General features: G+C 64.8%; 44 protein-coding genes. 22 read left to right on the top strand and 22 right to left on the bottom strand.

The window, feature by feature from the left end; translation table 11 throughout:
- Positions 1-115 precede the first annotated feature (115 nt).
- Entirely contained in the window at positions 116-505 is a 390-nt protein-coding gene (gene cueR, locus RT688_RS15615) for a Cu(I)-responsive transcriptional regulator (RefSeq protein ID WP_313705785.1), read from the bottom strand.
- Positions 506-651: 146 nt separating this feature from the next.
- On the opposite strand from cueR, the gene RT688_RS15610 reads away from it, so the two are divergent.
- Together RT688_RS15610 and phaP are read left to right on the top strand one after the other, a co-directional pair.
- A complete protein-coding gene (locus tag RT688_RS15610; RefSeq protein ID WP_313705769.1) occupies positions 652-870 on the top strand; it encodes a hypothetical protein in 219 nt (72 codons plus the stop codon).
- A 57-nt stretch (positions 871-927) separates the two neighbouring features.
- A complete protein-coding gene (gene phaP, locus RT688_RS15605; RefSeq protein WP_313705768.1) occupies positions 928-1,500 on the top strand; it encodes a TIGR01841 family phasin in 573 nt (190 codons plus the stop codon).
- Between the two features lie 71 nt (positions 1,501-1,571).
- On the opposite strand, the gene tssA is transcribed toward phaP, so the two are convergent.
- From tssA to RT688_RS15570, 7 genes are all read right to left on the bottom strand, one after another.
- On the bottom strand, positions 1,572-2,579 hold the full coding sequence (gene tssA / locus RT688_RS15600) for a type VI secretion system protein TssA (RefSeq protein ID WP_313705767.1): 1,008 nt from the start codon (positions 2,577-2,579) through the stop codon (positions 1,572-1,574).
- 9 nt (positions 2,580-2,588) lie between these two features.
- Positions 2,589-5,228 (bottom strand): type VI secretion system ATPase TssH, encoded by a 2,640-nt coding sequence (gene tssH / locus RT688_RS15595; protein ID WP_313705766.1) that lies wholly within the window; start codon positions 5,226-5,228, stop codon positions 2,589-2,591.
- Between the two features lie 32 nt (positions 5,229-5,260).
- Positions 5,261-5,752 (bottom strand): type VI secretion system baseplate subunit TssE, encoded by a 492-nt coding sequence (gene tssE, locus RT688_RS15590; protein ID WP_313705765.1) that lies wholly within the window; start codon positions 5,750-5,752, stop codon positions 5,261-5,263.
- Positions 5,753-5,854: 102 nt separating this feature from the next.
- Complete coding sequence (locus tag RT688_RS15585; RefSeq protein WP_312548290.1) at positions 5,855-6,346, bottom strand: Hcp family type VI secretion system effector; 492 nt, start codon at positions 6,344-6,346, stop codon at positions 5,855-5,857.
- Positions 6,347-6,380: 34 nt separating this feature from the next.
- Positions 6,381-7,871 (bottom strand): type VI secretion system contractile sheath large subunit, encoded by a 1,491-nt coding sequence (gene tssC / locus RT688_RS15580; protein WP_313705764.1) that lies wholly within the window; start codon positions 7,869-7,871, stop codon positions 6,381-6,383.
- Complete coding sequence (gene tssB / locus RT688_RS15575; RefSeq protein WP_313705763.1) at positions 7,872-8,372, bottom strand: type VI secretion system contractile sheath small subunit; 501 nt, start codon at positions 8,370-8,372, stop codon at positions 7,872-7,874.
- A gap of 52 nt (positions 8,373-8,424) precedes the next feature.
- On the bottom strand, positions 8,425-9,003 hold the full coding sequence (locus RT688_RS15570; protein WP_313705762.1) for a tetratricopeptide repeat protein: 579 nt from the start codon (positions 9,001-9,003) through the stop codon (positions 8,425-8,427).
- Between the two features lie 200 nt (positions 9,004-9,203).
- Here RT688_RS15570 and tssJ point away from each other — a divergent pair, with 200 nt between their 5' ends.
- From tssJ to icmH, 3 genes are read left to right on the top strand one after another with little or no spacing between them, the layout of a single operon-like run.
- Positions 9,204-9,761: a type VI secretion system lipoprotein TssJ gene (tssJ, locus tag RT688_RS15565; RefSeq protein WP_313705761.1), complete on the top strand. Its 558-nt coding sequence runs from the start codon at positions 9,204-9,206 to the stop codon at positions 9,759-9,761.
- Between the two features lie 60 nt (positions 9,762-9,821).
- A complete protein-coding gene (tssK, locus tag RT688_RS15560; RefSeq protein WP_313705760.1) occupies positions 9,822-11,168 on the top strand; it encodes a type VI secretion system baseplate subunit TssK in 1,347 nt (448 codons plus the stop codon).
- On the top strand, positions 11,165-11,929 hold the full coding sequence (gene icmH / locus RT688_RS15555; protein ID WP_313705759.1) for a type IVB secretion system protein IcmH/DotU: 765 nt from the start codon (positions 11,165-11,167) through the stop codon (positions 11,927-11,929). Before tssK ends, icmH begins: the two co-directional genes overlap by 4 nt.
- Before the next feature lie 64 nt (positions 11,930-11,993).
- On the opposite strand, the gene RT688_RS15550 is transcribed toward icmH, so the two are convergent.
- The 4 genes from RT688_RS15550 to RT688_RS15535 all read right to left on the bottom strand — a co-directional run bounded on the left by RT688_RS15550 (position 11,994) and on the right by RT688_RS15535 (position 18,458).
- The gene (locus tag RT688_RS15550) at positions 11,994-12,776 is read right to left on the bottom strand and encodes an OmpA family protein (RefSeq protein WP_313705758.1); all 783 of its coding nucleotides are present in this window, start codon (positions 12,774-12,776) and stop codon (positions 11,994-11,996) included.
- Positions 12,773-13,741: a type VI secretion system-associated protein TagF gene (gene tagF / locus RT688_RS15545; protein WP_313705757.1), complete on the bottom strand. Its 969-nt coding sequence runs from the start codon at positions 13,739-13,741 to the stop codon at positions 12,773-12,775. Before tagF ends, RT688_RS15550 begins: the two co-directional genes overlap by 4 nt.
- A complete protein-coding gene (gene tssM / locus RT688_RS15540) occupies positions 13,738-17,511 on the bottom strand; it encodes a type VI secretion system membrane subunit TssM (RefSeq protein WP_313705756.1) in 3,774 nt (1,257 codons plus the stop codon). The genes tagF and tssM overlap by 4 nt, the downstream gene beginning before the upstream one ends.
- A 101-nt stretch (positions 17,512-17,612) precedes the next feature.
- Positions 17,613-18,458: a M15 family metallopeptidase gene (locus RT688_RS15535; RefSeq protein ID WP_313705755.1), complete on the bottom strand. Its 846-nt coding sequence runs from the start codon at positions 18,456-18,458 to the stop codon at positions 17,613-17,615.
- A gap of 56 nt (positions 18,459-18,514) precedes the next feature.
- On the opposite strand from RT688_RS15535, the gene RT688_RS15530 reads away from it, so the two are divergent.
- The 3 genes from RT688_RS15530 (at position 18,515) to RT688_RS15520 (ending at position 23,409) form a co-directional block, all read left to right on the top strand.
- Positions 18,515-19,390, top strand: coding sequence for a hypothetical protein (locus RT688_RS15530; protein WP_313705754.1), 876 nt, complete (start codon positions 18,515-18,517; stop codon positions 19,388-19,390).
- Between the two features lie 102 nt (positions 19,391-19,492).
- The gene (locus tag RT688_RS15525) at positions 19,493-21,139 is read left to right on the top strand and encodes a VRR-NUC domain-containing protein (RefSeq protein ID WP_313705753.1); all 1,647 of its coding nucleotides are present in this window, start codon (positions 19,493-19,495) and stop codon (positions 21,137-21,139) included.
- Positions 21,136-23,409: an ATP-dependent DNA helicase gene (locus RT688_RS15520; protein ID WP_313705752.1), complete on the top strand. Its 2,274-nt coding sequence runs from the start codon at positions 21,136-21,138 to the stop codon at positions 23,407-23,409. The genes RT688_RS15525 and RT688_RS15520 overlap by 4 nt, the downstream gene beginning before the upstream one ends.
- A gap of 15 nt (positions 23,410-23,424) precedes the next feature.
- Here RT688_RS15520 and RT688_RS15515 read toward each other — a convergent pair whose 3' ends face one another.
- The 7 genes from RT688_RS15515 to RT688_RS15485 form a co-directional block, all read right to left on the bottom strand.
- Positions 23,425-24,153 carry a LytTR family transcriptional regulator DNA-binding domain-containing protein gene (locus RT688_RS15515; protein WP_313705751.1) on the bottom strand — a complete coding sequence of 243 codons (729 nt, stop codon included), beginning with the start codon at positions 24,151-24,153 and terminating at the stop codon, positions 23,425-23,427.
- Between the two features lie 11 nt (positions 24,154-24,164).
- Entirely contained in the window at positions 24,165-25,223 is a 1,059-nt protein-coding gene (locus tag RT688_RS15510; RefSeq protein WP_313705750.1) for a sensor histidine kinase, read from the bottom strand.
- The gene (locus RT688_RS15505; RefSeq protein WP_313705749.1) at positions 25,223-25,927 is read right to left on the bottom strand and encodes a LiaI-LiaF-like domain-containing protein; all 705 of its coding nucleotides are present in this window, start codon (positions 25,925-25,927) and stop codon (positions 25,223-25,225) included. The genes RT688_RS15510 and RT688_RS15505 overlap by 1 nt, the downstream gene beginning before the upstream one ends.
- A gap of 88 nt (positions 25,928-26,015) precedes the next feature.
- Entirely contained in the window at positions 26,016-26,387 is a 372-nt protein-coding gene (locus tag RT688_RS15500; RefSeq protein WP_313705748.1) for a LiaI-LiaF-like domain-containing protein, read from the bottom strand.
- Between the two features lie 204 nt (positions 26,388-26,591).
- Complete coding sequence (locus tag RT688_RS15495; protein ID WP_313705747.1) at positions 26,592-26,768, bottom strand: hypothetical protein; 177 nt, start codon at positions 26,766-26,768, stop codon at positions 26,592-26,594.
- Between the two features lie 34 nt (positions 26,769-26,802).
- Entirely contained in the window at positions 26,803-26,967 is a 165-nt protein-coding gene (locus RT688_RS15490) for a hypothetical protein (protein ID WP_313705746.1), read from the bottom strand.
- A gap of 272 nt (positions 26,968-27,239) precedes the next feature.
- Positions 27,240-30,266 (bottom strand): TonB-dependent receptor, encoded by a 3,027-nt coding sequence (locus RT688_RS15485; RefSeq protein WP_313705745.1) that lies wholly within the window; start codon positions 30,264-30,266, stop codon positions 27,240-27,242.
- Between the two features lie 232 nt (positions 30,267-30,498).
- On the opposite strand from RT688_RS15485, the gene RT688_RS15480 reads away from it, so the two are divergent.
- From RT688_RS15480 to RT688_RS15425, 12 genes are all read left to right on the top strand, one after another.
- The gene (locus RT688_RS15480) at positions 30,499-31,437 is read left to right on the top strand and encodes an N-acetylmuramoyl-L-alanine amidase-like domain-containing protein (RefSeq protein ID WP_313705744.1); all 939 of its coding nucleotides are present in this window, start codon (positions 30,499-30,501) and stop codon (positions 31,435-31,437) included.
- A 597-nt stretch (positions 31,438-32,034) separates the two neighbouring features.
- Positions 32,035-33,921 carry a nucleoside-diphosphate sugar epimerase/dehydratase gene (locus RT688_RS15475; RefSeq protein ID WP_313705743.1) on the top strand — a complete coding sequence of 629 codons (1,887 nt, stop codon included), beginning with the start codon at positions 32,035-32,037 and terminating at the stop codon, positions 33,919-33,921.
- 54 nt (positions 33,922-33,975) lie between these two features.
- Complete coding sequence (locus tag RT688_RS15470) at positions 33,976-35,304, top strand: nucleotide sugar dehydrogenase (RefSeq protein WP_313705742.1); 1,329 nt, start codon at positions 33,976-33,978, stop codon at positions 35,302-35,304.
- Positions 35,305-35,323: 19 nt separating this feature from the next.
- Positions 35,324-36,385, top strand: a complete 1,062-nt coding sequence (locus RT688_RS15465; RefSeq protein ID WP_313705741.1) for a Gfo/Idh/MocA family oxidoreductase — start codon at positions 35,324-35,326, stop codon at positions 36,383-36,385.
- A 2-nt stretch (positions 36,386-36,387) separates the two neighbouring features.
- The gene (locus tag RT688_RS15460; RefSeq protein WP_313705740.1) at positions 36,388-37,008 is read left to right on the top strand and encodes an acyltransferase; all 621 of its coding nucleotides are present in this window, start codon (positions 36,388-36,390) and stop codon (positions 37,006-37,008) included.
- Positions 37,009-37,022: 14 nt separating this feature from the next.
- Positions 37,023-38,189: a DegT/DnrJ/EryC1/StrS family aminotransferase gene (locus RT688_RS15455; protein WP_313705739.1), complete on the top strand. Its 1,167-nt coding sequence runs from the start codon at positions 37,023-37,025 to the stop codon at positions 38,187-38,189.
- A gap of 84 nt (positions 38,190-38,273) precedes the next feature.
- Positions 38,274-39,404 (top strand): glycosyltransferase, encoded by a 1,131-nt coding sequence (locus tag RT688_RS15450; protein WP_313705738.1) that lies wholly within the window; start codon positions 38,274-38,276, stop codon positions 39,402-39,404.
- The gene (locus RT688_RS15445; protein ID WP_313705737.1) at positions 39,376-40,071 is read left to right on the top strand and encodes a hypothetical protein; all 696 of its coding nucleotides are present in this window, start codon (positions 39,376-39,378) and stop codon (positions 40,069-40,071) included. Before RT688_RS15450 ends, RT688_RS15445 begins: the two co-directional genes overlap by 29 nt.
- The gene (locus RT688_RS15440) at positions 40,068-40,847 is read left to right on the top strand and encodes a hypothetical protein (protein ID WP_313705736.1); all 780 of its coding nucleotides are present in this window, start codon (positions 40,068-40,070) and stop codon (positions 40,845-40,847) included. Before RT688_RS15445 ends, RT688_RS15440 begins: the two co-directional genes overlap by 4 nt.
- A 43-nt stretch (positions 40,848-40,890) precedes the next feature.
- Positions 40,891-42,186, top strand: a complete 1,296-nt coding sequence (locus RT688_RS15435) for a DUF1565 domain-containing protein (RefSeq protein ID WP_313705735.1) — start codon at positions 40,891-40,893, stop codon at positions 42,184-42,186.
- 76 nt (positions 42,187-42,262) lie between these two features.
- A complete protein-coding gene (locus tag RT688_RS15430) occupies positions 42,263-43,492 on the top strand; it encodes a glycosyltransferase family 4 protein (RefSeq protein WP_313705734.1) in 1,230 nt (409 codons plus the stop codon).
- Positions 43,493-43,620: 128 nt separating this feature from the next.
- Positions 43,621-44,181 carry a sugar transferase gene (locus RT688_RS15425; protein ID WP_313705784.1) on the top strand — a complete coding sequence of 187 codons (561 nt, stop codon included), beginning with the start codon at positions 43,621-43,623 and terminating at the stop codon, positions 44,179-44,181.
- A gap of 438 nt (positions 44,182-44,619) precedes the next feature.
- On the opposite strand, the gene RT688_RS15420 is transcribed toward RT688_RS15425, so the two are convergent.
- The 3 genes from RT688_RS15420 to RT688_RS15410 all read right to left on the bottom strand — a co-directional run bounded on the left by RT688_RS15420 (position 44,620) and on the right by RT688_RS15410 (position 48,013).
- Positions 44,620-45,237: a membrane-associated phospholipid phosphatase gene (locus RT688_RS15420; protein ID WP_313705733.1), complete on the bottom strand. Its 618-nt coding sequence runs from the start codon at positions 45,235-45,237 to the stop codon at positions 44,620-44,622.
- 227 nt (positions 45,238-45,464) lie between these two features.
- Positions 45,465-46,694: a hypothetical protein gene (locus RT688_RS15415; RefSeq protein ID WP_313705732.1), complete on the bottom strand. Its 1,230-nt coding sequence runs from the start codon at positions 46,692-46,694 to the stop codon at positions 45,465-45,467.
- Positions 46,695-46,735: 41 nt separating this feature from the next.
- The gene (locus RT688_RS15410; protein WP_313705731.1) at positions 46,736-48,013 is read right to left on the bottom strand and encodes an oligosaccharide flippase family protein; all 1,278 of its coding nucleotides are present in this window, start codon (positions 48,011-48,013) and stop codon (positions 46,736-46,738) included.
- Positions 48,014-48,824: 811 nt separating this feature from the next.
- Between RT688_RS15410 and RT688_RS15405 the strand changes: the two genes are divergently transcribed.
- A complete protein-coding gene (locus tag RT688_RS15405; RefSeq protein ID WP_313705730.1) occupies positions 48,825-50,027 on the top strand; it encodes an acyltransferase family protein in 1,203 nt (400 codons plus the stop codon).
- A gap of 97 nt (positions 50,028-50,124) precedes the next feature.
- Entirely contained in the window at positions 50,125-51,009 is an 885-nt protein-coding gene (locus RT688_RS15400; RefSeq protein WP_313705729.1) for an NAD(P)H-binding protein, read from the top strand.
- Positions 51,010-51,602 lie beyond the last annotated feature (593 nt).

Raw genomic sequence — 51,602 nt, 5'->3', positions numbered from 1 at the left:
AGGTGTGGGGGTTCGAGTCCCTCCGTGGGCACCAACAGTTTTCTGGCGACAGCCGGCGCAAAACGCCGCAATCCTTGAAAAAGGTTTGCGGCGTTTTGCGTTTTGCCGCCCCCCTTCACTGTGCAGCCAGGTCGTCCAGGATCGGGCAATCCGAACGGCTGTCGCCATGGCAGGACGCGGCCAGCCGTTCCAGGGTGCGCCGCATCGCTTCCATTTCCGCGATCTTGCGGTTCAGCTCTGCGATATGCGCGCGCGCGAGCGCGCGCACGTCGGCGCTGGCCCGCCCCTTGTCCTGCCACAGCGCCAGCAGTTCGCGAATCTGGTCCAGCGAAAACCCGAGCATACGGGCGCGGTGGATGAACTGCAGCACCTGCACGTCCTGGTGCGCATAGACGCGGTAGCCGGCATCGGTGCGCCGCGCCGCGCCAATCAGGCCGATCGATTCGTAATGGCGGATCATCTTGGCCGACACGCCCGAAGCGCTGGCGGCTTCGCCGATGTTCATCGCGGTCGTTTCAATCACGGGGCTGTCCATGCTGTCCTTTCGCTGTTCCTTCATTGATCCGGAATGAAGGATACACCTTCCCATCGTGGGAAGCGCAAGCCGGAAACGCTTGACGGAAAACCTGGAGCGGTTATGCTCGGGCTGCCATGAAGATTTCCACCTCCCGCATTTCCAACCGCGTCTGCGGCGCATTGCTGGCTACCCTCGCCGTTGGGGCCATCGCGAAACCCGCGCCCTGGTACCAGTGGCGCAGCAAGGCAGACGGCCAGCTGGCCTGTTCGCAGACGCCGCTCGGCCCCGGCTGGGAGCGCGCCGCCGGCCCCTATCGGGACGCGCGTTGCGAAAAGCCCAACCTTGCTAAATAATAGGCCGGGTAGTTCAGCAGGTCGTCCGTCGTTTTCCACAACACCGAGGAGACATTGATGTTCACGAGTCCGGAGCAGTTCGCAAACGCCACCAAAACCCTGTTTGACCTGCAAATGCAGACGTTCGAGGCGCTCACCAGCAAGACGGTCAAGGGCCTGGAACAAGTCGTCGCCCTGAACATGGCGACCGCCCGCAACACGATGGACCAGACGCTCGCCGCCAGCCGCGACCTCACCCAGGCGCGCGATGCCCGCGCCGCCTTCGACGCCCTGTCGGCGCGCATGACCCCGGACGCGTCCGACAGCGCCGAGTACCGCGCCCAGCTGAAGACCATCATCGACGACATGCAGAGCGAATTCCGGCGCGCCGCCGACGTGCACGTCGCCGAAGCGAAAAGCACGCTGTCGGCCCTGATCTACGACGTCACCCAGAACGTCAAGCCGGGATCGGAGAACGCGGTCGAGATCATCAAGGCCGCCATCGACAACGCCTTCAAGGGTTACGAGCAGGTGACCCAGGCGACGCGCCAGGCGGTGCAGACCGTCGAGGCCCAGATCGCAAAGGCGTCCTCGCTCGTCAATCCGGGCATGGACAAGGCCGCTCCGACAGCCGGAAAGCAGCCCGAGTAAACGGCAACAGGGCGGCTTGGCGACCGCCCTGTAATATTCTTTCACCGAAGCCTCTTCGGTGAAAGAATATTTCAACCCTTCCCACCTTCCCGCTCGATCCCCAGCAGTTCGTCCACGTGGGCCAGTGCGGCCGCATCCTTGACCACCGTCCCGAGCCAGACGTGCAGCGGCTGCTCGCCCCAGTTGGCCGCCTTGTCGGCCAGGTAAGCAACCGGGCTGTGCGGCTCGGTGCGGCGGAAGAACTCGGCCACCGCGCGCAGCTGGGCCAGGGCCTGGGTCCGCGTCTGCAGCGGGCCGGCGGGCAGCGCCGGCAGCATCGTGTTCGCGTGCGGCGCTGCCGCTGTCGTCGTACCCGCGTGCTGCTCGGCCACCGGCGCAACGGCAGCGGCGCATCCCGCCGGCGTCACGAAGTGCACCAGGTCCTGCAGCGCGGAGCGGGCGCTGCCGAAGCTCGGCCCATCCGCGCCGAGGCGCGCGTCGACCGCCTTTTCCAGCGCGTCGAGGGCGCCCAGGCAGTATTCGCCGTCGGCCAGCAAGGCCGCTTGGAAGGCCTTCGAGGTGCGGCTGCGCGCGGCCTCGACGTCGGCGATGGCGTCCGCGCCATGGCTGCGCGCCGCTTCGATGTCGCGCATCGAGAAGGCCGCGCCTTCGGTTACCGGGCACTCGGCCGCCAGTTGCGGCACCCGCGCCGCGATCCAGCCCAGGTTGCCGATGCGCCGCTCGAAGCCGTCTTCGTCCGGCAAAGGATACAGCCCGTCCCAGTAGCGTTCGCACAGCGCGCCGATCAGTTCCAGCGCCTCGCCCAGGCCGCGCAGGCCTGCCGTCTTCGCATTCGCCTCGGCCAGCCAGACCGCCAGCTGCAGGTCCTTGCTGCGCGTCTCGATCAGGGCCGCGCAGCGCTTGGCGACGAACTTCCAGTCCGCTTCCTTCAGGGTCGTGACCCAGGCGCCCTGCTCCAGCGACGGGTCGTCGGCCTTCCGCGCCTGGGCGATGGCGTCCAGCTCGGGCGAGAACGCCAGGTCCTCGCCGCAGGGCGCCGCCGCGCTGACCGGGGTCAAGAGTTGTTCAAGGGTGCTCATGGCGCCTCCTCAAGCCGGCTCGATTGTGTACTTGAAGCGGCCGGCCCTGGTCGCGCCGACCTTGATGCGCGCGATCGCGCCGCCCTCGGCCATGCGCGCCAGCACCGTGTCGGCGATCTCGGGCAGCAGCGTGCCGTTCAGGATGGTGTCGACGTTGCGCGCGCCGGAGTCGACTTCGGTGCAGCGCGCCAGCACCGCGTTCACCAGCGCGTCGTCGTAGTCGAAGCTGGCGTGGTGGTTGTCGCGCACGCGTTTGGCAATCCGGTTCAGTTTCAGCCGGATGATGTTGGCCAGCACCTCGTCGTTGATCGGGTAGAACGGCACCACGGCCAGACGCCCGAGGAAGGCCGGCTTGAACTGCTTCATCAGCTGCGGGCGGATCAGTTCGGCCAGCTGGTCCGGCTTCGGCAGCTCGGCCGCCGGCTTGTTCAGGCAAGCCTGCATCATGGTGCTAGAGGCCGTGTTCGAGGTGAGGATGATGATCGTGTTGCGGAAGTCGATCTGGCGCCCTTCGGCGTCGTCCAGCACGCCCTTGTCGAACACCTGGAAGAACAGTTCCAGCACGTCCGGGTGCGCCTTCTCGACTTCGTCGAGCAGCACCACGCTGTAGGGATTGCGCCGCACCGCCTCGGTCAGCACGCCGCCTTCGCCGTAGCCGACGTAGCCCGGGGGCGAGCCCTTCAGCCCCGACACGCTGTGCGCTTCCTGGTATTCGCTCATGTTGATGGTCACCAGCTTGCGCTCGCCGCCGTAGAGCAGGTCGGCCAGGGCCAGCGCGGTCTCGGTCTTTCCCACGCCCGAGGTGCCGACGAACAGGAACACGCCCTTCGGCTTGTTCGGATCGTCGAGATTCGCGCGCGCGGTGCGCACGCGCTGCGCGACCGCGGCCGTCGCATGCATTTGTCCGAGGATGCGCTCGTCCAGCAGCGACTGCAGCTGCAGCACAGTCTTGATCTCGTCCTTCACCATGCGCCCCAGCGGAATGCCGGTCCAGCTGGCGACGATGCCGGCCACCGTGTGACCATCGACCTGCACCGGCACCAACGGCGCCTCGCCCTGCAGCGTGCGCAGTTCTTCCAGCAGCGCGCGCATCGGCGCGCTGTCGCCCCGTCCCGCCTCCAGCTCCGCGCGCAGCGCCGCGATCTCGCCGGTCAATGCATGTTCGCGCTGCCAGCGCGCCTGCAGGCGGTCCTGCTCGGCCACCTGCACGGCGCGCTCGTCGCGCAGCTGGGCCAGCGTCGCCCCATGGTCCATGCCGGCGCTCTGTTCGCGCGCCAGCGCCGCGGCCCGGGCGTCGAGCTGTTCGATGGCGCGGCTGCAGGTTTCCAGCAGCGCCGGCGTGGCGCTCTGCCCCAGGGCCACCTTGGCGCAGGCGGTATCGAGCACGCTGATCGCCTTGTCCGGCAGCTGCCGGCCGCTGATGTAACGGTGCGACAGGCGCACGGCCTCGGTGATGGCCTCGTCGTAGACCCGCACCCCGAAGTGCTTCTCCATCAGCGGCGCCATCGCGCGCAGCATGGCGCAGGCGGTCTCCTCGTCGGGCTCCTCGACCTTGATCACCTGGAAGCGCCGCGCCAGGGCCGCGTCCTTCTCGAAGTACTTCTTGTACTCGCCCCAGGTGGTGGCGGCGATGGTGCGCAGCTCGCCGCGCGCCAGCGCGGGTTTCAGCAGGTTGGCGGCGTCGTTCTGGCCGGCCGTGCCGCCGGCGCCGATCATCGTGTGGGCTTCGTCGATGAAGAGGATGATCGCGTGCGGGCTCTTCTTGACTTCGTCGATCACGTTCTTCAGCCGGTTCTCGAATTCGCCCTTGACGCTGGCGCCGGCCTGCAGCAGGCCCATGTCGAGGGTATGGATCTCGACCCCGCGCAGCACCTCGGGCACGTCGCCTTGCGCGATGCGCAGCGCCAGCCCTTCGACCACGGCGGTCTTGCCGACGCCGGCCTCGCCGGTCAGGATCGGGTTGTTCTGGCGGCGCCGCATCAGGATGTCGATGGCCTGGCGGATCTCGGGATCGCGCCCGATCACCGGATCGACCTTGCCCTGGCGCGCCCGCTCGGTCAGGCAGGTGGTGAACTGGTCCAGCGCCGGCGTCCTGCCGTCCGCCATGGCTTCCAGTTCGGTAACAGGGTCGCCGTTACCCTGCGCCGGGACGGCGACGGGTACGGCGACGGCTTCCTTCGAAGCACGCGTGAGCCTGTCGAAGTCGTGCTTCAGGCGCTCGAGCGGGAATTCGGCGAACAGGCTTGATCCGCGCTGGGCCAGCTGGGCCAGGCTTGGTTCGGTGAGCAGCGCCAGCAGCAGGTGGCCGCTGCGGATCATGTTCGGCTGGCCGTTGCCGAGCGAGGCGATCAGCCAGGCATGCTCGAACAGCAGCGGCAGGTGCTTCGAGAACACCGGGGTGCGCGCGCTGCCGGTGGCGAAGCGCGCGACTTCGCGCCGCAGGTCGTCCTCCAGCGCCGAGAGACTGATGTCGCAAGCGCGCGCGGCCACCACGACATCGCAGTCCGGCTGCTCCAGCAGGGCCAGGAACACGTGCTCGATGTCGACTTCGTACTGGCCCAGCCCGACGCAGATGTTGGCGGCGCGCGTGGCCGCGGTGCGCGAGGCGTCGTTCAGTTTGCCGATCAGGGTCTTGAGGTTGATGTCCATTCGTGTCGCATCCTTTGTGTCGGTAGATGGCGCTAGCGCTTGCCGTCCGGCCCGCGCGGGCGCGCCGCGCGCCCCACCGCGTAGTGCAGCGACGAGGGCTGGAGCACGGCGCTGAAATTGACCGTGTCGCCGCTGTCGAACAGGGCCAGGCGCGCGTTGATGACGAAATCGAGCCGGTTGACGCTGCCGGGCACCGGCACCAGGGTGGCGCTGACGTCCTTCAGGCGCGGTTCGTGGGTTTCGATGGCGGTCTTGATGCTGGCGCAGATCGCGGCGCGGTCTTCCGCGCTGGTCAGGCAGAAGGCGGCGAAATCGGCCAGGCCGTAGTTCAGGATCGAAGCGCGCGCCTGCGGGAATTCGTCGAAGACGCCGGGCGCCAGCGCGACGCGGGTGTTGAGCAGCGCTTCGAGGTCGCGCGCCACCAGGTCCTTGATCTGCTCGATCGTCAGGCGCGGGTTGGCGGCGCCCGCTTCCCGGCGCTCGTCCATCAGGCGGTCGAACACCCCGGGGGTGAAGCCGTTCATGGGTCGGTCCTGGAAGGAGAGTCGTGCTACGTAAGACGGACCGTGCGACAGTGGCGCACGGTCCGCCGGTTCTTCCACGATGGGGCTTGCGTCGTCCTGCGCTTAGACGATCTTGTTGGCGGCCAGGTCCCAGCCGCCCGAGGTGTTGCCGCCGGCGCCGCCGGTCACCTTCTGCTGGGTGTACTTCCACTTGATCTTCGAGAATTTCAGGCCGACCTTCTCCTGGATGATCGCGCCTTCCTCGACCTTCGGCTTGATGGCGCCGATGAGGACGTTCTCCAGCTCGATCTCGAAGTACTTGATGCGCTCGCCCTGGCCGTCCGCGCGCATGAATTCCAGCTTGGCTTTCGGGATCGTCTTGCCGGCCGAGCAGGTCTGCAGCAGCACCGGCGAGGACAGGTCGGCCAGCTTGTCGATCACGACTTCCTCGTGCTCGCAGCGCTCGGCGGTGTGGCCGCCGCCGGTCGACGCGGTGGCCGAGCGCGGTTGCTTCACGCCCCAGGTGACGGAGGTGCACTCGATCCAGTCCTTGTGCTTGTCGTCCATCGATTCGCCCTTGATGCCGTCGATCTGCAGGTACACGTCAATTGCCATTTTTGTTTACTCCAATTTTCAGGTTAATGGTGGATCAGCTTTTGGTCGACTGCGGCAACTCCGCGACCAGTCGGAGCGAAACGGACAATTCATCGAGCTGGAAGTGCGGGCGCAGGAAGGACACCGCGCGGTAGCAGCCCGGGCGGCCCGGCACTTCCGACACCTGCACGCTCGCCTCGCGCAGCGGGAACTGGGCTTTCTGTTCCTGGCTGGCGTTGTCGTCGAGGAGCACGTACTGGGTCAGCCAGCGGTTCAGGTAATCCTCGACGTTCGAGGCGGCGGCGAAGCTGCCGATCTTGTCGCGCATCATGGCCTTCATGTAGTGGGCGATGCGCGAGACCGCGAAGATGTACTGCAGCTGCGAGGACAGCATGGCGTTGGCATTCGCCGCCTCGTTGTTGTACTTCTTCGCCTTCTGCGCGGACTGGGCGCCGAAGAAGGCGGCGTACGAGGTGTTCTTGCAGTGGACCAGGGAGATGAAGCCCAGGTCCGACAGCTCCTTCTCGCGACGGTCGGTGATCGCGACCTCGGTCGGGCACTTCAGCGCCACCTCGCCTTCGTCGGTCTTGAAGGTATGGGTCGGCAGGTTCTCGACCAGGCCGCCGCCCTCCACGCCGCGGATCGCCGCGCACCAGCCGTAGTCTTCAAAAGCGCGGGTCAGCTTGGAAGCGAAGGCATAGGCGGCGTTACACCACAGGTACTTGTTGTGGTCGGTGCCGTCGACGTCCTCGACGTAGTTGAAGCCCTCGGTGGTCTGGCCGTCGACCGGGTTGAACGGCAGGCGCCCGAGGAAGCGCGGCAGGGTCAGGCCGACGTAGCGCGCATCCTCGGACTCGCGGAACGCCTTCCACTTCGCGTACTCGACGGTGTCGAAGACTTTCGCCAGGTCGCGCGGCTTGCCGAGGTCGCCGAAGCTGTCGATGCCGAACAGTTCCGGCGCGCTCGACGTGATGAAGGGGGCGTGGCTGGCCGCGGCCACGTGCGACATCTGCTCGAGGAAGTACATGTCCTCGGGCTGGCGGCTCATCTCGAAGTCGCCGATCAGGGCGCCGTAGGGCGCGCCGCCGAAGGTGCCGAATTCCTCTTCGTAGATCTTCTTGAAGAGCGAGCTCTGGTCGAACTCGAGCGCGCCCTGGAAGTCCTTCACCAGTTCGCGCTTGCTGGCGTTGAGCATGCGGATCTGCAGGCCGGCGCTTGTCGAGGAATTCTTGACCAGGTACTGCAGGCCGGTCCAGCTGCGCTCGAGCTTCTGGAACTCGGGGGCATGCATGATGGCCGAGAGCTGGGTCGAGATCATGCGGTCCAGTTCCGCCAGGCGCGCGTCGATCATCGCCGACAGGTTGTTCGAGACCACCATCGTGCCCGACATCACCTGGGTCACCAGTTCCGAGATCAGGTCGCGCGCGCGTTCGTGCTCGCTGCTCGAGGTGGCCACGCGGCTCTGCTCGACGATCTGGTCGAGCAGGGAGGTGTCCAGCTCCACTGCCGGCGCCGGTTTGGCTGCCTGTTCGAGGATCGCCGCCATTTATTTGTCCTCCGTCTTGCGCAGGCTGTCGAGTTTTTCGGTATTGCCCAGGACTTCGCTGAGGATGTCGTCGAGCTTGTCGTTGCCGGCCAGCTTGTTGCGCAGGTCGGCCAGCTTGGTGCGCGCATCGAGCAAGCCCTTGAGCGGCGCGACCTGCTGCACCACGGCCTCGGGCCGGAAGTCGGCCATCTCGCGGAACTGCAGCTGCACGCCGAACTGGCCGCCCTCTTCCGTCAGGTGGTTCTCGACACGGAACTGGGTGGCGGGGGCGATCCCGCCCAGCACCTCGTCGAAGTTGGAAGCGTCGACATTGACGAACTTGCGGTCCTTGATGCGCTTCTTCTCGGCGTTCGGGTCGGCGCCGAAATCGCCGATCACGCCGACCACGAAGGGCAGCTCCTTGTTTTCGATGGCGTCGCCGATCTCGACGTCGTAGGTCATCTGCACGCGCGGCGCACGCACTTTCTGCAGGCGTTTCTGCACGCTTTCATTTTTTGCCATGTCGACTCCAGGGTGGAAAGGACGGACCGGCGCGCGCCGGTCCATGGGAGATTTACCTCAGCCCGCCGAACGGGTCGCTCGTGGCGGAGGTCGCGGCCTTGGCCGGGGTCTGCGCGGCCGGCGCGCGCGGTCGCTTGGCCGGAGGCCTGGACTTCGCGCCGCCCGGCACCAGCTCCTCTTCGCCCAGGCTGGCGCGCAGCAGCTTGGCCAGGTCCTGCGCTTCCGACCTTACGTCGCCGTTGATCTTCTTCATGCGGCTCAGGTCCGTCAGCGCTTCGCTCGTCACCCGCAGGCCGCTCACGGCGGCGATGCTGTGCGCCAGGGTGTCGTCGGGATCGCGTTCGAGCGCTTCCTGCGCATTGACGATCGCCATCCCGTAGTCGTTGGCGTCGAAACGCATCTGCGCCATGCGCACCCACGGGGTCTTGTCGGTCGGGAAGGCCTGGGCCGCGCCCTTGAGCACGGTATAGGCCTTGTCGGCCTGGCCGGCGGCAACGGCCGCGTCGGCCTCGGCCATGGCGGTGGCCACGGATGCGGCTTTCGCCGCGGCGCCGGCCCCTCCGCCGGTGGTGCCGCAGGCCGCGAGCAGTGCGGCGCAGGCGACGGCCGGTATCAGACGTTTCAACATCATCTCGGTCTCCAGTGCGTTAAACCAGACGACATTATTCGGGAAGCGTTCCGAGAAGAATTGCGCACAGTCAACAACTGCGCGCATCTGCCCGGATTGGCGATCTGGCGCATGACGCGTGCGGAGCTTGCGCAGGCTCAGCCGGCGAACACGGGAGTGCTGTTAAATGAGCGTTGGCGTAATTTACGAAAGGCAAGAGTCCGATGAGAGCCCTCACCCGCCTGAGCTTTCTTTTCGTGGCCGCGGCGCTGGCCGGATGCGGGAGCGGCCTGCAGGCCATCGCCGGCAAGGTCCCCGAGCTGCCGGAATCGCAAAAGCCGCCGCGCGCGGTGCCGGTCCGCCTGCATGCCGCCCCCAGGCTCAACGCCGACGCCCAGGGCCGGCCGCTGGCCCTGGTGGCGCGCGTCTACAAGCTGCGCCAGAACGCCGCCTTCGAAGCGGCGCCCTATTCCGCCTTCCTCAACCCGGCAGCCGAAAAGGAAGCCTTCGGCGCCGACGTGGTGGAGGTCAAGGACGTGACGTTGGTGCCTGGCCAGCGCTACGAATCGCTCGAGAAGGTTGCGCGCGAGGCCGGCTACGTCGGCATCGTCGCGCTGTTTCACTCGCCTGCGCCGCAGCGCTGGCGCCTGACGTTTGCGGCGGCCGAGGCCGAAAAGGCCGGGCTGACGGTCGGCCTGCATGCCTGCGCGCTGTCGGCCGGGCTGGGCGCGAAACCGACAACGCCGGAAGTCAAGATGTTCGGCTCTGCGCGCTGTCAATGAGTCGGCACGGCTTTCGATCAAGCTCAACATTTTCCGAGAACAATTTTCGCGAGGTACGCTGTGACCATGCCATCGAAATTACTGTGGGGCGAAGGGTTGTTCCTGCGCCCCCAACATTTCCAGCAACAGGACCGCTACCACGAGGCGCGCCTGAACCAGACCGCGCGCGCCCTGCACCCCTATTGCTGGGGCGTGCGGCGCCTGTCGATCGACCATGAGGCCCTCAAGTCCGACACGCTGCGCATCGACGCGCTGTCGCTGGTCTTCCCGGACGGCGAACTGTACCGCGCCCCCGAGCTCGATCCCCTGCCCCTGCAGGTGCGCCTGGGCGAGCTGCCGCCCAGCACCCAGGCCATCACCTTCCATGCCGCCCTGCCGGCGCTCAAGCCCCATGGCGAGAACTGCGCCGAACCCGACGAGGAGCACGGCGAGGCCCGCTACGTCCAGCACGAGCGCGAGACCCAGGACCTGTTCACGCGCGCGGCCGACGCGCCGGTGGTCTACCTGAGGAAGACGGTGCGGCTGGTGTCGGACCTGGACGCCCTGGAAGCCTTCGACAGCTTCCCGCTGGTGCGGCTGCGCCGGGTCGCGACCGGCGGCTTCGAGGTCGATCCCGGCTTCACTCCGCCGAGCGTGTCGATCGAAGGCGCGCCCGGCCTGCACAACGCGGTGGCGCGCCTGATGGAAAAGCTGCTGGCCAAGGTCAACACCCTCTACGGCCACATGCGCGAGCCGAGCCGGAACGTGGTCGAGATCCGCGGCGGCGACATGTCCTCGTTCTGGCTGCTGCATACCGCCAGCACCGGCTACGCGGCGCTGTCGCACTACCTGAACCATCCCGAACTGCATCCCGAGCGCCTGTTCGGCGACCTGCTGGCGCTGGCGGGCGGCCTGATGGCCTATTCGCGCAGCCACAAGCTGGAAGACCTGCCGGCGTATTCGCATCTCGACCCCGGCCCGGCCTTCGCGCGCCTGGTCGACATCCTGCGCGACCTGCTCGACACAGTCGTGTCCTCGAAATACTTCTCGATCCCGCTGTCGAACGAGCGCCCTTCCTACCACCTGGGCACACTCGACTCGGGCAAGATCAATGGGCAAACCACCTTGTATCTCGCGGTAGCGGCCGACATGCCGGCGCTGCAGCTGGTCGACGTCGTGCCGCTGCGCTTCAAGCTCGGCGCGCCGCAGGACGTCGACAAGTTCGTGCTCTCGGCCATGCCGGGCGTGCGCCTGCTGCACGCGCCCCAGGTGCCGGCGGCGCTACCGGTGCGGCCCGACACCTATTACTTCATGCTGGAGAATAAGGGGGCGCTGTACGACAACATGCTCAAGGCCCAGGCGATCTCGATCTACGTGCCGAACGGGATCCGCGACCTGCAGCTCGACCTGATCGCGGTGGCCGCATGAGCGCCCACGTCGAACGGCGCGCGGCGCCACAGGCCGGCCGCGGCGCCGCCGGCAGCACCCCGCAGAACCTGGTCGACCTGATGTACGAGGGTTTCTACGCCCTGTTCCTGCTGAAGAACGGCTGCGGCCCGCACGACAAGACCGCGTTCGCGGACCACATGACCGCCTTCCTGGGCGACGTCGACCGCAGCGCCAAGGCGCTCGGCGTGGCGGCCGAGGACGTCACCGCCGCCAAGTACGCCTTCTGCTCGGCGGTCGACGAGATCATCCTGCGCTCCGATTACGACGTGCGCGAAGCCTGGGAGACGCGCCCGCTGCAGCTGCGCGTGTTCGGCGACCAGCTGGCCGGCGAACACTTCTTCCACCGGCTCGAGGACCTGCGCGCCAAGGGCAGCGTGCACCTGCAGGCGCTCGAGGTCTTCCATATGTGCCTGCTGCTCGGCTTCCAGGGCCGCTACGCGCTCGACGGCCAGGACAAGCTGAACTACCTGGTGGCGCGCCTGGGCGACGAGATCGCCCGCATGCGCGGCAAGAACCGCGGCTTCGCGCCCCACGCCGAGCGCCCCGACCAGATCACCAACACCCTGCGCAGCGACCTGTCGCTGTGGGTGCTGTCGGCCGTGTTCGCGTTGGCCGGCCTGACCGCCTTCGTGGGCTTTCGCGCCAAGCTCTCGCACGACACCGACACCACGCTGGCCGCCTACAACGACCTGGTGAAGCTGCCGCCGCGTGCGGCGAACGTGACCATCACCCTACCCTGATCCAGAAACGACATCGCCGCCGGCATTGCTGCCGGCGGCGATGTTTTTTGGGCCTTGACACCGCTTACTGGACAACCTTGAACTCGATGCGGCGATTGCGCGCGCGGCCCTCGATTGTACGATTGTCCGCCACCGGCCGGTCCGGTCCCTCGCCGGATACCGCGATCGAATCCGGATGGACGCCGCGCCCGGTCACGTAGGTCTTTACGGCTTCCGCGCGCGCCTGGCTGAGCGACAGGTTGCCGGCGCGCGAGCCGGCGTTGTCGGTGTGGCCGATGACCTCGACCTTGATGCCGTTCAGCTTTTTCAGCGCTTCGCTCATCTGGTCGAGGATCGCCATGCCCGAGGGCGTGAGCGCCGCCTTGCCCGACTCGAACTCGATGATGCGGTTGGCCAGCGCCGCGTCGAGCACGCCCTGCTCCGAAGCCGCCACGCGCAGGCCGTTGTTGACGGTGTAGGTCGGGTTCAGGCTGGCGGCAATGTCGCCGGCGATCTGCTGGCGCTGCGCTTCGCTGGCGACGTCGCCGCGCAGGCTGACGTTGTTGCCGTCGATTTTCAGCTGGCCGCGGCTGATCAGTTTCAGGTTGGGGCCGATCAGGCGTCCCACGCAGTCGTTCCAGTTGGCCGGGGTGCTGACCGTGCCGATCGCAAGCTGGTCGACCACGCGATCGACACCGTAGACCGCGCGCAGGCGTGCCAGCAGGGCCGCCTTGCTGGCTTCGTCGGCGACCGTGCCGGCGACCACGATGGGCGCACCGGGCGCCGCGGCGGGAACCGAGGCGGGCGCCTGGGCGTGGGCGACGCCGGCGAGCAGCAGGGCCGCAATTGCGGAAAGGGGTTTGTTCACGCTGCGCCTCCGATGAAAGTCTTGATGAACAGCTCGCGCGCGAGCTTCAGGGGCAGCTGCGGCTGGTCGAGGTAGCTGGCCAGGGCGCGCACGTCGACGTCCAGGCCGAGCTGCTCGTCGATCCAGCCCGTGTCGTCGAAGCGCACCTGCTGCTCGGCGCCCACCAGCGGGTCGATGATGCCGCGCAGGGTCTGGGCGGCGGCGCCGCAGAATCCGATCACCAGCACCGCACGCCCCTCCTGGCGGGTCAGGAACAGCGCCAGGTCGAAGCCCGTGCGGCGCACGAAGGGCGCCACCAGCTCCAGCCAGAACGCCGCGACCGGCGCGCGCAAGGCCTCGTCCTCGGGCAGCGGCAGCACCAGGCTCTTGTCGAGCTGGGTCGGCTTGCTGTGCATGACCGGCTGCAGCAGCAGCCCGAGCGCGAGCACGATGCGGCTGGCCTCGAGGTCGCCGAGCAGGCGCGAGAGCGAACTGATGGTGCCCGTGGCGAGGAAGCCGGCCAGCGCGTCGTCGGTTTCGCCCAGCGTCACGGCCGCTTCGCTGATTTCCTGCAGGTGCGGCGCGGGGTCCGCGTTCGCCACCACGCGCGGCGCCATCGTGCCCAGGAAGGCCCAGAGCGGCGCGAAGGCCAGCGGGCAGCGCGAGACGAAGGCCGGCGGATCAGCCACGTCGAGGGTGCGCATCATCAGGAAGGGAAAGCGGCGGCCCGGGGCGTCTTGGCTGGCGACCAGGTGGCCGGCCACCGCGAGCTTGCGCGCCGGCCCGGCAAAGACGAAGCTCACCGGCGCCATCGCGTCGTAGTCGATCTTCCAGCGCGCGCTCGACGGCAGGCGCTGCATCACGGCCGCCAGCCAGTCGTCGAGCATCCCCATCGCCGGCGCGTCGTACGCGACCTTCACGAAGTCGCTGCGCGACGGGATCTTGCCGAAGTAGCCGATCCGGTCCACTTGCGGCAGGCGCATCATTGGGCACCTCCGGCGGCGGCCATCGCCGGCGTCCCGGCCGGCTGGCCGACGATGGTCGGCGGCAGGCGCATGCCGCGGAAGCCCTGGCTGCTCGCCGCCCCGCTGCCGGCGCCGGACTCGGCGCTGCTGGTGATCTTCAGGTCGACCGCGACGGACACGCTGCCCGCGCTCCAGCGCAGCTCGTGGACGCCGCCGTCCTTCTTTTTCTTGGCCGCCGCTTCGATCATGCGTTTCAGCCCGAACTGCCCCGACTCGTTGAACAGCTCCACCGTCCGCCCGTCGAAGGTCACGGCGCTGATCCTTGCACCCGAAGTACCCTGCGGCCCCGGATGGACCATGTTGGTCCAGACCGGCGGCGTGTTCCGGTAACGCAGCTGCTGGCCGTCGATCTCGATGGTGTACTCCAGCGTACCCGGCGCCGGCGTGGCCAGCAACTGGAACACTGTCTGCGGCCCCGACGAGGTCGCGGTTGCGACGCCATTGCTCGACAGCGGCGCGATCCAGCCGGGGAAGGCCTGTACCGCCTGCGGCGCCAGGGTGATGCCGATGTCGGCCCAGGTGCGCGGCGAGAGCGCGTCGCCGCGGCGCACCACCAGCGGCCCCATCGCCGTGTTGACGAACTTGGCAACCGCCCCTTCCGGCCCGAACACCTGGCCGATCTCGGCGCCGGTGGCTTCGACCCGGCTGCCGGGCGCGAACGGGTACTTGTCGGCCAGGGTCTTCTGGAAGGGCTCGACCACCTGGGCCTGCCAGGTCTTGTTGATCTCCGACTCGGACGGCTGCACGATCATCGCAAAGGTCTGTATCAGCGGGCGCACCAGCAGCGGGCGCAGGGCCGCCTTTTGCGGTTCGGTCATCCCGGTCAGCATCTGCTCGTCGACGTACTTGAGCGCATCGGCCAGTTCCGAGCCGCTGCCCTCCAGCGTCTGTTGCATGAACTGCTTGGCGCCGGGACCGGGGTCGCCCTGGTTCTTCAACTGGTTCAGGCGGGTGCGCAGGCGCGACAGCGCGTCGAGGTAGCCGCTCATCAGCGATGCCTCCTTCTCCTTTGCGCCGACCAGCCGCGCCACGCCCGCGAACTCGCGCCCGATCGGGCCCATCGCGCCATTCGCGCCCGCCGCCAGCGGCCCGACCGCATCGGCCAGGCTGCGCGCATCCGACGGCGCGCGGCGCAGCACCGCTTCCTTGAACCAGTCCAGCAGACCGCGTTCGCTCTTGCCCAGGCTGGCCCGTGCGGCGCCCGGGTTGTCCCAGGAGGTCTCGTCGTAGATGGTCCTGAGCAGGCGCGCCAGCGGCGAATTCTGCGGGTCGCCCAGGCGGTTCATGGCCTGCACGCTGGCCTCGAAACCCTTCAGGTCGGTCACCGTCACGCCCTGCACGAACTTGCCCCATTCTTTCGCGTACTCGGCCTTGTACATGTCGACCAGCGTCTTCTGGATCTGCTCGGGGCTGCCCTCCAGCGTCAGGTCGTCCTTGGCGGCGGTCTTCAGCACCCAGTCGGTGCTCTGCAGCTCGCGGTTCGAGGCTTCGCGGATCGCGCCCTGCACATACTTGTCCCAGGCCTCGCGGGTAAAGGCGCCGCTCACCGCATGGCTGCCCGCGAGCAGACCCCGCTCTTGTCCCTCCCCCTGTTCGCCGACGATGCGCGCCACCGTCACCGCCGGGAAGCGGGTGGCGGCGCGGGTCTTGATGTCGGCGTAGACGCGTTCGCGCGCCGGCGTGCCGCGCACCACGCGCCGCAGGTTTTCGCGCACGCCGTCGAGCAGGCCGAGCTTCAGCGTCACCTGCGGCCAGGCCTGGTCGTTGATCTGCGCCAGGTGGAAGCTGAGCAGGCGCTCGGCGCTGCGGATCATCTGCTCGCGCGGCATCGCGCCCCGGTTCGCTTCCAGCCAGGTGCGCCAGTAGCGCGTCAATTGGTCGTTCAGGTGGCCCGGCTCGGCGTGGCTTTTATCGCCCAGCATCAGGTAGGTCTTCAGCGCGTTATAGGCATCGGCGACATTGGTCGGCGAGACGTCCTGGTAGGGCTGGCCCGGGCGCGCCGTGGAGGCGGCCGGCGCCGCTTCCGCATTCGAAACGAGCGCGGCGGCGTTCGCGTTCACCTCGGCCAGCATGGTCTCCAGCGCGGCGGCGACCGGCTCGACCATCACCGCGCGCACGCCGGCGAAGTACTCGTCGCGCAGCTTGCGCTCCAGCTTCTCGCCCTGGTACAGGCCGAAGGACAGCGCCAGCGGCTGGTCTTCCTTGTACTTGTCGAGCTGCGCGATGCGGTCCTGCAGGATGTCGAGCGCCTCCAGGCGCGACTGCAGGTCGATGCGCTTGTCCTGCATGCGCATCACCTTGTCGAGGTCGGCCTGGACGTTGGCGACCAGCTGCTGGTTGCCCATGTAGGACCAGCTCCAGCCGCCGAGCGCGGCGCCGAGCGCGATCGTCGCGGCGAAGAAGGCGGCGTACTTCAGGCGCGCGCTGGCCGGATTCGTGTAGCGCTTGACCAGTTCGCGGTCGGCGAAGATGACTTTCCTGAACAGGTCGAGCAGGAAGTAGCCGCCCTCGCCCGCTTCCTCGGTCTCGCCGGCGCCGCCTTGCCCGCTCGTGTCGCGCAGCTCGAGGTCGAAGCGGCTCGCCACGCGCTTCGATGCCAGGTCCTGCACCGCACCTTCCTGCAGCGCGCTGGTGAAGTAGAAACCGCGGAACACCGGCTTGAATTGATAGGTGTTTTCCTCGAACAGGGTCGACAGGAAAGCGCGCAGCGGCGTCCGGATCGCGGCGAATTCGAGCGGGAAGGTGAACACGCCGGGACGCATCCGGGCGCTGCGGTTGCCCGCCATGTTGGCCAGGCTCATCTCCTTCAGGCCGTCGTGCAGCTCGTCGAAGTGCTGGTCGAAAAAGGCCAGTACGTCCTGCGGCGTGCTGCGCCGGTTGTAGCGCAGCGTCGCGCCCCAGATGCGGTCGCGCTCGGCGCGCTCGCTGTCGTGGAAGAAATCGGAAAAACCAGCGACCAGGTCGGCTTTGGTGAAGACCACGTAGACCGGCGCATACACGCCGAGGCGCTCGGTCAGTTCCTGCACCCGGGTGCGCAAGCTCTTGGCCAGCTCCATCGTGCTGCTGGCCGGCCCCGCGGTCAGCTCGGCCACGCTGACCGCGATGATGATGCCGTTGATCGGCGCGCGCCGCCGGTGCTTCTTCAACAGGTCGAGGAAGCTGAACCACTCGGCGCGGTCGCCGTCCTGCACCGAATAGCGGCCGGCGGTATCGAGCAGGATGCCGTCGGTGGTGAAGAACCAGTCGCAGTTGCGGGTGCCGCCCACGCCCTGGACCGCCTTGCTGCCCGGGATCGGAAAGGTCAGGCCGGAGTGGGCGATGGCGCTGCTCTTGCCGGCCGCCGGGTTACCGATGATCATGTACCAGGGCAGCTCGTACAAGGCCTCGGCGCCGCGGGTCAGGCCGAGTTTCGAGGTCTTGATGGTAGTGATCGCCTCCAGCATGTTCTTGCGCAGCACCGCGACTTCGCTGCCGGGACCGTCGCCTTGCGCGTCCTTGTCGCCGCCGGCCGCCAGGCTGGCCGTCAGGCGCCGCGCAAGCCGTTTTCGCCACAGGCGCCGCGCGCCCCAATATATGCCCCACAGGGCCAGCAGCGCCAGCGCCGCGATCAGCGACCAGATCAGGCCGATTTCGAAGGTCTCGGCGCCAAGCAGGAGGAAACCGAGCAGTGCGCTAATGCCGATCGCGACGAGCACGCGGCTGTCGGTGAGGAACTTCCAGAGACGGGCCATGGCGGGAGCGTGTTTGAGTTGGGAAATTGGTCAGACAGGCAATGCTCGCACCATTCCCGCAGGCAAAATTTGACCGGTCTCAAGCTCCAGCGGCCGCTGTGCTAGCGGCGCATCACCCCACGCAGGCGCAGCTCGGTATGCCCCAGGTCCATCATCTTCCAGCGTCCGCCCCAGGTCAGGCCGAGCTGCTCGGCGACTTCGCCGTAGAGCTGGTAGCCGCGCATGGCCCAGGGATCCTTCTCCGAAATCACCAGCTTGCCGTCGCGCCAGAACGCACAGTCGGCCGCCAGGCCGTACTGGTGCCAGCTCTGGAAGGCGCGCGCATTGGTGACGGCGCCGCCCATCTGCGCCAGCTGGTCCTGGCGCGCCGGGCTGCGGTAGCCCTCGAGCAGGGCCATCTCGTAGCCGTGCTTTTCCTTCATGATCTTGAATGCCAACAGCAGGCGCTGGCTGAAGTCCGGATGCATCAGTCCCCAGTTGCGGCTGGCGTTGACCAGCATCGGCCGCACCAGCACCACTTCTTGGGTGGTGAAGGCCAGCGGCGGCGGCGCGACCGGCGGCACCAGTTGCTCGCCCTGGAGCAGCGCGGCGATCTGGGCGTCCGGCAAGGCCTCGACCGGCTGGTAGTCGGGCAGCATGTCAGGCGAGCGCATCACCAGGGCCAGCAAGGAAGGAATCGCCACCACCGGCACGCCGATGGCCAGCACGACCCAGTTGCGCCGCGCCAGCTTCAGCGCTTTCCTGCCGAGGATGGCCAGGTCCTTCCCCAGCACCGCCGGCCGCGGCAGGCCCCCGGCGCTCCAGCCTGCCCCTTGGCGTCCCGGGCGCAGGCGACTGCGCAGGTTGAACACCAACTGGCCCAGCATGGCCCTGCCAGTCGGAAATATCGCCAGCCAGATCGCAGTGCAGGCGACGCAAAAATACAGAAATGCGAGAAAGATCAGCATGGCTTTCCCCAGATTGTTTCTAATCGGACTGGAAACGCAATCTTAGGAGTAATGCCGTGCGCCCTACAGACGAAAATCAAGCAGCCTCGACGCGACCGAACCTGATGTCGTCGCGCCGCGCGGCCGGGGAGGAAAACATTCTTGCGATGCTGGAGCGCGATGCGACCCGGCGCGCCGGCGGGCGCATCTCGAGTCCGCGCCTGGCCTGGTATTGCGCGGCCGCCGCCTTCGCCGGCATCCTGGTGGGCGTGGTCGCCTGGCTCGCCTACGACAACCACAGCACCGCGACAGCCCTCCAGGCGCAAGTCGAGCCGGTCGAGGAGAACACGGCGCAGGCAGCCGCGCCGCCGCTGCCGCCTGAGCCCGCGCCGCTGCAGCTGGCCGATGCGCCGCAGCCTGCGGTCATCGTCGACCAGCCCCAGTCCCAGGATCGGCCGGCCATCCCGCCGCCGCTGGTGATGCTGCCGCCCGAGGATGCCGGTACAGCCAGGCCCGCAGCGCCGCCAGCGCAGGCGGAGGCGCCGAAGGGGGATGCGGCAGCCACGCCGAAGCCGGCGCCGGGGAGCGTGCAGGCGCCCGCCGTCAGGAAACCGGAAAAGATCGACAAGGCGGACAAGACCCGCCCGTCCGGGAAAACCGCCAAAGCGGACAAGGCCGTCAAGACGGAAAAGGCCGAAAAAGCCGAGAAAGCCGAGAAGGCGCCCCGCCCCGCCTCGCGCGCGGCAAAGCAGCCGGCGCCGCGCGGCGCGGTCGCTAAGGCCGACGCGTCCAAGCGCAAGACGGCGCCGGGTACGGCTTCCGACTCCGCGGTCGACAGCGACGTCGCGCTGATCTCGGCCATCATCGCCCAATCCGAGCGCCACCGCGGCGAACGTGAGCAGGCGGCGCCATGCACCGGCGCGAAGTGCCCGGCGCCGCCGTCCAGGCGCTGATGTGGCAAAAAACCACGGCCGCGCCCTTGCGCGTTCGAAACTGCTGGGCCGATTGCGCGCTGCGGCGCTATACTGTACATAAGCACAGTGTCGCATCTCGCAATGAACAGGGTTCTGGAAAACGAGTTTTATTACCTGGACAACTTCCAGGGCGTCCTGGACTGGATCGGCCAGCGCTACGACGACCTGCTGACCGACGAGGAACGGACTTTCATCGCAGCCTTTCCGGCGCTGCCGCAGCCGGCGCGCGCGCTTTTCGTGCGCATGGTCATGCGCAAGGGCACGCTGTTTCGCGCGTCCAAGCTGCGCTACGCCGAGATCGGCTGCCCGGTCGAGGCCGCGCGGCAATTGCTTGGCACCGGCTGGATCGAGCATGACCCGGTCATCTCGCTCGACGAGCTGTTCGAGCTGCTGTCCAAGCCCGAGATCGCCGCCGCCTTCGGCGCCCACCTGCAGTACAAATCCGCGCGCAAGGCCGAGCAGCTCGAAGCCCTGCGCGCCGGCTTCGCAGAGGGCCGGGCGTTCTCGGCCTGGTATCGCGATGGCGACGACCTCGCCCTGCGCATCCACGTCAAGCCGCTGTGCGACCGCCTGCGCCTGATCTTCTTCGGCAACCTGCGCCAGGACTGGACCGAGTTCGTGCTGTCAGACCTCGGCCTGTTCCGCTACGAGCAGGTCGAGTTTTCAAGCGCCTCGCGCGGTTTCCGCGACCGCGCCGACATCGACCATTACCTGCTCCTGCACGCCTGCAAGGAGCGCTTCGCCGAAGGCATCGAGCCTGCCGACGACATCGTGCGCGACCTGCCCGAGCATGCCTTCCACAACGACTGGCTGGAGAGCCGGCGCGAGAAGCTGCTGTTCCAGATCGGCCAGCACCACGAGAAACACAAGGACTGGGACAACGCCCATGCGCTGTATGCGCGCTGCCGTTTCCAGGGCGCGCGCGGCCGCGCGATCCGGGTGCTGGAAAAGGCCGAACGCTACAGCGAAGCCTGGGAGCTGCTGTGCGTGGCGCAGGACGCGCCGGAAAGCGACGCCGAGCGCCAGCACCTGCTGCGCATCGGGCCGCGCCTGGCGCGCCGCCTCGGCCATCCGAAGACCATCGCGCGCCGCATCGAGCCGGTCCGGATCGACGTCAGCCTGCCGATGCCCCAGGGCGACTGGTGGGTCGAGGGCGTGGTGCGCGAGCACCTGGCCTGCGCCGGGGCGCCCGTCTTCTACGTCGAGAACGTGCTGGCGAATGCCTTGTTTGGACTCTTGTGCTGGCGCGCGGTGTTCGCCGCCATCCCGGGCGCGTTCTTCCACCCCTTCCACCGTGGTCCGGCCGACCTGTACAGCCCGGACTTCGCCCAGCGCCGCGCCGCCGAATTCGCCGATTGCCTGGCCCAGCTCGACGACGGCCGCTACCGCGCCACCGTCATGGCGCACTTCGTCGAGAAGGCCGGCATCGCCTCGCCCTTCGTCGCCTGGGACTACCTCGACAGCGGCCTCATCGAACTGGCGCTGGACTGCATTCCGGCCGCCCACCTGAAGAAGTGGTGCGAACGCATCCTGGCCGACGTCAAGGAAAACCGCACCGGCTTTCCCGACCTGATCCAGTTCTGGCCGGATGAACGGCGTTACCACATGATCGAGGTGAAGGGACCGGGCGACCGCCTGCAGGACAACCAGCTGCGCTGGATCGACTACTGCGCAACCCACGGGATGCCGGTATCGGTGTGCTACCTGCAGTGGGAGCAGGCGGCTTGAGCGAAGTCTTGCGTGACAGGGCGCGCTATACCGTTGCCGTGCGCGCCCTGTGCGAGTTCACCGCCAAGCAGGGCGACCTCGACCTGCGCTTCACGCCCTCGCCCACCGCCCAGGAAGGCATCGCCGGCCATGCGGTGGTGACGGCGCGCCGCGGCGACGGCTACCGCACCGAGGTCTCGCTGTCGGGCGACTACGGCGCACTGCACGTGCGCGGCCGCGCCGACGGCTACGACGCGCGCGAAAACCTGCTGGAAGAAATCAAGACCCACCGCGGCCAGCTGGCATCGATGCCGGACAACCACCGCCACCTGCACTGGGCCCAGCTGCGCGTCTATGGCCACCTGCTGTGCGCCGAGCTCGGGCTCGAACAGGTCAACCTGGCGCTGGTCTACTACGAGATCGGCAGCGGCCAGGAGACCGTGCTGCGCGAGACCCGCGGCGCGCCGGAACTGCGCGCGATGTTCGAGGAGCAGTGCGGCCGCTTCATCGCCTGGGCCGAACAGGAGTTGCGCCACCGCGAGGCGCGCGACGCCGCCCTGGCCGCGCTGCCCTTCCCGCATGCGGCCTTCCGTCCGGGACAGCGCCAGCTCGCCGAGACCGTCTTCAAGGCCAACAGCGCCGGGCGCTGCCTGCTGGCCCAGGCGCCGACCGGCATCGGCAAGACCGTCGGCAGCCTGTTCCCGGTGCTGAAGGCCGCGCCTTCCCAACGCATAGACAAGATCTTCTTCCTGGCCGCGAAGACCCCGGGCCGCCAGCTCGTGCTCGACGCCGCCACCACCATCCGCGGCGCCAATGCCGAGCTGCCGCTGCGGGTGCTGGAACTGGCCGCGCGCGACAAGGCCTGCGAACATCCGGACAAGGCCTGCCAGGGCGAATCCTGCCCGCTGGCGAAAGGCTTCTACGATCGCCTGCCGGCCGCGCGCGCGGCGGCGCTGGACGTGCCGGTGCTCGACCGCGCCGCGCTGCGCGAAGTCGGCCTGGCGCACGATGTCTGCCCCTATTACCTGGGCAGCGAGATGGCGCGCTGGAGCGACGTCGTGGTCGGCGACTACAACTATTACTTCGACGGCGGCGCCATGCTGTACGCGCTGGCCCAGGCCAACGGCTGGCGCGCCAGCGTGCTGGTCGACGAAGCGCACAACATGGTGGCGCGCGCCCGCGCGATGTATTCGAGCCGGATCGACCGCGCGGCTTTGCGCCTGGCGCGCGCGGCCGCGCCGGCGCCGGTCAAGAAGGCGCTGACCAAGCTGGCCCGCGCCTGGGGCGAGATCGACGCGCAGGCTCCCCACCCCTACCAGGTCCTGCCGGCGCCGCCGGACAAATTCCTGGCCGCGCTGCAGGGCGCCACCAGCGCCATCAACGACCACCTCGCCGAGCAGGCGGTGCCGCTCGACCCGGCGCTGCAGGAATTCCTGTTCGACGCCCTGGCTTTCGGGCGCCTGGCCGAATCCTTCGGCGAACACTCGCTGTGCGACGTCGCGCGCGAGGGCAAGGACAGGGACAAGGACACCACGATCAGCATCCGCAACGTGGTGCCCGCGCCCTACCTGAAGCCCCGCTTCGAGGACGCGCATTCGGTGACGCTGTTCTCGGCCACGCTCAGCCCCTGGCATTATTTCGCCGACCTGCTGGGGCTGCCCGCGGACACCGGCTGGGTCGACGTCGAATCGCCCTTCACCGCCGCCCAGCTGCAGGTAACGATAGCGGCCGATATCTCGACGCGCTACCAGCACCGCGCGGCTTCGCTGGCGCCGATCGCCCGGCTGATGGCGGACCAGTACGCGCGCCAGCCCGGCAACTACCTGGCCTTCTTCAGCAGCTTCGATTACCTGGCGCAGGCCGCCGACCTGTTCGCCCGGCAGCACCCCGAGGTGCCGGTCTGGCGCCAGGAGCGGCGCATGAGCGAGCGCGAACGCGCCGCCTTCCTCGACCGTTTCGAACCAAGCGGGCGCGGTATCGGCTTCGCGGTGCTGGGCGGCGCCTTCGGCGAGGGCGTCGACCTGCCGGGCGCGCGCCTGATCGGCGCCTTTGTCGCCACCCTCGGCCTGCCCCAGCTGAACCCGGTCAACGAGCAGCTGCGCGAGCGCATGCAGGCCATGTTCGGCGCCGGCTACGACTACACCTACCTGTATCCCGGCCTGCAGAAGGTGGTGCAGGCGGCCGGGCGCGTGATCCGCACCGAACAGGACCAGGGAGTGGTCTACCTGATCGACGACCGCTTCGACACGCCCGACGTGCGCGCGCTGCTGCCGCGTTGGTGGCGGCAGTGACCGCGCCTGGCCGCGTCAGCGCATCATCTCCCTGAGTTTCTGGTAGCCGCTGCGCGAGACGGGAATGCGCTTGCCGTCCTTCAGCACCGCGCACCAGCTGTCCTTGCTCGCGGCCTCGATGCGCGCGATCGCGCCCACGTTCACGATGTAGGAACGGTGCGCGCGCAGGAACAGGGCCGGATCCAGGCCCTGTTCGAGTTCGGCCATGCGCCCGTTCTTCAAGTGCGCCTTGCCTGCCGCATGGATCTCGACGTAATCGTCCTGGGCCTCGATCCAATCGATGCTGTCGGCCGGCACCACATGCACGCGCGCGCCCTCGCGCACCAGGATGCGCGCCAGGTGCCCATCGCGGCGCGCCGCTTCCAGCGCCACCGCTTCCACCGCCTCCTGCGGTACGGCGCGGCCGCGCGCGCTTTCCAGTGCCTGGGCCAGGCGCTCGCGGCTGAAGGGCTTGAGCAGGTAGTCGATCGCCCGCACCTCGAAGGCCTTCAGTGCGAACTGGTCGTAGGCGGTGACGAACACGTAGCGGGTGCGCGCGCCGGCCAGTTCGACCACCTCGAAGCCGTCGAGTTTCGGCATCTGGATGTCGAGGAAGACCAGGTCCGGCTGCAGCTCGCCGATCGCCTTCACCGCCTCGAAGCCATTCGCGCATTCGGCGACGATCTCGATGTCCGGGTATCCGGCCAGGTATTCGCGCAGCAGCGCGCGCGCCAGGTATTCGTCGTCCACGATGATGACACGCATGTTCCGCTCTCTCAGATTGTCGTCGGTGCTGCCGGCAGCGTCAGGTCGACGCAAAAGCGCTGCGGCTCGCGCGTCCAATGGATGCCGGCTTCGTGCGCGAACGCGGCCGCCAAGCGCCGCCGCACGTTATCCAGGCCGATGCCGCAGCCGGCCGCCGGCCCGGCCGCAGCCGCTTCCTCGTCGGCGTCGTTCTCGACCCGGATGCGCAGCAAGGAACCTGCGCGTTCGGCCGCGATGCGCACCGCGCCGCCGTCGAGCCGGCTGCCGATGCCGTGCTTGACCGCGTTCTCCACCAGCGGCTGCAGGATCATCGGCGGCACCAGGCAGGCGCCCGCCTCCTCGTCCACCGCCTCCTCGAAGCGCAGGCGCGGGCCGAAGCGCACCTGTTCGACCGCGAGGAAGGCGCGCACCAGCGCGATTTCCTGCACCAGCGGCACGTGGCGGTGGGCGTCCATGCCAAGGCTGCGCCGGAAGAAGTCGGACAGCTGCAGGGTCATGCCGCGCGCCGCCGCCGGATCGATCGAGGTCAGCGCGCTGATCGAATTCAGGCTGTTGAACAGGAAGTGCGGATCGACCTGGGTGCGCAGCATGCGCAGCTCCGCCTCGCGCGCGGCCAGCTTCATTTCCAGTTCGCGCCGCTCGAGGTGGCGGGCGCGCTCGAATTCCAACGCCAGGTACTGGCCCACCGCGGTCAGGCCGTAGAGGATCACGCCCAGGCCGAACATCAGCGCGGCGAACGGGCGCGTCACCGCGAGCGGCCCCGGCATGCCGCCGCGCAGCAGCTCGCTCCAGCCGCTGCCGGCCGCGGTCCATAGCGCGCCGGCGCACACCGCGGTGCAGGCGAAGATTCCCAGCACCGCGTACCAGGGCTTGCTCGCCAGCGGATAGGCACGGCACAGGTAATAGGACGAAAAGCCGCTGGCGCAGCCGTAGAGCAGCGCCAGCGGCAGGGCGAACAGCAGGGCCTCGCTCCACGGCGCGCCGGTGGCGGCATCGAGCAGGCCCGCCAGCATCAGGCCGAGCAGCAGCCAGGCCGCCAGGTACAGCACGACGCTGCGGCGCGGATGCATCAGTTGCGCACCTCGACGCCGCCCATGATCGCGTAGCCGCGGATCACCAGGCGCTTGCGGCTGTCGGGCGGGGTCGCGGTCTTCTCCTCGAAGCCGCCCAGGATCGGCGTGCCCTCCAGGATGACGGTCCAGTCGGGCGGGCACTTGATCGTCACCCCGCCCCAGAACGCGAATACGTGGATGACCGCTTCGCCGGATGCGATCGAGGCGCCGCGCATGTCGAGCGAGCAGCCGCCCATGACGGCGGTGACTTCGCCGCCGCGGAAGTCCTGGGTGTGCACGCGGCGCTCGAAGCCGCCGAGGATCGCGGTGACGTCCAGCTGCTGGCTGTCCTCGCCCGCGATGGCGGCGCCGGGATTGTCGAGCGCCATGCCGTGGCTGCCGCCAGCGCGCTGCCCGCTCATCGCGCGGTACACCACGTAGGCGCCGGCGCCGATCAGGACCAGGGGCCAGGCCGTGCGCCAGCTGACGTGGACGATGCCGAGCCGGTTCAGGATCATGACGGTGCCGATGCCGATGCCGGCCAGGCCGACCAGGTAGCCGTGCGGGGTCGTGGTATCGAGCAGCTTGGCGACGCCGGCGAAGATGAACACCAGCGGCCAGAAGGCCAGCGCGTCGTGGACCTCGATGATGTCGAGGTTATCGAGCAGGAACAGCAGGCCGATCGCGATCACGAGCAGGCCCATCAGCACCTGGCTGGTCATGGTGCGATCGCTGCGGCTTGCGCGGCGGGCACGGCGTGCTTCTCGGCGGGCTTCGCGACCTTCTTCGCGGCGTTCTTCGATACTGTCCTTAAGCATGGTCCTTCTCCCTGGTCGACGGAAAACGGCGCGCGATCACGGGCCCCAGCACCAGCTGCACGCCCCACATCAGGATGAACAGCGGCCAGCTGTTACGGAAAGTCAGGCCCAGGAAACCCTCGGACACCGCGAACAGCCAGAAGCCGATGAAGACCAGCCATAAGCCATTCGTGAATTCCTTTGCGCTGGGGTAGCCGATGGTCTGGTTGATGCCGGCCACGACCAGCAGCAGCGGCCAGTAGTGCCAGAGCTCGCTGGCATCGAGAACATCCATGCGGTCGAGCAGGAACACCAGGCCGACCAGGATCAGGACCAGTCCCCACATCATCTGCTTGCGTTGCCTGTAGCTGTTTTCGGTGCTCATTGCATCCTCCGTGTTGTGATGTAAGCACGATAACGGGACGGGCGGCAAGAGGAAAGCGGCTTTCGGCGAACGGCGGCGGGCAGCCGGTGAATGGCGAAGGACTCGGCGAACGGCGGCGCGGCGGTCCGTACCGCCGGGGAACAGGAAGAGCGGACGAAAAAAAGCCCGCCTCGGGGGCGGGCCGGATGCGCTCGCGGACGACGCTTACACGGCGGCGGCCGACAGGTTCATCGGCGGCTGGTTCTTGACCTGGTTGCGGTACTTGGCGCGGGCCGCGGCCTGCTTGACGGCTTCGCGCGCGATGTTGGCGCGGCGGATTTCCTGGCGTTCCTGCTTGCCGCGATGCTGGGCAATGTGTTTGTTGCCGATTTTCTTGGTCATGAGCTTCTCCTCTGTTGAATCGTGTACGTGGCGCTCAGGAGCGGTTGGTCGCCATCTTCAAATCCGCCGGCATCAGCATTCCCCACCCGAGCTGACGCCGGATTTCCTCCGGCGTGGGTGGCGGTTTCGGATCGCGCGAACGCCGTTCGAGGTATTCGCGTACCAGGTGCTTCGGTGGATTCTTGATGGTGGCAGCCATGGAGCCTCCGCTTGCGCTGGACTGCCGCCGCCCGTTGGCGACGGCATGGAATCTGGTGCCGATCCTCGAGGCGACCGGCTAACCTGTTGAGATAGTTGACGTCCGCCGAATTGGATCGCGGGCGTCTCACTCACACGGCTTCATGATAGCGGCGCCTTGGCCGGCTGACCGTTAAGTGCCGCACACTGTGTGCGATAACCCAGCCGTTCGGGTGGCCGCAAACGAAAAAAAGGGGAGCCGGAGCTCCCCTTCTCATGCCGTGACGGACGCTATCAGAACTTGTACTTCAGGTTCAGGTAGAACTGGCGGCCGCTGACGTCCAGCTTCTGCTGCTCTTCCTCGCTGTAGCGGTAGTAGGCGCGCTTCACGTTGGTCAGGTTGGTCGCGTCAAAGGTCAGCACCAGGTTCGGCGTGAAGTTGTAGCTGGCGTTGAAGGCCAGCGTGGTCACCGGTGCGGCCATGGTCGGCGCGGTCGGCATCAGCACGCCGTTGATGGTCGACATGCCCTGGCTGTTGGCGGTCGGCGACGGCGCGGTGCTGCTGTTCACGTATTCGCCGCGGTAGTTCGTCACCAGGCGCGCCGACAGGGTGTCGTTCTCGAAGTACAGGCCCAGGTTGCCGGCCCACTCGGACGCGCCCACCATCGGACGGCCGTCGTCGACCTTGGTCTTGGCGCGGCTGACGTTCGAGGTGAAGCCCCATGGCGAGCTGCCGAACGGCTGCTCGTACGACACTTCCAGGCCGCTGATCTTCGCGCCCTGCTGCGACGAGGTGTTGATGAAGAAGGTCTTCACCGTGTTGTCGCGCGGGTCGGTCAGTTCGATGGTCGAGGAGCCGACGGTGCCGGTCTTCACGTAGCCGTCGATCTTCGAGTGGAAGGCGCTGACCGAGACGGCCGAACGCTTCGCGAAGTACCAGGACCACGAGACGTCGAAGTTATCCGAGGTCAGTGGCTTCAGGTCCGGATTCGGGCCGGTGACCTTGCAGCCGCTGACGTCGCAGCCCGGGGTGCCGAAACCGCTGCCGTAGGCATTGTAGTTCTGGCGGCCGATGGTGCGGCTGGCGCCGAAGCGGGCGATCATGTCCGGCGTGATCTCGTAGCGCAGGTTCAGGCTAGGCAGCACGTTGTTGAAGACGCGGTGGCTCGGCGTCTTGTAGTACATGGTGCCGCCCTTCGGGTCGAACGGAATGCCCGAGCTCGGATCGAAGTAGGCCGAGGCGTCGCCCGCGGTCGTGATCGCGCCCGGGTAGGCCGCGCACGGGACCGGGGTGCCGCCAGGAGGCGTACGGTCGCAAGGACGCTTGCCGGTCGCCGGGTCGACCGGGATCGGGGTTGCGATCTGGGCGTCGACCGTGGTGCGCACGTAGCGCACGCCGATGTTACCCGACCAGCGATCGTGTTCCAGGTTGGCCATCAGGTAGGCCGCAGCCTGGCGCTCGCGCATGTCGATCTCGGAGCTGACGCGGCGCTCCCACGCGGCGCTGGTTTCCTTGGTGTTTTCCGAGATGTAGTCCCTGGTCGCGTCCGGGGTGAAGCTGAAGCCGCTATTGTCCCAATAGCCGCCGCCCAGGCCCGAACCGAAGTTGCCCGGGTACGGCACCCAGCCGCTGGTCGGCGTCGGGGTCGGCGTGGTGACCTTGCCGGTGGTGGCATTGATCGTGATCGGCTGGCGGAAGGCCGGGCCCCAGCGGCCGCTGGTGCGCTTGTGGTCGGAGAAGCGGGTGCCCGCTTCCAGCGACTGTACCCAGCCCGTGTTCAGCTTGTACTCGGCGTCGATCTGCGCGCTCGATTCGCGGTCGACGGTCTTCACGCCCGAAGCCGCGCGGTCGACGATGGTGTAGCCGCTGCCGTCCGGGTTCAGGCCAGGCTGGTTGGAGCCGGCGTTGTGGTATTTGACGTACGGCGCCTCATGCAGGCCGCCCAGCGCATACGAGATGCCGGTGCCGTAACGCGCCAGCGTCAGGCCCTGGTCGCGGTCGGTCTTGCCGACGCCGCGGGTGGTCGAGAGCAGGGTCTTCAGGGTCAGGTCCTGGTTGACGCGGTACTTCGCGTCCAGGTCCAGGAAGGCGCCGGAGCCCTGGGCGCCGTCGCGGAAGAAGCCTTCCGAGTTGCCGACGTACTGAGGCGTGGTGCCGTCCGGGAAGACGATGTCGGCTGCCTTCAGCACCTTCAGCTCGTGGCCGTACATGGTGCGCTCGGTGACGATCACCGGATTACGGATCTGGGCATAGACGCGCTCGCCGTTCGAGTTCGTGTTGGCCGAGGTGGCGGCGGTCGCGCCCAGCGGCGAATTCTTACCCAGCAGCATCGAGTAAATCGCGCTCGAGGTCAGGCGGCCGTGGTTATTCGCGTTCATCTTCGAATGGAAGCCGGTCATCGTGACATCGAGGTCGGCGTTCGGCTTGAACTGCAGCGAGATCAGGCCACCCTTGCGGTCACGCACCGATTCCACAAATTCCGAGCTCATCGAGCCCGGCAGGCGCACGCCGTTCAGGTCGGCGGCCGTGTAGCCGCTGCCGGCCAGCGAGGCGTCGGTAACGCCGAGCATGGTCGAGGTGTTGATTTCGCCCCAGCCGCTGCTGGTGCCGTAGGCAAAGCGCGAGACCGAATCGCGGCGCACATAGCGTTTCTCCGCGAAGCCCTGCACCATCACGCCGAAGGTGTTCGCTTCGTTCTTCCAGTTGACGGTGGCATTGAAGTCCGGCGCGGTCTTGTCCGGCAGCTGGGCATAGCTCATGCCGCCGCTGATGACGCCCGACAGGCGCTCTTTGGCCTGCAGCGGCTTGCGGGTGGTGACGTTGATGGTGCCGGCCAGGCCGCCGTCGACGATGTTGGCCTGCGAAGTCTTGTAGACCAGGGCCTGGTTCAGCACGTGCGAAGGCACCAGCGACAGGCTGGTCGAGCGCGAGCTCGATGCCTGGTCGGCGACGTACCAGTCGCCCACCGACACCGCGTGGCCGTTGAACATGATCATCGTCATGTCCGGGTTGGTGCCGCGCATCGACACCTTCTCTGCTTCGTCGTAGTCGGTACGCACGGCGACACCGGCGAGGCGCTGCAGCGAGTCGGCCAGGTTCTTGTCGGGCATCTTGCCCACGTCTTCCGCCGTGATCACCTCGACGTTGGCGGTAGCGTTCTTCTTGACGCTGAGCGACTTGGCCATCGAGGCGCGGATACCCGTCACCTCGACAGTCTGCATCGGGGCTTGCGCGTCGGCGGTTTGCGCCATGACCGGCAAGGCGGTCAGGCTGAACATCGCCATCGAAACGGCGGCCGCCAGCGGCTTCTGCTTGAACATGATCTCTCTCCTGGTATAGATATTGGTTTACTGCGCGGCAGTCGGTTCGCTGCCATATTATTAGTATTATCTATAAGCAAATATTTGGGATAATCACTTGTCATCCTCCTGTCATAACTTGAAGGAATGTATACGGCCAGCAACAACCGGTTATGGTCGCATGACGAATATTCATTGTCAAAATGGCTCGGTCCGCGCTAGGGTCCTGATTTTGGATTCCGGAGACACCCCCATGCGCCTTGCCTGCCTGCTTCTCGCCAGCGCCGCCCTCGCCGGCTGCGCTTCCTCGCCACCGAAGACCACGCAAACGGCTCCCGCCCCGGCGCCGATCGAGACCATCCTGCAAAAGCAGATCTACCAGATGACCCCGGTCGAGGCGGGGCGTTACGTGGCTTGGGTCCACGAGGCCGAGCCGGACCTGCGCAAGCGCATCGCCGCCATCGGCCGCAAGAACATCGGCCAGCCCTACATCCTGAACCTGCTGGGCGAATTCCCGTTTGAGGTGCACGACAACCTGCCGCTGTTCAGCCTGGATCACAGCGATTGCGTCGTGTTTGCGGAACACACTTACGCGATGGCGCTCTCGCGCTCGTGGGAGGAGTTCTTCTGGATGCTGCAGCGCATCCGCTACAAGGACGGCGTGATCGGCGTGGCCACCCGCAACCACTACACGGAACTGGACTGGAACGTGTCGAACCGCTGGCTGGTCACCGACGTCAGCGCCGAGCTGGCAGGCGCCAACGGCCCGGCCTACGACATGCGCGTCGATCGCGCCCGCTTCCTGAAGACCCGCCACAACACGGTGCGCGACATCCCGGTCGAGACCAGCCGCCAGGCCTTCGTGCCGAAGGAGCAGGTCGCGGCCATCGCCAGCCAGTTGCAGGAAGGCGATTTCGTGAACGTGATCTCGACCCGGGACGGCGAGCACTGGGCCTCGCACGTCGGACTGGTGGTACTGGGGCCGAACGGCGAACGCCACTTCCTGCATTCGGCCGAGCCGAAGGTGCGCGAGGAGACCTTCGAATCCTTCATGGCGCGCGCCGCCGAGCGCGAAGCGAAGAACGCACGCGAAGGCAGGAACGGCCAGCGCCTGGCCGGCTTCAAGTTCCTGCGCCTGAACGAGAACATCGTGGTGCCGCCGATGGCGCCGCAGCCACGCCCGGGAACCTGACCCGGCTTTCGGGGCGCGCCGCAGGTGCGCCCCACTCCCACGACGGGCGTTCGCCCGTGCCTCCCCCTTCCAGCCGCGCGCATGCGGCAATGCCGACCCGGGCCTTCCCTGCCCGGCCGTCGTCAATTCGCCACACCTACGCCCCATTCGCTGCACCCGCTGGCGCCGATACTGATTTCCCGCGCATTTAATTTCTAAAGATAAATCATTTATTTGTCGCTTGGAAATCTGTCACCTCGATTAAGCCCATTTATTTCCTAATTTCATTTCCGATATTAAATGAAATCCCGCTTCCGTTTTAATTCGGAATTTCCGGTTGAGCGGGGTCAAACTCATCATTCGGGCAGCCCACGATAATAAACTTACTCAGCAACGGTAAGTCTAATCCTCACCCCAATTCTATTTAGCGCTCAAATATTTCCAGCAGAATTTAATTTCACTTTCTCCGTTATTTGAACGAATTGCGCATTGTTTCGCCGCTCCTTCTGCAACCCTCTGACGATTCACGCGATTGCCATGCCCACTTTATCCGCCCGAGTATTAAGCCAGTTCTGCGCAGGAATGGTATCGCTGCATCGCACTGCCAAGATAGCGCTGATGATCGCGATCGACCTGTTCGCCCTGCCGCTGTGTTTTCTGATCGCCATGCTATTAAGGGCCGGCGACATGAAACTCGCGTCGAATTACGCGCCGACCTCTTATATCGTGGTGGCGCTGGTGACGATCGCCGCCTTCTCGATGTCCGACCTGTACCGCGCCGTCATCCGATTTATCGATGGCCGCTTATTAAGCACGACCGGATTCGCACTCGGCATTGCCATCCTGTGCGCTTATGTCGTGTCGTTCGCCATCAATGACGCGATGTTTCCGCGCAGCGCGCTCGCGATTTACTGGTTTATCGCTTTCTCGTATGTGGTGGCTTCGCGTATCGGCATTCGCAATTTCCTGCGCAGCCACGGCGCGCGGCGTCCCGCTTCCGACGCGGTCGCCATCTACGGCGCCGGCGAAGCGGGGGCCCAGCTGGCGCAAACCATGCGCAACAGCGACGAGTACCGTCCTGTCTGCTTCTTCGACGACAAACACGCCCTGATCGACCGCACCATTGCCGGCCTGCGCGTGTTCCCTACCGAGCGCCTGGCCGACCTGGTCGCCGCGCACGGCATCCGCACCGTCGTCGTCGCCGTTCCCGACATGCCGGCCGAGCGCCTGCGCGACATCATGCAGCGCCTGGCCGGCGCCGGCGTCACCACCAGGATCCTGAGCCGGCTGGTCGACCTGGCGGACGACCGTACCCGGCCACGCGACTCGATCCGCGAGCTGAAATTCGAGGACCTGCTCGGCCGGCCACCGGTGCCGCCACGCCTCGACCTGTTTGCGCGCTGCGTACGCGGCAAGACCGTGCTCGTCACCGGGGCCGGCGGCTCCATCGGCAGCGAACTGTGCCGCCAGATCGTCACGCTCGGGCCCACCCGGCTGCACCTGCTGGATCACTCCGAATACGCGCTCTACACGATTCGCCAGGAGCTGGTCACGCGCTTTCCCGACCTGCGCATCGACGCCCATCTCGGTTCGGTCTGCAACGCCGAGCTGCTCGAGCGCATCCTGGCCGGCGACCATGTCGATACCGTCTACCACGCCGCCGCCTACAAGCACGTGCCGCTGGTCGAGTCGAACATCGTCGAAGGCCTGCGCAACAACGTGCTCGGCGCCCAGGTCGTGGCAAGCGCGTGCGCCGCCCACCACGTCGAAACCTGCGTGCTCATCTCCAGCGACAAGGCGGTACGCCCGACCAACATCATGGGCGCGAGCAAGCGCATTGCCGAGCTCATCTTCCAGGCCGCCGCCGCCAGGCCGGGCGCCCGGACCACGTTTTGCATGGTCCGATTCGGCAACGTGCTCGGCTCCTCCGGATCGGTCATCCCGCTGTTCCAGCGCCAGATCGCACGCGGCGGGCCGCTGACGATCACCCATCCCGAGGTGTCGCGCTATTTCATGCTCATTCCCGAGGCGGCGCAGCTGGTGATCCAGGCCGGCGCCATGGCCAAGGGCGGCGACGTCTTCGTGCTCGACATGGGCGAGCCGGTGCGCATCGTCGAGCTGGCGCGCACGCTGCTGGCCATGTCGGGCCTGACCGAAAAGACGCCGCAGAACCCGGACGGCGACATCGAAGTCAAGTTCGTCGGCTTGTTCCCTGGCGAAAAACTGCACGAGGAACTGCTGACCGACGGCACCGTGTTCCCCAGCGAGCATCCGCGCATCATGCGCATGAAGGAAAACGCGCTGCGCCCGAGCGTGCTGGAGACCTGCATCACCTGCCTGATGATGGCCTGCGAAACCCACGAGCGCGGCATGATCGAGTCGATGGTCAAGGCCATCGTCAGCGAATACACGCCCCAGCTTCCCGACATCACGCCGGCACAGGTGCCCGAGCCCGAGCCTGCCCGACTCAGCCTGATCAACAAATTCGTGCCGTTCCGCATCTAAGCGGCCGCCTGAAGCACTCACTCCACCTTACCCCTACTGTTGGCGAGGATACACATGCGCGACGAACACCAATCGGCCCACCTGCAGCAGCTCGTAGCCAAGCTGCGCGACCGCACGGCGGTCATCGGCATCATCGGACTCGGTTATGTCGGTCTCCCCCTTACCCTGCGCTATGCGGCCGTCGGCTTCCGCGTGCTCGGGATCGACATCGATGCGGCCAAGGTCGAGAAGCTCAATCGCGGACAAAGCTATATCGAGCACATCCCGGCGGCCGAGATCGAGGCGGCGCGCGCCGCCGGCTTCAAGGCGACCACCGATTTCACCCGCGCCGGGGAGCCCGACGCACTGATCATCTGCGTGCCGACGCCGCTGAACGCCTACCGCGAACCCGACCTCTCCTTCGTGCTCGACACGACCGACGCCCTGCTCCCCTTCGTGCGCCCCGGCCAGCTCGTCTCGCTCGAAAGCACCACCTACCCCGGCACCACCGAGGAAGAGCTGCGCCCGCGCCTGGAGTCGCGCGGGCTCGTCGTCGGCGAGGACATCTTCCTCGTGTTCTCGCCCGAACGCGAAGACCCGGGCAACCCGCATTTCGAAACCCGCACCATCCCGAAGGTCTGCGGCGGCAGCACCGCCGCCTGCCTCGAGGCCGGCGTCGCCCTGTACGGCACGGCAATCGACCGCGTGGTGCCGGTCAGCTCGACCCGTGCGGCGGAACTGACCAAGCTGCTGGAGAACATCCACCGCGCGGTCAACATCGGCCTGGTCAACGAAATGAAGGTCATCGCCGACCGGATGGAAATCGACATCCACGAGGTGATCCGCGCCGCCGCCACCAAGCCCTTCGGCTTCACGCCCTACTACCCGGGGCCGGGCCTGGGCGGGCACTGCATCCCGATCGACCCCTTCTACCTCACCTGGAAGGCGCGCCAGTACGGCGTGCACACCCGCTTCATCGAACTGGCCGGCGAGATCAACAGCGACATGCCGCACTGGGTGATCGGTAAGGTAACCGATGCCCTGAACCAGCGCGGCCGTTCGGTGATGAGCAGCCGCGTGCTGGTGCTGGGCATCGCCTACAAGAAGGACGTCGAGGACATGCGCGAATCACCCTCCGTCGAGCTGATGGAAATCCTGCGCGACAAGGGCGCCCGCGTCGACTACTCCGATCCGCACGTGCCGGTCTTCCCGCGCATGCGCGAACACCGCTTCGAACTGTCGAGCGTGGCGCTGACGCCCGAATCGCTCGCGTCCTACGACCTGGTCCTGCTCGCCACCAGCCACACCGCGTTCGACTACGACATGATCCGACGCTACGCCAACCTGATCGTCGACACCCGCGGCGTCTACCTGGAACGCCTGCCCCACGTCGTCAAGGCCTGAGCCGTCATCGGAGAAGATCATGCGCAACTATCCCCCCGCCATCCTCGACCGCAAGATCCGCTTCGCCCTGGTGGGCTGCGGCCGCATCGCCAACAACCATTTCGGCGCCATCCGCGAGCACCGCGACCGCTGCGAGCTGGTCGGCGTCTGCGACATCGACCAGCGCGCGCTGGCCCAGGCCGCGGACAGGACCGGCGCCGAGGCCTACACCAGCCTCGACGCGATGCTCGACCGCTGCGACGCCGACGCCTTCATCGTCACCACCCCGTCCGGCCTGCATCCGGAGCAGGCGGTCCGGATCGCGAACGCCGGCCGCCACGTGATCACGGAAAAGCCGATGGCCACGCGCTGGGAAGACGGCAAGCGCATGGTCACCGCGGCCGACGCCGCCGGTGTGCGCCTGTTCGTCGTCAAGCAGAACCGCCGCAACGCCACCCTCCAGCTGCTCAAGAGCGCGGTCGAGAAAAAACGTTTCGGCCGCATCTACATGGTGAACCTGAACGTGTTCTGGACCCGTCCCGAGGAGTATTACAACAGCGCCAAGTGGCGCGGCACCTGGGAGTTCGACGGTGGCGCCTTCATGAACCAGGCCAGCCACTACGTCGACCTGATCGACTGGATCGTCGGCCCCGTCGAAAGCCTGCAAGCCTATACCGCCACGCTCGCGCGCAACATCGAGGTCGAAGACACCGGCGTCATCAGCCTGCGCTGGCGCAATGGCGCGCTCGGTTCCATGAACGTCACGATGCTCACCTATCCCCGCAACATGGAAGGCTCGATCACCATCCTTGGCGAGCACGGCACGGTGCGCATCGGCGGTGTCGCCGTCAACGAAGTGCAGCAATGGGAGTTCGCCCACCCCGATCCCGACGACGCCAAAGTCCAGGACGCGAGCTACCAGACCACGTCGGTCTACGGCTTCGGCCACCCGCTGTACTACGACAACGTCATCAAGGTCCTGCGCGGCGAGGCCGAACCCGAGACCGACGGACGCGAGGGACTCAAGTCGCTCGAGGTATTGGTGGCCGCCTACATGTCGGCGCGCGACGGCAGGCGCGTCGCCCTGCCGCTGGAGTACTGAGCATGGACCGGCATACGCCCCAATCGCAGGTCCACGCCAGCGCCATCGTCGACGATGGCGCCGTCCTCGGACCAGGCACCCGCGTCTGGCATTTCGCCCACGTCTGCGCCGGCGCGCGCATCGGCGCGGGCTGCGCGCTTGGCCAGAACGTCTTCGTCGGCAACGACGTGCGGATCGGCGACCGCGTCAAGATCCAGAACAACGTTTCCGTCTACGACGCCGTCACGCTCGAAGACGACGTGTTCTGCGGTCCCAGCATGGTCTTCACCAACGTCCACAATCCGCGCGCCGCGGTGGAGCGCAAGAGCGAATACCGGCGCACCCTGGTGCGGCGCGGCGCCACGCTCGGCGCCAACGCCACCATCGTCTGCGGCGTGACCGTCGGCGAATACGCCTTCATCGGCGCCGGCGCGGTCGTGACCCGCGACGTCCCGGCCTTCGCCCTGATGGCCGGCGTGCCGGCGCGCCAGATCGGCTGGATGAGCCGCCACGGCGAACGCCTGCCGCTGCGCATCGGCGGCCACGGCGAAGCACGCTGCCCGCACACGGACGACCTTTACCTGTTGCAGGACGGCGTCTGCATGCTGGTGCCGGGCGCCGGCGGTGGCGCCTCCCAACCCTGACCTACGGACACGACATGGAATTCATCGACCTCAAATCGCAATACGAAGCCTCGCGCGAACTGATCAACCATCGCATCCAGACCGTGCTCGATCACGGCCAATACATCATGGGCCCCGAGGTCGCCGAACTCGAGGCGCGCCTGGCCCAATATACCGGAGCCCGGCATTGCGTCACCGTCGCATCGGGCACCGAAGCACTGGTGATCTCGCTCATGGCGCTCGGCATCAAACCGGGCGACGAAGTCATCACCACCCCGTTTTCGTTCATCGCCACCGCCGAAGCCATCGTCCTGCTCGGCGCTACCCCGGTCTTCGTCGACATCGACCGGTCGACCTGCAACCTGGCGCCGAGCCTGATCGAGGAAAAGCTCACGCCGCGCACCCGCGCGATCATGCCGGTGTCGCTGTTCGGCCAGCCGGCGGACATGGACGAGATCAATGCGATCGCCACGCGCCATGGGCTGGCCGTGATCGAGGACGCGGCCCAGAGCTTCGGCGCCAGCTACCGCGGCAAGAAAAGCTGCAACCTGTCGACCATCGGCTGCACCAGTTTTTTCCCCAGCAAGCCGCTGGGCTGCTATGGCGACGGGGGAGCGATCTTCACCAGCGACGACCAGCTCGCCGGCGCCATGCGCGAGATCCGCGTTCACGGCCAGTCGCGCCGTTACGTCCATACCCGGATCGGCGTCGGCGGCCGCATGGACACGCTGCAATGCGCCATCGTGCTGGCCAAGCTGGAGCGTTTCGAATGGGAGCTGGAGCAGCGTACCAGGGCTGCGGCGCGCTACGACGCCATGCTGTCGGGACGCATCGGACTGGTCGGCCGCATGCCTGAGCGTACCAGTGTCTACGCCCAATACACGGCCGTCGTCGAGGAGCGCGAGCGGATCCAGGCTGCACTGCAGGCGGCCGGCATTCCCACCGCCGTGCATTACCCGGTGCCGATCCACATGCAGCCCGCCTATGCGCACCTGTCGTCGGACGACGCCTGTCCCGTCGCGCGCGAAATGGCGGCCAAGGTGATCAGCCTGCCCATGGGTCCCTACCTGTCGGCCGAGTCGGCCCACACGGTCGCAGCAACGCTGCTGAGTGCGGCCGGTGTGGCACTGCCAGGCGCCGACGGCGCCGCCGACGAGGCGGAGCCGCCACGCGACACCGCCGCAGCGCCCGTATTGCCGTAACCCTGGCGTCGTCGATAGCAGGCTCGCCCGTTGCCGATGGCAGCGGGCCGCAAAATTTATTGGCTTCTTACCAGGGAGCACACCATGTGCAGGATCGCTCATCTCACGTCTGCCCATCCGCGCAACGATCCCAGGATCTTCATCAAACAATGCCGCACGCTGGCGGCAAACGGGTATGACGTGACACTGGTGGTGGCGGACGGGAAAGGCGACGCCCGCATGGATGGGGTCGCGATCGCCGACGTCGGCCGCCTGCCCGGCCGGCTGCAGCGGATTCTCAAGACCACCCAGCGGGTGTTCGACAGGGCCCTCGCATTGGACGCGGACATCTACCATTTCCACGATCCCGAATTGATTCCCGCCGGGCTCAAGCTCAAACGCCGGGGCAAGACGGTCATCTTCGACTCGCACGAGGATGTGTCTCGCCAGCTGCAGGGCAAACCTTATCTGGGCCCGGTGGCGCGGCGGGTCTTGCCGGCGCTGTTCTCCGCCTACGAACGATTCGCCTGCTCGCGTTTCGACGGCATCGTCACGGCCACGCCTTTCATTCGCGACGCGTTTCTGAAAATTAATCCGGTCACGGTGGACATCAACAATTTCCCCATCATTGACGAGTTCGCCGGCGCCGAATCGTGGAGCATGAAGCGCAACGAGGTTTGCTACGTCGGTGCGATCAGTGGCATCCGCGGCATTCGCCAGCTGGTGGAAGCCGGCACCCTGCTGCGCTCGGGTGCGCGCCTGAATCTGGCCGGGCGCTTCTTCGACCCGGCGGCGGAAGCGGAAGTCAGGGCACATCCCGGCTGGCAGCATGTCAGCGACCTGGGATTCCTCGATCGTGCCGGCATACGCGATGTCATGTCGCGCTCGGTGGCCGGGATGGTGACCCTGCTCCCGCTGCCGAACCACATCGACTCCCTGCCGACCAAGATGTTCGAGTACATGTCATCGGGCATTCCCGTGATCGCCTCGGACTTTCCGCTGTGGCGCGACATCATCGAAGGGAACCGCTGCGGCATCTGCGTCGACCCGCTCGATCCGCACGCCATTGCCGCCGCAATCGACCATCTGGTCACCCACCCGCACATCGCAAGATCGATGGGCGAACGCGGCCGTCAAGCCGTACTCGAGAAATACAACTGGGGCATCGAGGCCGCCAGATTGACCGATTTCTATGGAGCTCGCGCACATGTTAAACAAGCTATCGCAACTTTTTGACCAGGTCACCACGATCGCCAGGCTGCCTGTGGTGCGGCTGCAGTTCCGTTCAGACCTGAATCCGGAAAACGTCGAGAAAAGCTACAAGTACTACACGAAACCACATCCCAAATACAAGATTTTTCCACATAAGTCGGTGGGTGCTGCACTGGTTGATTTGACCAAGTTCCGAGACCGCGAGGACTACCTGCAGCACATCAAGGGACGCAATTCGGCGGACCGCCACGCCCGGAAAGCCAAAGGCAAGGGATACACCGTCGTGGAAATCGACAGGAACGATTTCATCGACGACATCTATGAAATCAATAATTCGCTCGACGTCCGCCAGGGGCGGCCGATGGATCAGTCTTATCGCGAGAAAAAAACGAGCTACCAGTCCGAAGTCAATTTCAAGTACTACGGCGTACTCAATTCCGCGGGAAAACTCATGGCCTATGGGGAACTGGGTTTTTATGGCAACTTCGCTTCCTTCACCCGGGTCATCGGCGTCCGCAATAACGATGGCGTGATGCATCTGATGGTGACGGAAATAATTTGCCAACTGATCGAAGCGCGCAATTATCAATACCTGATGTACGACACGTATTTCGGCGCAAGTCCCGGCCTGAAGACGTTCAAGAAGATGCTGGGTTTTCAACCTTATCGTGCAAAGTACTCCCTACAATGACTACTGTACTCGGCCGCCTGTATTGCGACTACCTGATGCCCTCCCAATTGGCCTCGTACGAGGAAGTGGTGCGCACGGCGCACGAGGCCGGGTACACACAGACTTCCGTGCGCGGGTATTTCGATCTGGTGCGCGAGGGACGGCCAGTGCCCGACAAGGTCCTGGTGCATCGCCATGACATCGATACCGACCTGCGCACTACCCGCAAGATGTTCGAGATCGAGAAAAAGCACGGGATCAGGTCCAGCTTTTACTTCAGGCTGTCCACCCTCGACGTCAAGCTGATGCGCGAAATAGAAGAGTATGGAAGCGAAGCCAGCTATCACTATGAAGAGCTGGCGACCTACGCCAAGAAGAACAGGATCAAATGCCCGACGGCGCTGCGCGATCGGTTGCCGGAAATCCGCTCGCATTTCATCGCCAATTTCTTACGCATCGAGCAGGCGCTCGGCAGGAAAATGCGCACAGTGGCGAGTCACGGTGATTTTGTCAACCGGCGGCTGAAGGTGAATAACACCGAGATTCTCGAGGACCCGCAATTGCGCCAGGAGTGTGGAATAGCCTGCGAAGCATACGATCGCGCGCTGCTCGATCATATCGACATCTACATCGCCGACCGCCCCGCGCCGCAGTATTACCACCCGACCTCGCCGTTCGAGGCAATACGCGGTCATCGCAGGATTTGTCTGGTGACCCATCCGCGGCAAGTCGAAACCAACTGGAAAGAAAATACCAAAGACAACCTGTTCCGTTTTTATGAAGGCTTGGTCTGGTAACGCAGCGCGTTTGCCTGCGCCGAGCGAAGCAGCCGATAAATCCATGAATGCGAATAAAATTTCTACCCTGCCAGGCAGCTGTTCCCGGCTCATCGCCACCCCATTCGTCGTCGCTCCCCTCCCCGCGTGCGGGGGACACGCTGTCGCCACCGATCGGCATGCCCGCTTGCAGGTGCCCGACGTGTTCTTTTTTGCGCCCACTAAACGAAGACCGCGGCTCGCCCTGGGCATCGTGTGCACCGGTCTCTGCCTCCTGCTTGCGTCCTGCACCGATACGAAGCATCTGTATGTGGCAACGACGGGCTCGGACGCGAACTCCGGAACGCAAGCGGAGCCATTCCTGACGATCGCACACGCGGATTCGCGCGCGCGCGCAGGCTACACGATTCACGTCGCCCCCGGTACCTACAAGGTCGCCGCGCCATCGAAGCGTAGCGCCGGCATCCTTACCAGCAAGGACGGCACGCCAACCGAGCGCATCAAATTCGTTTCGGACGTCAAATGGGGCGCCAGGATCGTGTTCTCCGGAACCGGCATCGCTTGGCACTCGAAGGGCGCCTACGTCGACATCGACGGTTTCGACATCACCGGCACCGGTCGTATCGGCATTCTCGCCGAGGGCGGCAACGAGAAGATCACCAACAACTTCGTCCACGACCTGCAGGTCAGCGGCGGCTGCAATGGGGGTGGCGGCGCTGCCATCGATGTCTGGGGCCCGGGAGGCGGCGCCGTCATCGACTCCAATGTCGTCAGGAACATCGGCGTCCAATGGCTTGCTGCCCGCAGTTGCAACACCGTGCAGGGAATCTACGTCGCCAACCGGAACAACAGGGTGTCGAATAACGTCATTTCGGGCGTGGCCTCGGTGGGCATCAACAGTTGGCACGGCGCGACGGATTCCACGATCGTCAACAACACCATCTTTAATTCGAAGATGGGCATCGTCATCGGGCACGGCGACAGCGGTGCGACCGGGGCCGGCACCCGCAACAACTACGTTGCCAACAATATCGTGTACCGCAATGGCCACGGCATTACCGAAATGGGCAAGGTGGGCGGCAACAACCGCTATGCCGATAACCTGGTGCACTCCAACGACATCGATTGGCGCGTAAAAGGCGCTGTCAGCGGCACGATCTCCGCCGATCCACTCTTTGTGGATTACCGGGCCAACGGCACCGGCGATTATCGCCTCCAGCGCGCGTCGCCGGCCAACGGCAAAGGCGCCAGTGCGCATCTGTTACTGGCCGCTCCCCCAGGAACGAGCGACGGCGGGGCAGCACATCCACCTGCGTCCGAAAGCGAAGAAAGTCCGCGCATCGTCCCTGACAAGAATTGAGGTCGTACCGCTAGGCAATTCGAATGAACTTTATGCGAGTCCATAACCCTTGCCCCGAACGTCTGGAGCCAATCGAATGAATATCGTGCTGATCAATCATTATGCCGGCTCGCCTCGGCACGGCATGGCCTACCGGCCTTACTACCTGGCGCGCGAATGGGTACGTGCGGGACATCGCGTACACATCGTTGCCGCGGACCATTCGCATATCCGTGCGCGCCAACCCGAACTGGCCGGCGCGGCGCGCCTTGACGAAGACATCGACGGCATCGGGTATAGCTGGTACCGCACGCCGGCCTATTGCGGCAATGGCATTGGGCGCGTGAGGAACATGGCCGGCTTCGTCACCGCCTTGTATCGAGACAGCAAGCAGATTGCGCAGGCATACCAACCGGACGTCGTCATCGCCTCGAGTACTTACCCAATGGACATCTGGCCGGCGCACCGCATCGCCAGGTTGGCCAAGGCCAAACTGCTGTTCGAGGTGCACGATCTGTGGCCACTGTCGCCGATGGAACTCGGTGGAATGTCGAAATGGCATCCCTTCATCATGCTGGTGCAGCAGGCCGAGGATTACGCCTACCGCCATGCCGATCGCGTGGTCTCGATGCTTCCGAAAGTGCGTGAATACATGATGTCGCGCGGACTGGCGCCAGAAAAGCTGCATTTCGTGCCAAACGGGATCGACCCGGGCGAGTGGCTGGCAGATAGTCCGGAGCTGCCGGACGAGGTCGGCCAGCTTCTCGGCAGGCTCCGCGCACAAGGAAACGCCATCGTCGGCTATGCCGGCACCCATGGGGTGTCGAACGCGCTCGAGAACATGCTGGACGCCGCCAGATTGATGCAGGGCGAAAAGGTCGCGTTCGTGCTGGTAGGCGGCGGACCAGGCAAGGAAAGCCTGCAGCAGCGTGCATCGCGCGAAAAACTGGACAACATCCATTTTCTGGATCCGGTCAAGAAGAGCCAGATTCCGGCCTTGCTGAAGGGCTTCGACATCGCCTACATCGGTTGGCACCGACATCCGCTGTACCGTTTCGGCATCGCGCCGAACAAGCTGATGGATTACATGATGGCGGCCCGCCCAGTCCTGCATGCGGTCGCGGCCGGGAACGACCCGGTCCGCGAGGCCGGCTGCGGCCTGACCGTCGAGCCTGACGATCCGCAGGCGGCAGTTCAGGGCATCCGGGCTCTGCTGGCACTGTCTGCCGACGAGCGCCGTGCGATGGGAGAAAGAGGCAGGGCTTTCGTCCTCGAAAACCTTACCTACCCGGTGCTGGGTCAGCGATTTCTTGCCGCGTGCGCCTGACGACCACGCCGGTCGCCGCACGCCGTCGGTACGGCTTGCGCCGCGCTGCCAGGAACTGCCTGCCAGGCTTGTCTCGCTATCGGAGCGGCGCTATTTCGAAAGACCAGGCATCAAGAGGCTGAAGAATGATGAAACGCGTTTTCGACTTATTGTTGGGACTGGCGGCTTCGGTCGTTTTCATTGTTCCATTGCTGATCTTTGCATTGCTGGTCAAGCTGACCTCCCAGGGACCGGCTCTGTACTGGTCGCACCGGGTCGGCCGGAATAACGTGCTGTTCTCGATGCCGAAGCTGCGCACCATGCGCGTAGGAACGCAGGTCGTGGCGACCCACCTCCTGCGGGATCCCGATCAATACCTCACACCGATTGGCGGCTTCCTGCGCAAGTCGAGCCTGGACGAATTGCCACAGCTGTGGTGCATCCTGCGCGGCGACATGAGTGTTGTCGGGCCACGGCCGGCGCTGTTCAACCAGGAGAACCTGATCGAAATGCGCACCGAAAAAGGGGTTCATGTGATTCGTCCAGGCCTGACCGGCTGGGCACAGATCAACGGCCGCGACGAGCTACCTATACCGGAGAAGGTCGCACTGGATGCCTACTATCTGCGGCGCCAGTCGCTCGCCTTCGACATCAAGATCATTCTCCTCACCCTCATCAAGGTTCTGCGCCGCGATGGTATCACCCACTAAGAACCTGTCCCGGTAGGGAGGACGAACTCAATGACGACATGTGCGTAGGCGATGGCTGGCAAGCGCGCGCAAGGCGCGATGCCGCCGCCCTGGACAAGGCCGAAGCCGTTAAGCCCGTGCAGCGCGCCGCCTTGCGCCAGGGTAGGACATGGCCGGAGGCGTCGATTGCGCTGACGCGAAACGGCGAACTTCCATCGACAGCGCGCACGGAACCGACGGCTGATGCCATCAAAACAAGCGTGTGACGTTCTCCGCCAACAAGCTGACGCCTTTTCCCGGGGTTGCATCGCCTCGCCACAGGTTCGTACTGACTATGCGACGCCCCTGGAGGACCTTGTCAGGCGGACCGCAAGCGCCCCAGGCAGTGCGCCTTGCGCCAAGCCGCCATGGAGGATCATGAAGAACGACGCTGGCGCTACAACCGCAGGACAGCTCACCCTACCTTTTCAGTGGAACCTGAGCCTCGCAGATCAGTTTCCCCGTCCATTGGTAGGGCCGGTCCCGCCCAGACAAATAGAGCGCAACATCCACAAGCCGGTGGTTAATGGATGACGGTTTGAGAATGAAGAGCAGGACAAAGGCGCCAATGCAAAGTGGAATAGTCCACCATGATACGCGTGGTGCCGGCGACATCATGGCGATGCGTATATAGCCAAGGCTGATCAAGCTGCCCAAGATAAAGCTGGCAAACACTTCCGACGCTGTGTGATATTTGAAATGAACCAGCAGTACGGCAAGACTGGCGCTGACCCAGATTCCGAATAGCACACCTGCTCTGCGCCAGCTGGCCGGGGCGTTCTGTAACATGACAAAAAACAGGACAGGCATGACAGCCGTGGCGCACAGAGCATGGCCGCTAAGCGCCTTGAAACCGATCGATTCCATCCCGGCGTCCCACCCAAGAAACGCTATTTTTGACAGTGCCACCAGGCTTAAGCCCGCAACGAACATGAGGCACCAATACAGCGCCATCTTCCAGGCCCGGCCCATGACCAGCCATGCTGCGATCGCCGCGGCCAGAGGGAGCGCGACTGCCGTATGGCCAATATCGATCATTAGCTTCCAAAACATGGTAACGGTATCAACCTTTCAAAAAACCAACTGCAGCCAGTCGTCTGCCTGGAACCGACGGTGAACACCGTCCGGGCCCGTGCATCGCGACGCCAACCACCAAGATCCCGATCGCCCATTGCTTCAGGCAATGCACGATCATGCGCTTCCTAATCGCTAGCGAAAGCATGGCGTCCGCAAATCGATGAATCGCCAACAACCGCAAGTCTTGATCAGCCTGATTGCTGGCGGACGGCAGCCTGGCGCCTCACCTTGTCTTGCCCATACCGATACCTTGCAAAGGCGCCAAGTGCAGCGCCGAAACCCATGTCCGGGAAGGCCTTGGCCGTCAGTGCCCAAAAAATCGATATGCACACAAAGGAACAAGCGAGAACAAATTCACCAGACTTTTTCCGTGAGAAAAATCCGTCGGAAAATAAATACAATGCTGGCCAAACCAATAACGCAGCGAAGAAGACGAAACCGACCAATCCGAAGTCTACCCAGGCACACAATATGTTATGTGCATAATGACCATCGGCATAGCTGCCGAAATCACCGAACGCGGGATTCTCGGTAATCGTGCGCCAGGCTTCCCGGGAGAGCTGCTCTCTAGCCACGCCGGAGCTGGAATGGGACAAATCGAACAGCTGCAATATTCGGTTATCCGGCAACATGGCGATGATGGACTCCGCATTCAAGCCCAGCCAAGCCAACAGGAAAAGAACAAGGATTACCGAGTAAAACTTATTCCTCGCATAATAAAGCTCAATGATGGGAATTAAAAAAAGCACAGCCGAGAATTCGCTACGCGCGCCATTCAAGAACAGGCTGGCGATCGCCAGACCGTACAGCAGGACGCGCGCGCCGATGGATTTGATGATGCAAACCACGATCAGGAATCCATAAATGTAGGACCGAGCAAAACCTTGATAGGTTGCGAGGCTGTCGGGGTTCGTGGCCTCGTCCAGGGAGCGCAGGTAGAAAAAGCCGTCGATCGAAAAATAGAAGGTAATTGCCGACATCAAGAAAAGGGATGCCGTCGCCAGCAATCCGAACCGCCTGTCATTCAAATCCATCATCCTGAAAATGATGAACGTGTCGATACAAAAAACAAGGCTGAACACATACCGCTGCAAAATCATCCTGTTCGCGCCCGCGGCAAAATTTGCCGCGAGAACCAGGCTGTAGTAAGCGATAAACAGCACGAAATAGAAATCCGTGTTGGTAAAATACTTCTTGTCCTTTTTTACGGCAAGAAAGTAGAAACACATCAGGGGCGGCGTCAGCATGAGAGCAACGGGAGAGAAATAGCCTCCCAATATGGCAGGGATTAGCCCAAGCCCTAGTAAGGTATGGTAGAAAAAGAATCCAGGAAACAGTAGAAGAAACGCCAGATGAACGGTGATTTTGCCGTCTATGGCGGCCCAGGATCGGCTCAGACGGATATCTAGTGCATGCATGATGGGCCGCTGCGTGAACGAGTTTCTGTAGTGAACAATTGTCAATCGGTGGCTGTGTCGCGCACCCGCTCACGCGGCGACTCGGCGTTCTGAGCGAACCGGTGGGACATGTACAGATAAACGAAGTACAACAACGAATAACTGATCGTGTAGTTCCAGAGCACTTGCGTCAGGGAGTAAGGGGCAAGGAACACGGTGATCGTCGTAATAAACAAGGCAATCTGCCATACGAACTCTATCTTCTGTTTTCCCGCGACAAAAAACACGTAGCTGAGCGGGCTTGCTACGAAGTTAAGGAAATACAGTGGCGCCAGGATGCGTGCGAATTCTCCTGCCCCGCGCCACGGTTCGCCGAATACCCAGGCACAAAGATCCGGTGCAAAAGCAAAAATGAACGCTGCCGGGCCGCAGCCAAGCAGGACAAGGGCTTTGAACGTGCTGCGGTAGGCCTTCTTGCAGTTTCCTAAGGTCTGGAATTCGTGCACGGCCTGGCGCTTGAAGACTTCCAGCACCGACGCTGCGAGCAAGGAGATCGGTGCGGTCAATATTCGCTCGGTCAAGGCAAACAGGCCCGCGGCGACGAAGCCATACTTTGCGCCGATCACAAACAATGGAAACTTCCCTGCCGCCATATTCAACAAGCCCGCCGGTAAGGAGAAACGCCAGAACGATCGATGCTTCTCGAGATATTTGCGCTGGACGACACTGGGTGTCAACGCAATGCTTGGACGCGGCGGCGACAGGAGGATAATGGCCGCCGTCACCCCGACGGCCAGTCCGATAATCTGACCGGCCAACAAGGCTGTCCCGCCGACGCCGACGAACAACAAGACGAGCTGGCCCAGGGCGATCGCCCCCGCACCGAAGACTTTCACCAGGGCCGCCTTGCCGAACGCACGGTAGGAAGTCGCATAGGCGCTGGCTGTGTGGCTGTACGCGGTCAACCAGGTCCCGATGCCGATCGTCAGCAAGCCGAACCACGACATGTTCTGCGCTTGTGGCAAACCGCACAGTCGCGCGACAACCGCGCAGAGCGTCATGACAATCGCGAGCAGGGTCGAGAAATAGGCAACCACGCTGAAGCAGGTCTGCTGGGCGCTGGCCTCATGATCGAGGATCATTGCCGCCTCGAGCCGGAGGGTGGCAACGGTGGAGGCGATGGCGATAACGCCCAGCCAGATGCTGAACGCTCCCATGTCTGCCGGCGTCGCCAGGCGCGTGATGAGCGGAGCGATCAACAAGGGCAATGCTTGCGCCACGACGGTTCCCGTGAGAACCGTGGCGGCATGTTTCCAAAAAACAGGTAAGGATGCAAGCATAGACGCTTTTCACAGAATATTGAGCCAAGAAAATTGCTTCGGGATTTCCTGCAAAAAAGTTCTCCAATTTTTCGCAAGAAGAGTCAGCATCGGACAAGCCAATAAGATTGTCTTGTTTTTAAGGATTATTGGGTTGATGAGTATCAATGCTGACCTGCACTGATACATAGGATGAGTTTCTATACTTCATCTTTAACCAGGCGAGATAGGCTGTTCCCGATCGGGCGCGCTCGCTTGATAAATTGACGGTCATTCGCGGAAAAACGCCCATCGATTCGCGGACCGATTCCATCAAGTACGGCACGTCGGCCAAAATCATTCGTTAAAGAACAAATGCCGGAATGCCGAGAGAAAATATTGCTCCTGGGGTCCCAAAGCCGGGTATTCGATGGTTCAACCGCTGTGAATTCGTGACATCGAAAAAAACCGTTTGAGTAAATTCAAGGCGCCAGCGCGCCAGATCGTTATTGTCGAACTATCACAACGGCATGGCTCCGCAGGAGTCAACTGGCATCCCGTGGAAATTATTTTGCTCAATCACCGCCCTGCTCTTCTGGCCCATGGCGGATTTCACCCTGCACCGCCGCTGCGCTAACCCAGCCATTGTGATCGGCATGGCGGCGTTGAACTATCCAAGGCGTCCTCATTCCACAACGCATGGCGTGGCGCCTGATTAGCCGTACATCGATTCCAGTTGCATCAGGCGACGTTTTCGTGGCGATGTGCACCCCGCTATTCGCAATTCGACCTTCCGCCGCCGGCCCTCTGGTACACCGGTAACGAAGTACGATTAACACAAATGAGGATCACTATGCGCAGCAAGAAAATGCCGAGGCTATTCTTCCAGCCACAGAGCCCGCTCGGCGACGATTACTGGCATTCGATTTGGATTTCGCTGCTGCGCGGCCTTGCCGCTTTCGTCGTCGCCGCCGCGCACTTGCGCTCCGAGATGTATCCCGGCTTGCGCACGATTGCCGACCCATCGCTGTGGTTTCAGGGTTTTGCATTCCTGACCGGATTTGCGCACCAGGCGGTGCTGGTATTTTTCATCATCAGCGGCTGGCTGGTAGGCGGCAGCTTGCTGAACAAGATGGACCAGCCCGGCGCCATGCGCAACTATGCGGTCGACCGCGTAACGCGGCTGTGGACCGTGCTGATCCCTACTTTCGGGCTGACGTTGCTGTTCGGTGTGAGCACGGGTGCGCTGCTGCCGGGCGCGCTCGATTTCTCGAGCGCCAACGAGTTCTCCGTATTGTCCTTCGCCGGTAACCTGTTCGGCCTGCAGGACGTTGTCCTCGCCGAATTCGGCGGCAACTACGCCCTCTGGAGCCTCGCCAACGAGACCTGGTATTACGTTCTGTTTCCCTTGCTGGTGCTGCTATTTACCGCGCGCCGCCCCGGTTCGCGCATTGCCAGCGGGACCGGCCTCGCGCTGGCGGCGGTCCTGCTGCCCGTCGAGATCATTCTGTACTTCGCGATCTGGCTGCTCGGCGTCGGGTTCTCGCGCCTGCGGATCGAATGCGGTATCGGCGCCCGTTGCGCCTGGCTGTTGCCGCTCCTGGCCGCCGCCGCCTACTTCCGCCTGACGGGAGACAATGACAAGTTCGACCAGACCACGCTCGGAATGGACCTCTTTCTCAGCGTGATGTTTTTGGTGCTCTTGTCCAGCCTGCAGTTCAAGGCGGCGCCGACATCGAAACTGGCACGGCCGCTGGCTCGCGTCGGCGGCTTCTTCGCCGATTTCTCTTTCAGCCTGTATGTCTTGCATCTTCCCTTGATCTTCCTGCTGAAGCACGTGGCCCTTACCCAGTTCGACCTGTACCAGTTATCCCCGAGCGAGCCGCTGCACTTTGTCGTGTACCTGGGAATGCTGGGCACCTTGCTGCTCGGATCCTATCTGTCCTATCTACTGTTTGAAAAGCACACCTACCGCATCCGCCGCATGCTGAAAGACTTGCTTGCCCGGCGCGTGATGGCGCCGTCCGCCGCTACACCCGCTCCCGCCAAGCGCTAGCCGGCGCTGTCTCGCGCCCCTGCTCGAGGCGAGGAATGCTTCGATGGCGGGTGCGAGACGAGGCGTGGAGCCCACTATTCATCGTGATAGGAACGTTATGAGAACAATCGCAGTCATCGGGGCGACAGGCGAAGTCGGGTTCAGGCTGATACCAGCCCTGCATTCGTCATACAGGATCGTTGCCGTCGTTCGCAATCGGGAGAAGCGGAATTTCAGCCGCTACCCGGGCGTGAAAGTGCGGGAGGTCGATGATGTGGCGAATGTCGGCAGTCTTGCGCGCGCGCTCGACGGCTGCGAAGCAATCATCAATACAGGCTATATCTGGTTTGCCGAACACATTCATCAGGCTGTCATGCAGAGCCAGGCGCCGATCCGCCATATCGTATTGACCGGGTCGACCGGGATTTTCACGCGCCTGCCTTCGCAGAGCGCAGAGCGCAAGCGCTTGGCCGAACAGTTCATTCAGGAGCAGTTCCGCTGCCCCTGGACGATTATTCGACCAACGATGATCTACGGTCATAAAGATGACCGGAATATCTCGAGGCTCGTCAGCGCCGTGGCCCGCTATCCCATCATGCCCTTGATCGGCAAGGGGAACAGCCTGATCCAACCCGTGCTGATTCATGACCTGGTCAAGGCCTACGGAATGGCCTTATTCAATTCGAAGTACTACAACAAGTCTTACAACATCGGTGGCAGCAAGGCATATTCGAATCGACAGCTGATCGCTTGTGCCGCGTCCAGCCTGGGGCGGCGCGCAAGGCTGGTACCGCTTCCCGTCACGCTCGTTCGCCGTGGCGTTGCCTTATTGTCGATGATGGGAGTCAGCCCGATCTCCACGGAACAGGTGGAGCGCTTTCAGGAGAACAAGGATATCGACCTGAGCAGCTTCATCGCGGACTTCGACTACGTTCCGCGCGACTTCGAGCAAGGAATACACTTGCTGATCCGCGACATGAAAGAGCACGGGCGGCTACGTTGAACAAAGGCCACATTCATACTCGCGGGCCTGGTCGCCAGTGCTCGCAGGCTCGCCGCGGCCTGCATTCCGCCGCCAGTCCATGGCCCGCACTGTCCAGCAGCCGGCGCTGTCAGGCCCGGTCTTTCATCACGCGCTTGCCGGCGCAGATGCTGCGCGGCTGCCTTGAGCGGGTTGAGCAAACTTCGTCAACCACACGTTCCCTGCACTCTGGATGCAAGAAGAAGAGGCATGCCCCGTAAGCCGATCGGATTGATCGGGACCAACATTCCTGAACGGCCAGATAACGCCGGCCATCACTGATGCCCCTAATGGATGTCTGGCTTGCGCTATAGCATTGGCTTGGTGCTCGCCCTTCCCTTTTCCCGCTTCAGCAAAGTCGCCATGCCGAGCAGGTAACACACTGCATTGGCAGACAACTCATCCGTATGTACGGGTTGATAATGCGCGGAAATTTTTCCTCAAAACTGTTGAACTAAGGAAGTTTCCACCCCTCAAAGCTTACTCTTTCACGCTATTAGCAAGGGTAAGTTTTGATGACATTCGCTTCTGTTGCAACCGCTCGTATCAACCACGTCCTGGCCGCCAGCATCATG

Source organism: Massilia sp. (assembly GCF_032106685.1).
Classification (GTDB): Bacteria; Pseudomonadota; Gammaproteobacteria; order Burkholderiales; family Burkholderiaceae_D; genus Telluria.
The sequence above is the reverse complement of the archived record's forward strand: the minus strand, read 5'-3'. Positions and strand labels throughout refer to the sequence as shown.

Bases quoted from the DNA above. Each gene is read 5' to 3' on its own strand.
- RT688_RS15445 (WP_313705737.1), top strand. From the start codon at position 39,376: ATGTTAAACAAGCTATCGCAACTTTTTGACCAGGTCACCACGATCGCC.
- RT688_RS15435 (WP_313705735.1), top strand. From the start codon at position 40,891: ATGAATGCGAATAAAATTTCTACCCTGCCAGGCAGCTGTTCCCGGCTC.
- tssE (WP_313705765.1), bottom strand. From the start codon at position 5,752: ATGAACGGCTTCACCCCCGGGGTGTTCGACCGCCTGATGGACGAGCGC.
- icmH (WP_313705759.1), top strand. From the start codon at position 11,165: ATGAGCGCCCACGTCGAACGGCGCGCGGCGCCACAGGCCGGCCGCGGC.
- RT688_RS15400 (WP_313705729.1), top strand. From the start codon at position 50,125: ATGAGAACAATCGCAGTCATCGGGGCGACAGGCGAAGTCGGGTTCAGG.
- RT688_RS15525 (WP_313705753.1), top strand. From the start codon at position 19,493: ATGAACAGGGTTCTGGAAAACGAGTTTTATTACCTGGACAACTTCCAG.
- RT688_RS15430 (WP_313705734.1), top strand. From the start codon at position 42,263: ATGAATATCGTGCTGATCAATCATTATGCCGGCTCGCCTCGGCACGGC.
- RT688_RS15610 (WP_313705769.1), top strand. From the start codon at position 652: ATGAAGATTTCCACCTCCCGCATTTCCAACCGCGTCTGCGGCGCATTG.
- phaP (WP_313705768.1), top strand. From the start codon at position 928: ATGTTCACGAGTCCGGAGCAGTTCGCAAACGCCACCAAAACCCTGTTT.
- RT688_RS15425 (WP_313705784.1), top strand. From the start codon at position 43,621: ATGAAACGCGTTTTCGACTTATTGTTGGGACTGGCGGCTTCGGTCGTT.
- cueR (WP_313705785.1), bottom strand. From the start codon at position 505: ATGAACATCGGCGAAGCCGCCAGCGCTTCGGGCGTGTCGGCCAAGATG.
- RT688_RS15450 (WP_313705738.1), top strand. From the start codon at position 38,274: ATGTGCAGGATCGCTCATCTCACGTCTGCCCATCCGCGCAACGATCCC.
- RT688_RS15460 (WP_313705740.1), top strand. From the start codon at position 36,388: ATGGACCGGCATACGCCCCAATCGCAGGTCCACGCCAGCGCCATCGTC.
- tssH (WP_313705766.1), bottom strand. From the start codon at position 5,228: ATGGACATCAACCTCAAGACCCTGATCGGCAAACTGAACGACGCCTCG.
- RT688_RS15440 (WP_313705736.1), top strand. From the start codon at position 40,068: ATGACTACTGTACTCGGCCGCCTGTATTGCGACTACCTGATGCCCTCC.
- RT688_RS15420 (WP_313705733.1), bottom strand. From the start codon at position 45,237: ATGATCGATATTGGCCATACGGCAGTCGCGCTCCCTCTGGCCGCGGCG.
- RT688_RS15485 (WP_313705745.1), bottom strand. From the start codon at position 30,266: ATGTTCAAGCAGAAGCCGCTGGCGGCCGCCGTTTCGATGGCGATGTTC.
- RT688_RS15470 (WP_313705742.1), top strand. From the start codon at position 33,976: ATGCGCGACGAACACCAATCGGCCCACCTGCAGCAGCTCGTAGCCAAG.
- RT688_RS15535 (WP_313705755.1), bottom strand. From the start codon at position 18,458: ATGCTGATCTTTCTCGCATTTCTGTATTTTTGCGTCGCCTGCACTGCG.
- RT688_RS15570 (WP_313705762.1), bottom strand. From the start codon at position 9,003: ATGATGTTGAAACGTCTGATACCGGCCGTCGCCTGCGCCGCACTGCTC.
- tssC (WP_313705764.1), bottom strand. From the start codon at position 7,871: ATGGCGGCGATCCTCGAACAGGCAGCCAAACCGGCGCCGGCAGTGGAG.
- RT688_RS15415 (WP_313705732.1), bottom strand. From the start codon at position 46,694: ATGCATGCACTAGATATCCGTCTGAGCCGATCCTGGGCCGCCATAGAC.
- RT688_RS15455 (WP_313705739.1), top strand. From the start codon at position 37,023: ATGGAATTCATCGACCTCAAATCGCAATACGAAGCCTCGCGCGAACTG.
- tssM (WP_313705756.1), bottom strand. From the start codon at position 17,511: ATGGCCCGTCTCTGGAAGTTCCTCACCGACAGCCGCGTGCTCGTCGCG.
- RT688_RS15500 (WP_313705748.1), bottom strand. From the start codon at position 26,387: ATGAGCACCGAAAACAGCTACAGGCAACGCAAGCAGATGATGTGGGGA.
- RT688_RS15495 (WP_313705747.1), bottom strand. From the start codon at position 26,768: ATGACCAAGAAAATCGGCAACAAACACATTGCCCAGCATCGCGGCAAG.
- tssB (WP_313705763.1), bottom strand. From the start codon at position 8,372: ATGGCAAAAAATGAAAGCGTGCAGAAACGCCTGCAGAAAGTGCGTGCG.
- tssJ (WP_313705761.1), top strand. From the start codon at position 9,204: ATGAGAGCCCTCACCCGCCTGAGCTTTCTTTTCGTGGCCGCGGCGCTG.
- RT688_RS15505 (WP_313705749.1), bottom strand. From the start codon at position 25,927: ATGACCAGCCAGGTGCTGATGGGCCTGCTCGTGATCGCGATCGGCCTG.
- tagF (WP_313705757.1), bottom strand. From the start codon at position 13,741: ATGATGCGCCTGCCGCAAGTGGACCGGATCGGCTACTTCGGCAAGATC.
- RT688_RS15405 (WP_313705730.1), top strand. From the start codon at position 48,825: ATGCGCAGCAAGAAAATGCCGAGGCTATTCTTCCAGCCACAGAGCCCG.
- RT688_RS15410 (WP_313705731.1), bottom strand. From the start codon at position 48,013: ATGCTTGCATCCTTACCTGTTTTTTGGAAACATGCCGCCACGGTTCTC.
- RT688_RS15510 (WP_313705750.1), bottom strand. From the start codon at position 25,223: ATGCATCCGCGCCGCAGCGTCGTGCTGTACCTGGCGGCCTGGCTGCTG.
- tssA (WP_313705767.1), bottom strand. From the start codon at position 2,579: ATGAGCACCCTTGAACAACTCTTGACCCCGGTCAGCGCGGCGGCGCCC.
- RT688_RS15475 (WP_313705743.1), top strand. From the start codon at position 32,035: ATGATCGCGATCGACCTGTTCGCCCTGCCGCTGTGTTTTCTGATCGCC.
- RT688_RS15585 (WP_312548290.1), bottom strand. From the start codon at position 6,346: ATGGCAATTGACGTGTACCTGCAGATCGACGGCATCAAGGGCGAATCG.
- RT688_RS15480 (WP_313705744.1), top strand. From the start codon at position 30,499: ATGCGCCTTGCCTGCCTGCTTCTCGCCAGCGCCGCCCTCGCCGGCTGC.
- RT688_RS15490 (WP_313705746.1), bottom strand. From the start codon at position 26,967: ATGGCTGCCACCATCAAGAATCCACCGAAGCACCTGGTACGCGAATAC.
- RT688_RS15465 (WP_313705741.1), top strand. From the start codon at position 35,324: ATGCGCAACTATCCCCCCGCCATCCTCGACCGCAAGATCCGCTTCGCC.
- RT688_RS15515 (WP_313705751.1), bottom strand. From the start codon at position 24,153: ATGCGTGTCATCATCGTGGACGACGAATACCTGGCGCGCGCGCTGCTG.